Source organism: Bradyrhizobium sp. Ses1 (genome assembly GCF_059512365.1).
This window is the reverse complement of record NZ_JCAMOQ010000036.1, coordinates 1-57,671: the sequence shown is the minus strand read 5'-3', so window position 1 is coordinate 57,671 and position 57,671 is coordinate 1. Positions and strand designations below refer to the sequence as shown.

Sequence of the window (57,671 nt, the reverse complement as noted above, 5' to 3'; positions counted from 1 at the left end):
AGGGCGAGGGTCGCCGACAACTTGGCGTAGCGTCCCGCCATCGTCCACGAATAGCGTCCTGAGAGCCTCGTGTCGCTCGACAAGAAAATCCAGGCTGAGCTGGAGTGCAGCAATGTCAACCTCTCCGAAAACCTCGAGGGCGAACGGCAGGTGATGTTGCGGAATGCCCGGAGCAACAAGTTCCATGAACCACGTCCGGCGCTGTGATGCGGATGCAGGTTCGGTGTTGAGCAGCGCTCCCGCTGCATTCTCGGACACCAATGAAGCTGCCATACCCAGATGCTTCTCGGACAAACGGATGTGAGACCCCCTTCCTTGCAAGAGTTCGGTGGGTCCCATAGAAATTTGACATTCTTGGGCCGCAAAAACGTCTCCGGGCGGACGCCAGCATCGACAACGTGAGCTAGGGCATGAAACAGGAACTGTTCGTCGACTGGTCACCCGATTCTCGCGATCACGCAGCTCTGTTACAGTCTTTGGTTCGCGACAACACAGCTCGTGGTGGACCGAGCGGCCATCGAAACATCGCAATCATCGTAAGAGATCCTGACACTGGCGAGGCGTCCAGCGGTGTTTGGGGAGACATCCTTTACGGATGGCTGTTCATTGAACTGCTCTACGTCGCCGAATCCGATCGTCGCCAAGGTCTCGGTTCCCGCCTTCTTGCGGCTGTCGAAAACGCGGCGCGGGAGCAGGGATGCACAGGTGTCTGGCTTAGTTCCTACGCATTCCAGGCCCCCGGATTTTACGAGAAGAACGGATATGAGGAGTTTGGCGAACTTGTTGGGAGCTCTGCGTCCAGGGGCGCAGCAGATAATCGACTTCTCCTTTTCCGGAAACTGTTACGCCGCTGACAACACCAGTTGGCCTATCGCCCCCGGGACGCGCGGAACCACGCAACTCCGCGGCGGTACGGCTGCCTTGCAGTACGTCTGGGTCAGGGCTGTCGTCAGGTTCCCATCAACTATCGATGATCCGGAAGCTGTCGGATCGCTGATCCCCAACGGAGAAGCGGTCGCCGCGCGAGGTCGGCGAGCAAATTCGTCATCAAATGCTTTGGTCCGCAAGCACGCGGCCAGACTCTCAGGAGACCGCGCCTTGCTCGATTCAGCTGTATGGAGGCAGGCACAATCTCCTCCCCCGTTATGGCCCGATGAGATTCACGTCTGGCAGAGCCATCTGGACGTTGATGCCTCCTCTCAATCGTTGCTGCATTCGCATCTGAGCGAAGACGAGAACAAACGAGCAGCGCGCTTTCGGTTCGATCGCGATCGAGATCGCTTCATAACGGCGCGCGGGACGTTGAGAACGCTTCTGGCGCAATATCTGCGAAAGCAGCCTAAAGATTTGCAGTTCTTGCTTGGACGAGAGGGAAAGCCGGCGCTCGTGCCCAATTCAGCCGGACGAACACTGAGTTTCAACCTGTCTCATTCACAGGATGTTGCGGTTTTCGCCTTCGGCTGGAATCGAAATATCGGGGTGGACGTCGAGAGAGTTCGCCCTGACGTCGAATACGAGGACATCGCGCACCATTATTTTCCCGCCGGAGAGATACGATCGCTGGCCAGGCTTCCACGACAGAAGCGGGCTGAAGGGTTTTTCCTGTGCTGGACCCGCAAAGAGGCTTACGTCAAAGCAGGCGGCGGCGGGCTGCAGATCCCTCTCGATAGCTTCGATGTGAGTTTGGAGCCGGGCACCCCCGCACGCTTTCTCGGAGGGGTCCACCCATCGTGGCGCATCAGCAGCTTTATGGCTGGCAATGAGTATCCCGTCGCACTGGTCTACGACGGGCTGCCCGTCGATCTCCAATTCTTCATTCTCGGCCGGGACACGCATTGTCTGCCGTCAGCGCCCATGGCACAAATTTGAGGTATTGATTTGAGGATTTGGATCTCGTCGCAGTGACAAAGGAACGAAGATGAGACCCAAATCCTCAAGCGCCAAAGAGCCTGCAGAGCAGGTGTGAAGGACATTCGCCGCGCGACACGGCGACATTTCTCAGCTGAAGACTGGGCCCAGTCAGCGAACGACTGACGGACGCGAAGCTATGCTCGTTACCAGGGGGAATGAACACCTTCTCCGCCAGAGCGGCAGCTATGAGTCTGCTAGCCAGGGTCGTTATTGGTCAGTGCACCGTGATTGCCTTCGACGCGGCCGTTCAATGCGGTTGCCCTGCCGTCATTCGGCCTGCAATATTCGGAGCCGAAAGACAGTACACGATCGTGCTCCAGCGCGGAAAAGCGTAGCTTTGGTGCCCAGGAGGGCATCGCACTTATGCCGCATCGGCTTGATATTGCTCGCAGTTCCTTGCGCGATTTTTAAAACGGACCACGAAAAGCACCACGGAGTTGGGGGCTACTCGGTTCTGCACGCCGATAATCGAGCGTTATCGGGCCAAAGCTGCGGAGCCGAAGCCCAGCGCCCCCTGGCATCAATCTTCGTGGCACTCAAGCGTACCAGCGGCGCCCCGAAGGGCCTTCACGATCTCAGCCCGCTCGGCGAAATCCCACATCTGCTCGATCGCATTGGCGAGGATAGCGTTGCACTCGAGCATCGCATCGACGTGCGCACGCAGCGCCAGCGCTTCATTTGTGTCAGCTTCAGCCTTGGCCTTTCGGCGCGTGATCAAGTCGACAATTCCCTCGGCCATTGATTTGTCCTTTTAGGACTCGAGTTGTGATCTCCGGCGGTGTCGCTGAAACAAGACGCCAGCGACGCCGGGATTGTGAACAACGACCGCCTCAGCCGGCGGGCACGCGCAGTGGAGAACGGGTTCGTCACCAGGGGGTTAACAAGTACTGGACAAGTGGCCCAGCAGAGCGGAAGTGACGACATCAGGCCCACCGCAGACGCATGCGCTCGTCGGTAAAGCACCGCGCGCCGCCGCTGGCGTGAAACGCTGGCGCGACGAAGATGCCTTCTGGCCTGCCGCAGGAGCTGTGAGGTTGGTCTTGCTCATGTGCAGCGGCAGTGGTCGCAGATCCTCGCCGCCGAACGTCCTGTGTAGGTGCTTGCACTGTCTCGAATTTTTCGAGTCACCGAGTGAGACAGTGAAACACCTGTCCTTATCGCAAATCAATCCGGGCATATTGGTGGTGCAACCCACCCAAAATCGGGCGACAGATAATGCGTCCGCCTGTCTCGGCGGCGCGTGATATCGGCGCGTCCTTGTTCAATGACAGATGGGGTCGCGTGCCATTGTAGTAGCTCATGTACGAGAGCAGCACGTGGCGCAGATGGCGTTCGCCAAACACCACGATATGATCCATGCATTCCCTGCGGATCGAGCCGATCAGCCGTTCTGCATAAGCGTTTTGCCAGGGTGAACGAGGAGACGTCGGGCGATCTCGGATACCGATGGATCTAACCCGGCGTGTGAATATCTCGGCGTAGGCACCATCGCGGTCCCTGATCAGGTAACGAGGGATTTGCTCCCAGCCACACGCCTCCGTCAGTTGATTGGCGATCCATTCGGCAGTTGGATGCGCGGTTACCCCGCACCACAGGATCTGCCGCCGGCCATGGCCCATGATCAGCAAACCGTAGAGCAGTCGGAATGAGATTGTCGGCACGACGAAGAGGTCCATTGCGACAATGCCATCCGCATGGTTGCGAAGAAACGTCTTCCATCCCTGCGAGGGAGGGCCCCTCCTCCGCGCCATATACTTGGCGACGCTGGTCTGACCGATCTCGATGCCGAGCTTGAGAAGCTCACCATGGATTCTCGGCGCTCCCCACAGCGGGTTGACGATGCTCATCTCGCGGATCAGCCGGCGAATTTCCAACGGTGCAGTTGGTCGACCGCCGCGGTGCTGCGATTTCCAGCGCCAATACGCTCTGAAACCGGCACGGTGCCAACGGATGACGGTATCCGGCTTCACTATCGTCAGCGCCTTGATGGTATTTGGCACCAAACGATACAGCCCAACAAAAATCAGGCGATCCATGGCACTGAAGGCCACTCTCTTCGGCGCATGCCGTCGCTGGATGTTAAGTTGATGACGAAGGATCAGGATCTCGGCTTCCAACGAGACCCGCGACCGGAACAATATGACCAGCACGGACCAGACCAGGCTGTAAGCTTCTCTCATGAGACAGAAGCATTGCGCGATTCGGCCTCACATACCAGCCGGATTAGGTTTCCGACAGGGACAGCCGTCCGACCCACTGCCGCTAACGGTTGAAGTCGTTGTTCTCATCGCTTGCGGAACGCCTCCACGATGTGATCGTGCAGCGGTTTGACCAGATGGCCCTTCGGATCCCCGGTTCAGGCCGGACGTCCACTTTGGGCCAGTGGAATTCAGGCTTCACTCGTCCAGAAGGTCGAAGAACTCTTCCACCTTGCCAAACGGCCCGACGCGACGCTCGCTGGTGTGGACGACGCGGTCGCCGTCGCGCTGGAACGATCGCGCCCTCGACTTTCGTAGCCGTCCCGGCAGGAACGTCGCGGCTACCGCCTCCTGACCGACATCAAGTCTTACGATGCCGCGTCGCCTGCAGTCGATCCTGAGTCTTGCGGCAGCAAAGAAATCGCGCGCTGCCGGCGGCAGTTTGCCGAAGCGTCGCTGAGTCTCCTCCTCCAGGTCATCCACTTCGTCCTCACTTCGACACCTGGCCGCACGAGCGTAGATTTCTAGCCGGACCGGCTCCGATTGCACGAAGCTTGGCGGCAACATATCCGCGACCGGAAGATTGAGGTCGGGCACCCACAGGTCGGCGGCCCTGTCGTGGGCTTTCTCCGAGGCCAGTTTCAGAAGATGGCTGTAGAGCACGGGACCGAAGACCTGCACATGGCCCGACTGCCGCTCGGAAAGCAGATCCCCCGCTCCTCTGAGGTCCAGATCTCGAGCACTGATCGCAAAGCCCGCGCCTGGCCGATTGAACTCCTCCAGAACAGCCAACCGCTTTTCGGATCGCTCTGAGTTTGAATCGGTCAACAGATACGCAAACGCGCGTATGCCACTGCGTCCCACCCTACCCCTGAGTTGATGGAGTTGCGCGAGACCGAACCGCTCGGGCCAGCAGACCACGATCGTGTTCGCACGAGGGATATCGAGACCGCTTTCCACGATGTTGGTCGCCAGCAGAACGTCCGCGCGGCCTTCGACGAAACTCATCATCCGATCCTCAATTTCGTCGGCAGATAACCTGCCGTGGAGACAGACGATGCGAAGATCCGGGGCCATCGCTTGCACGCGTGCCAGCATCGGATCGAGATCCTGGATACGTGGACAAATCAAGAAGCTTTGCCCGTGACGTCTTTGTTCACGCGATAAGGCCGCTACGATGGCAGCGTCCGAAAGCGGAGCAATCTTTGTCACGACGGGAAGGCGATGAACGGGCGGAGACGCAATGACACTGAGATCCCTGAAGCCCGCGAGACCTGCCGCGAGCGTCCTCGGGATCGGCGTGGCGCTCATCCAAAGCGTATGGACACCCTTGGCCAGCTCTGAAAGCCTCGCCTTCTCTGCTGCGCCAAAATGCTGCTCCTCGTCGATGACGACCAGCCCAAGGTCGGCAAACTTCACGTCCTTCGAGGCGAGAGCCTGCGTTCCGACCACAACCTTCAGCCCCCCGCTCTTTAGCCCTTCTCTCGTCTGCCGTGTCTCCGGCGCTGATGTGGCCCGCGACAGGCCTCCCACCTCAATACCTAACGGAGCAAACCGCTTGCGAAACGTCGCGACATGCTGTCTTGCCAAAACAGTTGTCGGCACCGCGATTGCCACCTGTCTCCCCGACAGCACGACTGCGGCCGCCGCTCGCAAGGCCACCTCGGTCTTACCGAATCCGACGTCGCCGCAGATGACCCGGTCCATGGGGTGCCCCGACGCGAGATCATCGAGGACGTCCCGAATGGCTTTCGCCTGGTCGACCGTCGTGAAGTACGGAAAACGAGCGACGAACCTCTCATAAGCCGGGCCTGGTGCTGCGAGTTTCGCTGCCCGCCGCCGGCGACGCTGACTGATATGTCTCGCGAGTTGCTTGCCGGCGATTTGAATTTCCTGTTCCGCCTCGGTGCGCCGAGCCCACCATGTACTCCCGTCGGCTTTGTCCAGCGTCAGCTCGCCGAGCTCCGATGCGTAGGGCCAGATCAGGGTCAGGTCCGCCGGCGGAACGAGAACGGCATCATCTCCTGCAAATACGAGCCGGATCATTTCGTGCGACGATACGCCCTTCATCGCCACCGTCTGCAATCCATCGAGCAAGGCCAACCCTCGCTGCAGATGAACGACCACGGTCCCCGGCTCGGGCACATCTGCGCGGTCGAAGGCGGCATTCCAGGCCCTGGCCATGGGCTGCGGATGATGGGCCCTGCTCCCGAGCACATCGGAAGCCGTCACGACAACCAAGGGCTTCCGGCCAGCCTCGACAAATCCGACATCGAAGTCGGCCAGAATCGCGGATTCGCGATTGCGTCCGGCCGTCGCCTCGCTCCAGTTGGAAAAGCGCTCAGCCTTGACCCCACTCATCCGCTCCATGGCGCGCAGATCCTCCTCCTGCGCCGCCACGAACATGAGGCGCGAACCGGCGCGTCGTGTCTCGTCGACGAATGCTCGCAGAGCCTTTCTAGGTGAGGCGATCTTCGAGAAGTCCGGTGTGGGGATGAAAGCTGCCTTGCGGGACAGCACCTGCATGCGTTTGGTCGCCTGCTTCCATTCGCGCCTGCCAAGGTATTCGCGCTCCTTGTCCGTGCGACTGGCCGCCTCCTCGATCGTGCTCAACCAGCTCTCGGCGTGCGCCGGAATCATCGCATCGGCGATCCACTTGGCCCGGCCGCAATAGTCAATCAGAGTCGCACGCTTTCCGCGTTTGCTCCCGAGCGCAAGGCGCTCCGACATCGGATCAATGATGAGCTCCTTCGCTTCGAAAACAACCTCGTGCTGTGTCGGGTCGAAAGACGAAATCCGCCGTATCACCTGGCCAGCGTGCTCCACGCGGAATGGACCGAGTGCGCCGGCGGGAAATATCTCGAAAGTCTTCCCGTGGAACAGTGCGCTGCCAGGATACTCCGCCTCATCATCGAGATCGTATCCGAGGACCTCAAGCCGCGACTGGAGGTCCTGTTCGGAGAATGTAGCGCCCACCGTCAGATGGAGACTTGAACGAGACCAAGTCGCCGGCGGCGGCAGACGTTCCATCACCGCCTCCGCCGTGGACACGAGCAGGATTGGCTTCTCCGGCGTGGCAAGGCGCCGCAAGACCGAGCTCCGTCTGCCGGCGATTTCGTGTGACGGCTCCAACTGATCGAACGGCAGCGTGTTCAGCCGCGGGAAAACAAACGCCTCGCACGAGGGCTCGAGATCATGAATGACGGCGCCTAGCCGCTCGGCCCTGTTCTCGTTCTCGGCGAGAAAGACAATACCGTGGCGGCCAGACTTTCTCCATTGCGCGAGCAGATGGAGAGCCATCATGCCGAGCGGGGACGCAGAAGAAATCGCAGTCCGCGCAGAGGTCTTTCGTTTCTTTGCGCGACTCACCGCGCGCACTTTGCTTGAACGCCCCACTTTGATCCTGTTGTTGGTTCGCAATCCGCTTCGGCCGATGGCGAGGAGTTTCAATAAGGTCGGCCCGAATGTTGGCAGCGCTGCCTCGGGCCGCTTGCACACTTGACGTTGGTCGCGGGCGCACATTTACGATGTCATCGATCGCTCGATCGCCGGCGTCAGCGGCAGGTTCTGAGAGCTCCGATGACGGGCCCCGAACGCACACGCGCCCTCTGCCGAGCCCGAAGTTCCTCTCCGATCGCTTCGCCGCTACGAGCCAAAACCGGCATGGCGATTCTTTGAGCACTCGTTCAGGAGGCCAGCAAGCCTGAGACCTTCCAGAATGCCTTCGAACCGCTGCTCCCGAATCATCGCTGCAAGCATTGAAACGGCATCCGTTTGATGAACGGTGAAGTCAACATCCGGCGATTGCCGGGACAAGACATCGATGAGCGTCGGCACATCAACCTCATGATGGCGCAAAACCGAGACGGCTTCCTCCGCGAGATAGTCAGCGATATCTCCGTTAGCGGGCGGATCAAACTCGAACTCGGCCTCCGCGCGCTCCTTGATCGATCGTCTTATCCGCTCACTTTGCTGCTTTGCCGCCATCGAGAACAGGAACACCGCGTCCGCGAGCTTTTCCCGCGGCATGCTTCTCAACTCAGCAATCCGGGCCTGGATGTCCCTGCCGGAACTCTTATTGCTCTCGTGCCCTTGCTGTACCTGCCGTGCACCATGTGCGCGAGATCTGCTCTTCCACCTTCGAAACATCACCATGCTCTCCGACGGACGATATATCGCGGCAAATTGGTTAGATGAAAGCGCAAATTTTGCCAGAGCTCGGCCAGAAGCCACCCACTTTCCGGGTCGGAGGTTCACTCCTACGCTAATGCAGATGCTTCAAAACGCGTCTATTTCGCGATCCGCCTTGGTTTGCGCATCGTAGATCTTGATTTGCAGCATCGGAAAGCGCCGCTTCAAATCCTTAGCCCCGCCCTCAACGCCGTCCCTCGTTGCGAATTCAGTCTTCACACGACCATCCACAAGGATGGCATAACGGTTGTAGGGAGATCTCGGGTTGATTTCCACATATTCGACCCCGTTATGGAAATTGGAGCTTCGCCTGTCTTAGGCCCCTTAGTGCTTAGGGTGAGTCTCGCAGGCTAGACAAGACCCAAACGACCGTGACTACCCGACGACGTCGTCTAACGGCTGCGACGACGCCCCGTGGGCTGCTTCCCGAACAAAACGCTCACCGACAGATGTCAGACGTGTTCCGTTTCGCGTCCGCTCGAGGAGAGGAAACCCAATCCGGCGCTCCAAGACGTCAACGAGCGCCGACGTCCTCTCCGCCATCACCCTGGGCGACGCGCGCTACTTCTCCGAACGACGCCGAACGGCCCGACTGGTTCCAGCCCCAGTTTCCACCGACATCGTTGCATTCGGTGGCATCGTTACTTTCTCTCGAGTCGATGGACGCGTGCAGAAATTTCGCATTGTTGGGAAGACGAGCCAGACCCTAAGGCGGGCTCGGTTTCTTTCGCATCGCCGGTTGCAAAGTCAGTACTCGGTAAAGCCGTGGGAGATGTCGTGGGATCTGGCAATCAGCAGCTCGAGATCGTCGCGATCGCGTGAGGCCGCCCTGATGGTTTGCAGGCGCTCACGAATTACGAAAACAGACGTTACTAATGAAATCGGCTGCTGGCCGACTTGAGCTTGCATGCGGTACGCGACCGTGTTGCTCCGAGCGGCTGCGTAACGACTCTGGCTCTCTTTCTTGCAGAATCTTCTCATCAATGGTTGCTACGGTCTTTACATGACCGCTCATTTCCCGAATTGAACCCTCGGCAACTAACCGGCGCAAATTCGCCGCCTGCCGAACGAGATTACTCCCTCCCGAAACATTGACACCCCGCTGACACCGCAGCGCGTTCAGTTCAGTTTGCTCATGCTGGTTGTTGCAAGATTTTCTTTGATCTCTCGGTGCACACATCGTGCACACGGCGCCCAGCGCCGCCATGGTTGCGGCGACGACGTTCGGATCCTCGCTCTCCTTGGCCGCCCCCTGATGAAAGAGATTGCTGTCGGCTCCCCAGGCTTCCAGCGCGGCTTTCATCGACGGCGCCGCTACCGCCGGGTCGAAGAAACCGAGCGACGTCTGAAATGTCTTGAGCTTCCTGACCATGAGGCGTGCAGGCTCGCGCAGCTCCTAGCGCCGCCGAGCGACCCAGACCCCAAGCAGGAAGGCAGCGAAGAGCGACTGCAACGGAGCCTTCACGGTGATCTCGCGCAGCCGATCGGCCCAGCGCATCGCGGCATCCTGTGAAGGCGACTGAGGCGGTCGCCGACGCGTTTCCGAAGTCTGCTCCGCGCCGTCCTCGTTGATCAGTCCGGAAGCTTCCGTCATTGCCGAGGCTTCTTGCATGTCCATAAGGCTCTCCTCCTCTGGCGTCAGGCCGACTTTCGATGTTGCCTGCCTGTCGGCTTCTTCGCGGCCGTCTCCTTCGCCTGCTTCTTGCCTTGGATCGGCATCAGCATCTCTTTTTGGCCGGCCGCCGCCTTACGCGGCTTCTTGGCGGGTTTGGCAGCCTTCGCCGGCTCCGCTTCTTTGCCGACGCTCCGCCGCAGCGCCTCCATCAGATCGACAACGTTCTCTCCGCGCGGCCGCTCATTCGGCGTGATCCGCTTGCCGGCGCGCTTCTGGTTGATGAGGTTGATCAACGCCGTCTCGTACTGGTCCTCGAACTTGTCCGGCTCGAACCGACCGGACTTTTGGTTCACGATGTGCTTGGCGAGATCGAGCATGTCCTTCGTGACTTTGACATCCTGGATCTCGTCAAAATACTCATCCTCCGAGCGGACTTCGTACGGATAGCGCAGCAGCGTCCCGACCAGGCCCTTGTCCAGCGGCTCGAGCGCGATGATGTGCTCGCGGTTCGTCAGCACCACCCGCCCGATCGCGACCTTGTTCATTTCCCGGATGATCTCGCGGATCACCGCAAAGGCGTCATGGCCGACTTTGCCATCCGGCCGGAGATAGTAAGGGCGGATCAAGTAGCGCGGGTCGATTTCTTCACGATCGACGAACTCGTCGATGTCGATGGTCCGGGTGGATTCGAGCGCCACCGCCTCGAGCTCTTCCTTCGACATCTCGATGAAGGTTTCCTTGTCGAGCATGTAACCCTTGACGATGTCCTCGTTGGCAACCTCCTCGCCGGTGTCGGCGTCGACTTTCAGGTACCTGATGCGGTGCCCGGTCTTTCGATTGAGCTGATTGAACGAGATCTTCTCGCTCTCCGATGTGGCTGGGTACAGCGCGACCGGACAGGTTACGAGGGATAGACGCAGGAAGCCTTTCCAGTTGGCGCGCGGGGCCATGTTACGCGGAACTCCGGTTTTCCAAGGCGGTTGGATTCAAGACGATCGAGCAAGGCTTGTTCCGACACTCTCCACCGTGGTCCTTCAATTTATTCATGAACCCCGCTTCATCGCGACCAAGCGCGCTCCATCTTCCGTGAACGAAAAGGAAAGGTGTGCCATGCTGCCACAACACCGGCTTTCGGATATGGAATTTATGGTCTTACCGCATATCACCATAACCACCCGAGCAAGTTCGTAATGTGCAACCTCTCCAGCATCACCACCAATCAGGAAGCGATCCGCGCGCTTTTTCGCGTGATCAACCGCTACGTCGGCAACCTGCCGCCGATGCCCGGCGTGTTTCCCGATTATCTGGCCCCCGTGGTGCGCAACGCCGGCGACGGCCGCGAGCTTGTGCTGATGCGCTGGGGCATGCCGCTGCCACCGCAAAAACCCGGAGGACCAGTAACGAACATCCGCAATACCCTTCGAAATACTGGCGCGCCTGGCTTAATCCGCAAAACCGTTGCCTGGTCCCCTTCAACAGCTTCGCCGAATACGCACCAGAGCCGAACCCAGCCACGAAGAAAAAGGACGTGGTCTGGTTCGCGCTCGGTGATGACCGGCCGCTCACGGCCTTTGCCGGGATCTGGACCGAGTTCAAGGGCGACCGCGGCACCAAGTCGAAGCCGATCCCGGGCCTCACCTGGTCTATGGCTTCCTGACCACCGAGGCGAACACTGTCGTCGCGCCGATCCATCCCAAAGCGATGCCGGTGATCCTGACGACAGATGAGGAGCGCGATGTCTGGCTGCGCGCCCCTTGGGATGAGGCCAAGGCCCTGCAACGACCGCTGCCGGATGCCACGCTCAAGATCGTCATGCGCGGCCCCGACAAGGAAGATAGGCTCGCCGCATAAAAGTTTGCTTATGCCCACCCCAGAGAGGAACGGAACGCCGTGGGTCCGATTACATCTCCATGACGGAACGAATCTTGTACGAAAGCAGCAACGGGGACACCTGGTTCCTGGCGCGCGATCCGACTTCCAAGATGCCCGTCGTAAGGCATCAGCCGAATCTAAGCTCTGGAGGACAGGTGTCCGACACGGCCATAGGTAAATTTCTTCGAGACGGAGCTAATGGGCCAGAACACCGAGCGCTCCTCGAGTTGATCGGCACGCTGATCGATGACTGATCGCACGCGGCCGCCCGTCGTCCATCGACGACGGAAGATCAGGCCCACTTATCTTCTTCGCGGCGGGCTTCGTCCTCATTGAGGCGCTCGGCCACGTCATCAGCGACAGGTGAATCTTCCGTCGTCGCGATCGGCGTGCCGTCCTGCTTCTTGATCGTTTCGCCTTCGGCATGCACTGGAAAATCATCGGGCTTTAGTGGCTTCCTTGACGTCGACATCGCGTCTCCCTCCTGTGTGCCGACACAATAGCACGCGCTCTAAGAAACGGGGGCCAGAACTCTCGAGTAGCTAGATGCGTCCACTTCGGGACACGTGCTCACTCGTTTTCATCCTCGCTAAGTTCCCGCTCTGCCTGTAACCAGAACTCTAGATCCCGTCCCGTAGGCCGCCCGTGCTGTTCCCAGAGTTCGTGGGCACGAGCCCCTGATTGCTTGCTTGGACCGCCGCGCCGCTAGGCGCCGTTGCAGGCTCTCCCTCAGATCCTCGACGAACGCCTTGAGCCGCTGATAGGTCGTTTGGTCGGTTATCCCGGAAGCCAGCCGCTTCGCCTGTTCGAGTTGGCGCTCTAACTCTTGGGGCTCGGTGCTCTGGCTCATGGTCACCTCCGCCAGAAATAAATCGGCGGGGGCAAAATTGTTCATCTTCGGCTTGTTCGTCCGGGAAGCCGGGCCACGAGGCGCGCCCCGCACCAAAGCTCGATGCCATGGCCCTCGACCAGCCGCCGAGCCCTTTCGATCGCTTCTTCGTCATCAGCGCAGACCATCGGTTCTAAGCTGATGATATGGCCGTCCAGCGCGACGGTATAGGCTCGGTATTCCGGCATGGGCTATTGCGGCGCCCGCAGGCCGGGCGAACTAAGCCACTCATCGATGTGGGAGGCTGTCTCACTTTGCCGCGCCCTTCGCAGTAGGTTTTCGCGCTCTTTGCCGGGTGGCAGTTTGTTGGCTTGCTGGCGGGCCAGCTTAGCGTGCTCGATCAAGCGATCACGGAGGGACAAAACTTGTTTGAAACGGCGTCTCTTCATGACGCGCTCCATCCTTAATGCAGGCGGGAGCACAACACTCTCAGTCACCGCTAAATAGCCTTGGGATGGTACGGCGATGAAGCCAGCCTACGCCCAATCAGTGCTGGCTTCGGTCTAAAAGTGCACACAGCCTCGGTATGCAGTTTCTGAAGCAGAAGGATCTATGAGGTCGGCCAAGCGTCGAATCCCCGCCTCTGGCATTAAAGCCCGAGCCAGGCGCCCCTCCGGCAACCTCCGGCCGGTTGCGCGAAAGGGGGAGAAAGTGACCTACATCCACGAACGGAAGGTGCCCACCGCGGCCTAGACGAAGCAAAGCTCTTTGGCGTGTCAGCAATCCGGCATTCCCGCCGGACGTGCCGACGCATTTCCAGTGGAGCCGGTTGAGCCAGAAGCGCCAGAACCGGTGGGGCCGGGCATGGTTGAGCCCACAGTCGTTTCAGGTGCCTTTTCCGACGATGATGTACCAGCGGAAGTCGGGTTCTTTTCGCGAATGATGTTGCTGCTGACATCCCAGCATTGCTTGGGCGTGACGCCCTGATCGCGGTTTGCAGTAACGCCCGTTCCTTGTGCGTTTGCGAAGCTGGTGACTGCCAAAAGGATGGCGCCACAAACCGAAGCGAAATAGATCGTTTTCATGGTTCTTTCCTTCTCATCTGACTGCGGGCGCTCAGTGAACCGGTGGATGCCTGAGAGCGGGGCCGATCGCCTGACTGCCGTCGGCAGCCAACTCGTCCCCGAATGAGGGTCGCTGTGCGAGCCTCTGCCATTCTTCGGAAAGCCGCAGCAGTTGCTGCTTGTCTATCGAAGAGACCGTCGTCGCGGCTTGTCGACCGGCAGTGCGCGGCTCGCGTGCGGCAAATATCTCCGTGCTCAACCATGACCGGTACACTGGTCTGCGCTCGCTCCCGGGCGCCGATTGCCCCGCATCAACTTCAATTCACCCGACCGGTTTAACGTTCCTAGCCCAGCCGTCTAGGAACGGTCTGCGGAAGGTCGCGTTTGCGGACGGAAAGTCGTGATTTGTGGTCGATGCCCCGTTTCTTCTTTCACATCAACGGAAAGTTCCCGTTTCGGGATGAAGTCGGAACGGAGCTTCGAGACGATCGCGCTGCTTGGAAGGAAGCTATGTTGTTGACCCGGGACATCGAAACATCGCTCCAGCCGGGGGAGAGTTGGAGCCTCGACGTCGAAGCTGGCGACCGCGTGCTGTACCGGATCAGCATCACTAGCGAAGAAGGATGAACAGCGCGCCCGCTACGGAGCCACGATAAACGAACACATTAGCTAGCCCGTTGACGACACCGAGTGCTGTCCGAGTTAGGACACCTGCCCCAAAAAATCAGGACCTCGCAGGGCGCGATTGGCCGCTCTTAGCAAACAGCGTTTGTTGGGACGCCGGGAAATAGCGGGAGAGGACCTCGCTCCGTCTCCACGAAGGGGTCGCTTCCGTTCTTTAAACTGGAGCCCTCCGAAACGGCCCCTCGGCCCCGTACTAAAGCCGTCTCGTTGTGGCACCTGAAAATAAGGGCATTTGGCCGACGGCGAACAGAATGTAAATCGGTCGCGGGCGCAGACTTTAAGCTCGCAATCGAGCGCCGCTGGCTGGGGCTGCACGAGAGCGGCACCTACGTGAAGATCACGCTGGAAGGCGCCGAGCTACACGGTTAGCTCTCAACTCCATTACCAGGACCCGAAATGATGGGCAGCCTGCACAGAGGAACATCAAGCGTCCTGCTGCGATTGATCCCTATAACCTGACACAGGAAGATCCAAATGGCAGTAGAGTCTCGCGAGACAGTCAATCTGATCGGAAGCGACAAGGTCGAAGGCACGGCGGTTTACGGCGCCGAGAATAAAAAGATCGGAACTATCGAACGCGTGATGATCGACAAAGTTAGCGGCAACGTCTCTTACGCTGTCCTGAGCTTTGGTGGCTTCCTTGGCATCGGCGATGATCACTACCCGCTGCCATGGCAATCGTTGAAATACGACACGAACCTAGGCGGCTACGTTACTGGGATCACCGAAGACCAGCTTCGCGGGGCTCCAAAGTATCGTGATGAGAATGCGTGGAACTGGAGTGATCCGGCCGCCGGACGCATGGTGAACGAATATTATGGCGTTCCTGTCGTTTGAGAGGCGGGACCGGCCGACCTATGCGAGTTGGCCGGTCACCTCTCCGGCTCCTCGCGTTTGTTCTCGCCGTCCTCATCTTTTCGGACGACATCTTGGTCCTTGTCGTTCGTCCTGGGGCGCGGAGGCGACTTGGGCCTGCCCGCCTGGCCACCGTGTTTGCCTCCTCGGTCTTGGATCCCCTCCAAGTCATTTTCCTTGGGCAAGAGTCCATCTCCTCCTGGCGGCGCTAACGCGCGAGCCGCCGCTCTACTTTCCGTCGGCCGTTGCCGACCTTCTTCACCGCTTTCTTGACTGCGGACGACGATCGGCCCGTCTTCTTCGACTCGTAGCTAACCTCATGCCGCTGGCCGCCGGCGACTCGCGCGCGGTCCTGCTTGCGACCGCGTGATGTCTCCTTCTTCGCTTTCTTTGCCATAGGTTCCTCTATCGACCTTCCCGCAACGCAGCTCGACTCAAGAAAGTTCGGCTATCCCGGATTATCGTGTTGAATCGCAGTCAAGGGTATCGAGCTGGTATGTGTAGATTCTATGGCTGCTTCTTCCGCCAAGAGGAAGCGTCCAAAGCCGTCCCCGTCGGAGATGAAGAAGCAGTTCAGTCGATTCCGAGCAACGCAGCCAAGCGCTCGCGCACTTCGGTGAGCACGACGTCAGGTGCTCGTCCGGCATGCTGGATCGGTCGTTTCTCCCACGAGATGCTGCGGGGCTGGTCAGCCAGCACGACGCCGCGGAAGCTGGCGCCGTCGGGCAGCTTGGCCTCGAAAGGATAGTCGCGTACGCGGCTGGTGATTGGGCAGATCACGCAAAGGCCGGCTGCAGCATTGTAGTTGTGCGGTGATAATACGATTGCTGGCCGTCGACCACTTTGTTCGTGGCCGGCCGTGGGGTCAAGATCGATCCAGATGAAATCGCCGGCCTCCGGACAGTAGTTACCAGACTTCGTTGCCAACGGATTGCCCCCAATCAACCTCTTCATGACGGTTGTCCGGCGTTATGCCGGCAACCAGCTTGTCGAGTGTGTAGCGACGCTTGCGCCGGGCCGACCGCGCGATCTCAATCACAAGTCTACCGTCGCTTACGGTCATTTCGGCGGCCTTGCCGTCGCTGGCGCCGATTTCATCAGCGAATGCTTTTGGCACGCGCAGCGCCAGGCTGTTGCCCCACTTCTGAAAGGCCACCTTCATGTTCGGACTCCGGCATTGATGATACAATGTAGATACAGGCCAGGAGTAGGTCAAGCGGTGTGTGCGCCCGGACGAGGGAACAAGGCCGGAAAACGATAGTGGCCCCCAACACGATAATCCGAAACTCGATTGATTTCGACGAGCCCATTTCAACACGATAATCCGGAAAGCCGAAAGTTCCGCTTGCTTGCCATGGGCCGGAACGAATCGGTTCGGCCGGATTCGAGTCTCCGGCGACCTTGAGATGAAGGTGATATGTGTGCTGTTGCGTTGCGTTCGGACGGGTACGGTGTTGCCCGCGTTAGCGGGGTAAGGAAGGCGCCCAAGTTCGGCTTCGCGAAGCCGCGCGATCCGACCTTACGCGAACGGCCACCCGACGGGGCGGGGTTGGGTTTACGAAATCAAGGCGGACGGCTACCGCGGGCAACTGCATCTCGACGGTCGCGAGATCAGCGTGTAATCCCGGACACGCTACAATTGGACGGAGCAATTCTCCTGCATCGCGGCGGCGGCGCGAAAGCTGAAGGCGAAGACCGCGGTCATCGATGGAGAGGCTGTCGTCTACGGCAGTCAAGGCCTTCCCGATTTCCAAGAACTGTGTCGGGAGCTTGGGCCGCAGAAGAGCAATCGGATTCGCTTTCATGCGTTCGATCTTCTGTATCTCGACGGGTACGACCTGCGGAACGCCACCTATTCCGATTGATCGGGCCATCGGGCACCCAAGCGGCGATGATGCCGCGTGTGGTGAGACTTCTTTGGAAGATCAATGTCTATTTCGACAAATGTTCCTTTCAAGCTGCATTGAATCGGCAATTGCTTTTTGCTGTCGGAACGACGGGTCTCGGCAGCGAACGTGGCAAGTCGACGCTCAAAAGCGAACAGAAAGCGGTCGGGGTTCAAGTTGGGGAACGCTACGCCCTTCCCCACCGCTGACCGAGATGCGTTAAACTCGAAGGCGAGCCTTTTCGGGTCGCCTGCGCTGATATCGCAAACACGGCGAGCTTGCGGAGGCTTTTTGCAGCGGCCGTCCCCCAGTTCTCGAGCCGAAGGCTGAGTCCAGGTCAAGCAGGTGGCGAAGCCGCCGCCGTTGATTCGTCACGGCTAGCCGCAGACCAGAACGCGCCTGTGACGCCTGTACACGTAATGGCAGTCGCTGTCGGAGTAAGTCCCCTCTTGCGGAGGGGGCGACCATTCTATAATCGAGACAAACGACGACCGCGCGACCGCTCTCATCGAGCGTCGTGCACACATCGATGCGCAAACATGCGACCAGCTTGTTCGACCGTCGTTATCGAGCGACTAGAGAGTGCAGCCAATCGTCCGTCTGCGACCGATAACTGGCCCGTCAGAAATTCGCATTCCGCCCGGTTCAGCTCCAGCGCAAAGACAAGCTCATGCCGGCGTCCCCAGATATCATCCGGCAACAGCGCCGAACCGGCATTGAGATAGGTGAGCGCCGAGGCATAGGCGGTCAACGCCTTGGCGCGCTTTCCCGCGATCAGGTTGAGCTCAGCGAGCTGCTCCCGCTCCTCTCGCTGTACGATCAGCGCGGCCCCGCGGTTAAGCTGGTTGACGATTTCGAAGATCGCCTCCTCCCGGCCCTCTGGGGGAATTTCGAGAATGCTGGGAGATGGATGCTCCACGGCAGGCTGGATCACCAGCACAGCGCGCTGCTTGCAACCGTCACCCAGCCGCCATCCTCGGTAGAACACACGCTCGCCGTCCCGCCAAAGGAATTCCAGACTGCTACCGCCATCAGGGCCCAATCCAAAGTTTCGGGTCAATTGGTCCAATGGGCGGGTCTCCGGAGGTGCCGCTGGGCGCAGCGCTTAAGCGTCATCCGAGTTGTCTTCGTGCGTCCTTAGCGCACGCTCCACGCATTCGAGCAGCCGCGGCTCATCGAATGGCTTGCTCAAGAAGTCGACGGCTCCGGCCCCCATCACGCGTTCTCGAATCCGATCCTCCGGGAACGCCGTGATGAAGATCATCGGCGTGGTATAGCCGTTGGCAATCAAGTACTCCTGCAGCTCGATACCGTTCATGCCGGGCATCTCCACGTCGGCAATCAGGCACGACGTTTCGCGCAATCGAGGCGACGACAGGAATTCCTGCGCCGAGGCAAACGCATGTACAAAGAATCCCAGTGATCTCAACAACCTTGCGGTCGCGGTACGCACCGAAGCATCATCGTCAACGACCGAGATTATCGGGCCATCAGCCACGCGACCTACCTTTGTTCGAGGGGAAGGCGACTGAGGTCGCACCCCCGATAAATGGTGCCGCCTGAACACATGATACGGCTGATTTGCGTGATGAGAACTATACTCAGGTATCGAAGGGCCGTATCTCAGTGCTGTAGCGTCGGCGGCTTCACGCCAAGGGCTTCAGCCATCCTGACTAGATCGGCTACTGTCCTCGCTTCCATCTTCTTCATGAGATGGCTGCGATGCACTTTCACGGTGATTTCGCTGAGATTGATCTGAGCTGCGATCTGCTTGCTCATCAATCCGCGCGCGACCAGAGCCATGATTTCGCGTTCGCGAGCGGTAAGGGATTCGAAGTGCGCCCTCATGTCAGCGATCGCATGTTCATGTTCGCGCCGCTTCTTGTCGCGCTCGATCGCGGCCGCGACAGCATCCAGGAGGTCCTGGTCACGAAACGGCTTGGTGAGAAAATCAACGGCACCGGCCTTCATCGCCCGCACCGACATCGGGATATCGCCATGCCCCGTAATAAACACGATTGGAATTCGAACGTCCGCTTGCTCCAATGCTGCTTGGAAGTCGAGACCACTCAATCCGGGCAGCCGGATGTCAAGCACCAGGCAGCCTGGAACTTCCGGGCGCTCGCTCTGCAAGAACTCGCGCGCCGATGCGAATACTTCGACCCGCAATTGTACCGAGTAAAAAAGCCTCGCAAGAGCTTCGCGCATCGACGCGTCGTCGTCCACTACGAAGACCATCGGCTGGTCCGCGCTTCCAACCGGCTTTGCCGATGAAGTGTGCTGCCCTACCATGCCGCCTCACACTGTTGATCGGCTGATCCCTTGAAGTAATTGAAGGAGACGGGCGCCGATATGCGAGTCGACGGGATCAACGCCTGCGACGCCCAGCAAGAGCAGGCGCAAGGTAAATTCGGGGCCGCCCGGATCCTCCCTGAAGGCCACGGCGCTCCGCACCACAGGCGCGCTACCGATCGATCGGACCGGGCGACCTGACCGTTGGTAGTCCTACCATACTGGACGATATCCGATCTATTCACGACCACCCGCTGTGATATGCAACCGGTTCCGAATTGGAGGTAAGTCACAGACACCTCGAGGGAAGCGGCCAAAATCTGACCGCAACGTTCTAACGAAATCCCCCCGCACAGGCAAACCCTCGGTTCTCTTCTGCCTCACAATGGGCGTTGCACCATCGGAGGCGCCGGGCTCTTCCCGCGCCCTCAAACGAGAGTTATGCTTGCATAATATGGCGCAGCGGAGTGACTCCTGTCGAGAGGTGTTGGTTCGAGCGAAGGGTTGATGGCAATGACGCGCAGTCCAGCCCGCGAGGCAGTGCTGCTCTTGCTCGGCCTTAGCGCCCTGGCATTGCTGACGGCACTGTGCTTTTGGCTGGAATTCCGTCTCGTCTCAGCGTCTTTCGCCTGTCTAATTCTGATCGTTCTGCTGTCCCTTGCCGGCGGCTTCATTTCCCTGATTGCGTTGTCCTTCATCGCCGTTGTGTGCCTGAATTTTTTCTTTGCCCCTCCAATTTTCCATTTCCGTGTCGACTATCCAGAGGACATCATCGCGCTAGCCGCGTTCTTGATCACCTCGTTGGTGATCACCGGCTTGGTGGCACGGATGCGCGCCGGACGGGATGAGCTGGCCCACGTACTCAACGGGCTTCCGGCCTTGGTCTGGAACATGTCGTCGGACGGCTCGGTTACTTTCGCCAATCGGAGGTTCCACGACTACACCGGCTTCCCGACGGAGGAACTAGACTTCTTGGGCTGGATGAAGGCACTGCATCCAGCAGATCGCGAAGTCGAGGAGTGGCGCGCTATGCTTGCGAACGGAACGCCGTTTGCGAGGGAAGCACGCATTCGAAACGTTACCGGCGAATATCGTTGGTTCATAGTTCGCATGGTGCCGCTGCCAAATGAGCAGGGAAAGATCACGAAGTGGTGCGCAACCGCAGCCGACATCGAGGAACGAAAGCAAGCACTGGAGGCATTGCGCGAGAGCGAGGAGCGATGGCGAGCGGTGTTCGAGCACAACCCCACCATGTATTTCATGCTGGATGCCGCCGGTACCGTGTTGTCCGTGAATCCTCATGGCGCCGGCCAGTTGGGCTACTCGGTGGGCGAACTGGTAGGCCGTTCCGTGCTGGACGTCTTTTATGAAGCCGATCGGCCAGCTGTTCAGCGCAATACTGCGCTTTGTCTTGAACGGATTGGCCAGTCGACAAGCTGGGAAGCGCGAAAGCGGCGCAAGGACGGAACGACGCTATGGGTTCGCGAGACCGCTAGAGGAATGTTGATCAAGCAGCAGCCGGTACTCCTGGTCGTCTGCGAAGACATTACGGACCGCAAGCGTGCCGAATATCTGACTGAACATGTCTTCGAGACAATTCCAGATATCGCATCCATCATCGGTCGAGACTACCGCTATCACCGCGTCAATCCGGCACACGAGAGGTTTTGGGGCACGCCATCTGAGAAGATCATCGGGATGCATCCGGCGGATATCGTCGGAAGAGAGACGTTTGAGCGGTTGATCAAGCCAAATCTGGATCGCTGCTTCGCCGGCGAGGAGATCAGCTTCAGCGAATGGTTCGACGGTCCAAGTGGCCGCCGATACTGGGCTGTGACCCATTCACCGCTGCAGCTGGAACCGGAACAGGTAGACAGCGCGCTGGTGCTGGCGCGTGACCTCACGGATCAAATGCTGGCCTCCGAAAGGCTACACGATGCCCAAGCCGAACTAGCGCACGCAAATCGCGTCGCGACCGTTGGTCAACTAACCGCCTCCATTGCGCATGAGGTCAATCAGCCCGTCGGGGCGCTGGTCACGAACGCCCATGCCGCCTTGCGCCTGCTCAGCGCAACGCCCCCTGATCTGGAGCTGTCCTCCCAGGCACTCAATGATATTATCAAGGATGGGCGGCGGGTCAGCGAAGTGATCAACCGGATCCGGGCATTGGTCAAAAAAGCGCCAACGCAGATTGACGAGTTGAATATTAACGAGGTGATGACGGAGACAATTGCCCTGACGCGCGGCGAGATCATGAAGAATAGGATATCTTTGGAGACAGACCTCGCAGATGATTTGCCATTAGTTCGCGGAGATCGCGTTCAGCTGCAGCAAGTCATTATTAACTTGGTGATGAATGCTATCGAAGCAATGAGCGACGTCGACGAAGAGACGCGAATCTTGCAGATCGGCTCCAGAGAGCGAGACGGCGCCATCTTGCTCACAGTCCGCGACTCAGGTCCGGCGTTCTGCCCAGAGACTCTGGCCCGGTTCTTTGAGGCATTCTATTCCACCAAAGCCAGCGGCATGGGCATCGGACTGTCGATCTGCCGTTCAATTATAGAGACGCACGGCGGACGCATTTGGGCCACCGCAAATGCGGGCCGGGGCGCCACGCTTCACGTCGTCCTGCCCACGTCGAAAGAGGCTGCGCCTTGAGGTGGACCTGCGGCCCTGTGATCAGAGCGCCTTCGCTCACGTTTGCAGGACTTACCCTAGGCTCCGGCGGTACTGCGAGGGGGTGTTTCCTGTCATTTGCCGAAACGCTGCCGAAAATGAGCTCGTCTCGCTGAATCCCAGCGCGAGCCCAATGTCGGTCACTGACCGTCCCGGATCTCCAAGCAGCGCCTTGGCGCGTTCGATCCGCCGATTGATGTGGTACCGGTGTGGCGGCATGCCGAATGATTGCTTGAATGCGCGGCAGAAATAGTACGAGCTCAGACGAGCGAGCCCCGCCAGCGCGGCGAGCGAGATAGGCTCGGCCAGGTGTTCCTCGATATAGCGGGTGACGGCGCGCTGTTGCCAGACAGCCAGCCCGCCCCTCGCCAATGGTTCGCGGCGCGGATGATGGCCGTGGCTTTGCATCAACTCATGCGCGACAATCACCGCAAGCGCTTCACAATAGCGCTCGTTTTCGCAGCCCCGATCGATTGCTGCTGTGAGCTTGGCGGCGGCATCCCACAGCCCGCGATGTTCGAAGAACAGACGGGGCGCAAGTTGAGCAGCCGGTAAATCCGCATCGATGGCGTAGATCGGCAGCCTCGCGGGATCTAAATAGAAGCAGGTCATACGACTGGGGACGCGAGGCTGCTGCCAGTCTTGATATTCGTGACCGGCGGGTACGAACGTGAGCTTGCGCTTGAGCGTTCGCAGCTTCGAAGGCGGCAGATTCCGAACGACCGTCTCGCCGTGGTCACGAACGCCCTCCTCGTGGACAAGCAGCAGATGGCACGGTGCACGGAATCGGAACTCGACCCTGTCATGTGCGACGCACCGGACGATCTCGACGGCGATCCCATCCCAGGCGATCGTCTGACGACTGACGGCATGAGCAGGAAATATCTCGAGGGCGTGGTGACCAGCATTGTGCGTTCCGCGATCACATAGCTGCTCGCAGCCGCCGCCGCGCGGCAGACGCTTGTTCTCGAAGCGGGAGTCATCGACGCGCAGCAGTCTGGTCTCTTCCCAATGCGGGTGGTCGTGCGAACCGCAGGGTTCGGAGAAGTTAGCGAGCCGTGCAGCATTGATATCGAACGAGTGGGTCAGCATCGTTGCTCCCCTTTGTGGCCCCTGCTCCACAGCAAGTAGGTCATCCGACCGCGACCGCTCAATCGTAGCGAGGTTCATGCGACTAAGTCGCTCGTTTCCGCCACACATACTCGGCAGTGGCTGCGCTCATACCTCGGTTGCCTGCGCTATACCTCGGTATGCGGCAAGGGAGACTGGGACCTCAGCGAGGAACGAATGGGCCTCCAGAACAGTGATGAATTCTGGTGAGCCGCGCTGGATGACATTCGCAGCAAATAGCATCCAGTGCGATCATGCCGCCCGAAGCAGGTGATCTGCCGCAAGCCGGCACGGATGACGGTTGCCGGTGCAAATGCGCGTCATCCTCGACGCTCGCATCCAGGCACGTCGAACTGAAAAATCGCGCCGCGAGGCGTATTCGCTGTCACCCAAATACGCCCCCCATGAGCCTCGATGATCGAGCGGCAGATCGCAAGTCCCATGCCGATACCGTCGGTTTTCGTCGTGTAGAAGGCTTCAAATACGCGTTCGATCGATTCCGCGTCCACGCCCGGGCCCTCATCACTTACTGCAACTCTCACTTGGCCCGATTGCCCCGCTTTGGTGGTGATCAACAACTCGCGCGACGCATTGCTTTCCACACTCATCGCCTCGACCGCATTGACGATCAGATTAAGCAGCACTTGTTGGAAGTCGGTCCTCTCTCCGTCAATGGGACACAACCCTTTCGCTAGATCGGTCTTGAGTAAAATGCCGTTCCTGACGATTTCGCTCCTTGTCAGCGCAATGACTTCGAGAATCACTTCGTTGATGTCCAAATGATCCTTCCGCGAGGGCATCTTCCTGACGAGCGCGCGGATCCTGGCAATGATATCACCGGCGCGTATGCCGTCTTTCACGATTTCCTCGAGCGTGTGCCGCACTTCGTTCAGATCCGCCGGCTGCGTGCGCAGGAATCGCAATGCAGCGCGACCGTTGGCGACCACGGCGGTGATCGGCTGATTGACCTCATGGGCGATCGAAGCCGCGAGCTGTCCCATGGTCGTAATGCGATTGGCGTGGCCGAGCATCTTTTGCGCGTTCAGACGCGCCTCTTCCGCCAGCTTGCGTTCGGTCACATCAATGGTGCAACCCACGATCTCAACGAGGTCTCCCGATGGGCCCAACACAGGATGTGCTGTGCCATGAACGTATTTGACCGTGCCGTCCGGATGAACCGTGCGGAAGTCTACCTCGTAGTCCACACCGTTGCGGACCATCCTGCCCATCACGTCGATCGCCCTTTCCCGGTCGTCGGGATGGATACGCTGCACCCACTCGTTCGGATCGGGGACACTCGCGGCGGAATCAAAGCCAAACAGACGGTGGTATTCCTGTGATGAATGGATGATACGCCGGCTGGCGACGTCATACGCCCAACTACCGGTATGACTCATCCTCTGCGCGTCCGCCAGGAAAGCCTCGCTCCGGCGCAGGGCTTGTTCGGCGCGCTTGCGATCCTCGATGTTAGTTGCTGTTCCGTACCATCGGACGATATGTCCGGCATCATCGTGCAACGGCGCAGCGTGAACAAGGAACCAGCAATATTGGCCATCGGTCGCCCTTCGCAGGCGCGCTTCACTCTCGAACGCTTGCCCGGTCGCCAGCGATGCACGCCACTTTTCGGCATGTTCGCCAATGTCTTCGGGATGAAAGACTGCCTGCCAACCCCAGCCGGCTGCCTGCTGTGCAGGCATACCTGTGTATTCCAGCCACCGTTGATTGACGAAAACATTGGATCCATCGGGCAGCGCCCCCCAAGCAACGGTGGGAATTGCGTCGATGATGAGCCGAAGCCGGCTCTCGCTGCTCCGCAGTTCTTGCTCCACAGCCCTGCACCTCGCGCCTCGGCAGCGTCCGTGTCAGCTAATCATGCCCTTCTTAACTCCGCCAGCACCTTGTCTGGCGTAAACGGCACCGAACGCAGCCGCACTCCCGTTGCCTCGAAAACGGCACCGGCGATCGCCGAGGGCACGACAGCGCAGGCCGGCTCCCCGCCGCCCCAAGGGACCTCTTCAGGTCGATCAATCAACTCGATCACGACATCGGGGAGTTCCGGAAAGGTCAGGATTGGATAGCTCGCCCAATCGAGGCTCGTGACCATCGACCGATCGAATGTTACCTGCTCCTTCAAGGTGCGGCTCACCGTCTGAACGATGCAACCTTCGATCTGATTTCGCAGCCCGTCAGGGTTGATGATTTGTCCGCAATCATGCGCGACATAGAAGCGCTTGACCGCAAGTTGACCGGTTTTGCGATTGATCTCCACCTCGGCAACCACGCCGACATAGGTGCGGACCAGTTCGTATTTAACATAGGCAAGTCCGTGCCCAGTCACGATGTCCGCATTACGAGCGCCTTTCGGGCGCTCGCGCCATTTGCTCAATTTAGCGAGCCGTTCGAGAAGCTCCTTGCCGCGCGCGTCGGTGAGATGCCTCAGACGAATGTCGAGCGGATCTGTGTCTGTTGCGGCGGCGATCTCGTCGAGAAAGGACTCGTTCGCAAACGTGTTCTGCAAGCGTCCGGGTGAGCGAATCCACGCCGGCCGAAGCGGCGTCGATGCCAATCGGTGCGCGGTCGTCGTCACGTTCGGAAACACGTAAGGGACCGCTAGATCATTGAGCACCCCGCCAGGGCTGAGCTTGCCGAGACTGTTCAGTCCCGCGAGTTCGGAGCCGACGAGTGTCACAAGGCCGGCCGTTCCATCCGGCACGTAGAGCTCGGATTCCCAAGCCGCCACGTTTCCAAGCTTGTCGATACCGGCCCGCATGTCGAGCAGCGTAGGCGGCCCCTTCGGATCCCAGCCGTGCTCATCCGCACGCATCCATTGCACGCGCACCGGCTTGCCTATCGCGCGCGACAACAGAGCAGCGTCGGCCGCAGCATCCTCGTGTCCATTGCGGCCATAGCAGCCCGCCCCTTCGACATAAATGCAGCGCACGTCAGCCTCGGAGATCGCGAGCGTGGCCGCGAGCTGCTTGCGCAGATCGTGCGTTGCTTGCGATGCGGTCCAGCAGGTCAGTTCGCCGTCCGCGACTTTTGCCACAGCGCAGGAGGGACCGATCGAGCCGTGGGTATGAATTGCGAACTCGTAGGTTGCGGAGAGCTTGTGCACCGTGTCATCGAGCGCAGTGCGAGAGTCGCCAGTCCGGCTGGTGACATCGTCACGCACGACCGGGGTGCTGCGCACGTGCCGCCATATTCTGCTTTGCTCCGGCAACCCCTCCCACTTGGACCAAGTCACCGCCAATTGCTGGGCGGCCTTGATTGCTCCCCACTCCGTTTTGGCAACGACGCCGAGAAAGTTGTTGATGCGGACCACCTTCACGAGGCCAGGAATGTCAGCCACCGACGCTTCGTCATAGGAGACGAGCGTGGCGCCGAAGCCCGACGGGCGTATCACCCGGCCGTGCAACATGTCCGGTAGTTTGAAGTCCTGCATGAAGGTGAAGCGGCCGGTCACCTTGTCAGGAATGTCCAGCCGAGGCACAGCCTTACCGACAATCGTGTAAGCATGGGGGGACTTTTCCTGCACGTCTTTGGCGATCTCGAGTGCCAATGTTGTGCCGTCGACGACCTCGCCGATCGGCAGCCGCCTGCCATCCCTGCCCGTTATGACGCCCTCGTGAAGCGACAGCGTGGAAATTTCTTGCTGCAGACGCGTGGCCGCCCGGCGAAGGATCGCCCGGCGCGCAGTCGCGGCGGCCCGGCGCAACTGCATCCCGCCATTCTGAATCGAGAGACTTCCCGACGTCACTCCCTGGTCAGGGGTCAACGCGGTGTCGCCCTCGACAAGCGAGACCTGGCTCATCGGGACGTCAAGCTCCTCGGCGACGATCTGGGTCAACGCCGTCCGCACCCCGGTGCCAAGATCGACCTTGCCGGAATAGACAGTGATGCGGCCGTCCCGCGTGATCGCCAGAAAGCCATCGACCCGATCCGGCGAGACGGTTTTCGGTCCAGAAACCTGCCTGGCTGCGCTCGAAGACAAAGGCAGACCAAAGCTGACAACGAGTGCGCCGGCTGCCAGCAGCAACGCGCGTCTATCGATATGATTCATTGGCTCGTCTCAGGTGCCAGCGGCGCGCAGGACCGCGCGCACGATGCGCAGGTGCGTGCCGCAACGGCATAGATTGTTCGCTAATTCGGCCTTGACCTCTCCTTCATTCGGCTTCGGATTGCGTGCCAGAAGCGCGGCGGATTGCATGATCATGCCGTTGATGCAGTAACCGCACTGCAGAGCCTGCTCCTGGACAAAGGCCTCCTGAAGCGGATGTGGCCTTGCGCTCGTGCCGAGACCCTCGAGCGTGACGATGCTGCCTTTGACTGCGGATAGTGGGGTGATGCACGAGCGGATCGCCGCTCCATCAACATGCACAGTGCAGGCGCCGCACTGGCCGAGACCACAGCCGAAACGCGGACCATGCAAGCCAAGCTCATTTCGCAGGACGTAGAGCAGCGGCGTGTCGGGATCATCGACCGCCACCGAGACGGTCTCACCGTTCACGTTAAGGGCCGTTGTCGCCACAGTCTCTTCTCCTTGCTTGTCCCGATCGGGCTTTGGTGATGCGGCCGGCCACCGTATCGCGGAGGCCAGCCGCGCCCAAGCCGGTTGCGACACGGGGACGCGAGGAGACAACCGACCGACCCAAGACCTATCGATCCTTTGGACAAACGACTTTAGGATTCTTGCCTTGGTCGGCTCAGTCTTGCGCAATTTTCCGATGCGGTGACATTTTTGATCGTGGGGCTTGCTCGCAGAGCCGCGCTCGCGCTCGATATCTTGGCAACAACCCGCAAAGCACGGCAATCACCCACAATCATCCAATGAATTGGTGACTATTCTCCCATCGAGATCGACCCGGACAAGCTGCAATTGAAGGGCGTGGACAAGCGCATTATGACCGAAAGTGAAAAGACAACGCTCCTGACCCGCCGCCGGATACTTGCGTCCGCCGTTGGGATAGCCGGCACGATACCCTTCCCGCCCGTAACGCGGGCCGCCGAACGTCGCGCCGCTGACCTTCGCCTGACTGCCGGCACCAGAACCCTCTCCGTCAACGGCAAACCGGCACAAGTCTTCGGCCTAATCGGGGCGAACGGAAAACCGGGCATAACGCTTTCGCCCGGCGAGCGCTTTCAGGTCGATCTGGTGAATCGGGCCGGCACAGCCACCATCATCCACTGGCACGGTCAGTTGCCGCCCTGGAAGCAGGACGGCTTTCCCTGGCCGCAAACGCCGCCTATCCCCGCGGGTGACACGCGCTCCTATGACTATGCGCCGATCGCCGGCACGTTCTGGATGCACTCGCATCAGGGCATGCAGGAACAGAGCCTGATGGCCGCGCCACTAATCGTGCACAGCGCGGAGGATATGCGCGCCGACCGGCAAGAAGTGATACTGATGCTGCACGATTTCAGCTTCCGCCCGCCGGACGAGTTGCTCGCCGGCCTGACGAAATCCAGCGACAGTCAGAGCGCGATGGCGAAGAGTGGCATGGGCAGCATGAACATGAGTACAGGCATGGGTGCCATGAACATGGGCTCCGGCATGGCGATGGACCTGAACGGCATCGACTACGACGCCTTCCTTGCCAACGACCGCACGTTGGTCGATCCTGAGGTCATCCGCACCGAACCAGGCGGGCGGGTCCTGCTGCGGTTGATCAATGGCGCGTGCTCGACGGAGTTCTGGATCGATCTGGGTGGGCTCACCGGCACCGTGATCGCCGCCGATGGCCATCCGGTTCGACCGGTGCGTGGCACCCTTCTGCCGCTTGCGATTGCTCAGCGGCTCGACGTAATCATTGATCTTCCCGGCAAGGGCGCCTATCCAATCCTCGCACAGGTCGAGGGCAAGCGAGCACGCACCGGAATCATTCTCGCAGCGTCCGGCGCGCCAGTGTCACGCCTCGCCGCGGAGGCCAGCGAAAATGCGCCGCCGGTCGATCTGTCGCTTGAACATCGCCTGGAAGCGATCACGCCTTTAGCGCCGCGCGCGCCGGACGTAACGGACCACGTAACCCTCGCTGGCGGCATGTCGCCATATGCTTGGTCGCTAAACGGCCAATTCTGGCCTGAGATAAAGCCGCTGATGGTTGCCCCGGGGCAGCGTGTGGCGATCGAGATGGTAAATGCCTCGACGATGGCGCACCCCATGCACCTCCATGGCCACGCCTTTCAGGTGACAGCCCTGAACGGCGCGCCGCTCGCAGGCGCCGTGCGGGATACTGTCCTGGTGCCGCCGTTGGGCAGCGTCACCGTTGCCTTTGACGCCAACAATCCCGGCCGCTGGGCGTTTCACTGCCACAATCTGTACCACATGATGACGGGCATGATGACCGAAGTTCGCTACCCCGGAATCGTCTGAGCATTTTGTTTCTCCCTCAGGCGCTTTGAAAGCGGCGTCGAAAGTCCTGTCGTCTGCTTCTGCGGTGCCCTGCAGACCGCAAGAATTCCGCCATCCAGGCAAGCGATGACAAGTCAGATGGAGACGAACGACCTAGATTGTTGCTGTGCCAATCACAAGGTATTCACAGCATGCGAAAAACAACTAACGAAGCTATCCGAGTACTCGCTATCGCCGTACTCGCTATCGCCGCGGCATTCGGCGCAATGTTTCCTGCCGCGGCGGCGGGGGACCCGACCGCAGGAAAGCAGGTATTCGCGCGCTGCGGGGGATGCCATTCGACGATACCAGGCGAGAACAAGATCGGCCCGTCGCTGGCCGGCGTATTCGGCCGCAAGAGCGGGTCCGAGCCCGGTTACAACTATTCGCCCGCTCTCAAGGCGGCGAACATCACATGGGACGAACATACCCTCGATCATTACCTGGCCAATCCCGCCGCCGATGTCCATGGCACCAAGATGTTCATCAATGTCCCGGCTGCTGCAGACCGTCAGAATGTTATCTCATACCTCGAGACCCTGAAGTGAGCAGCAATGATGAAAGCTGAGATCAGCATCGGGATATTGGCGACCGTCTTCTGTGTGTCCGCTCACGGGCAGACGGTCACAGTAAAGCAGCTCGATCACGCCGGAGCCCAGACCGTCCGGCAGGCAGCGAAAGCGACGGCGCAGCAGCAGAACGCGCCCTCTGCTATCGCAGTTGTTGACCCCGCCGGCGATCTGCTCGCATTCCAGCGAATGGACGGGGTCCGCCCGGCAAGTATAGATCTCGCCATCGGGAAGGCGCGAACGGCTGCGCGGTTGCAAAGGCCGACCGTGGAGATCGAGGACAACATCAACCATGGCCGGACGGCATTCGTTACCGCGGGTGTCATGGCCCTCCGCGGCGGCACGCCGATACGCGTGAATGGCGAAGTCGTGGGTGCGGTCGGTGTTGCCGGCTTGAGCAAGGAGACCGACACTGAGATCGCGAGCACCGCTGCATCGGTTCTCAGCCCCGCGTCTGCGGCCCCTCCGCACAATTGAGAGAGTTGCCGTTTGCGCGGACAACGACGCGACGGAGCGTTCGGTGTGCGCTTCTAAGCGAGAGCCTCTTGAGCTGGAAGCATCGGGAAGTTCACTCTGAAACCAGATTGCAAGCCTTCGCGGCTTATCACGAATGAGGGCACGCTCACATGACTACCGCTGCATGTACCCGTCACTGAGCGTCTGCATGAAGCTAACGAGTGCATCCTCCTCCTCATCGGAAAGGCCGAGCCGTCCGACGAACTTGGTGTTCATGTTGCGGATCGACTCCGGCGCAGGCCAGCAGGTGGTCCCCTCGCCGGGGTCGTTGCGACCGCAGCGCGGCAGCACGTCACGCGTGTTGTAGAAGTGCACGATCGACTTGAGACTGGTGAAATAGCCATTGTGTCCGTAAACCTTGACGAAACTCGGGTAAGGCCTCTTGTCGACGTTGCGCAGCGTCGGAACCTGAAAGCGGCCGACAGTCTCGGGCGCGACCGGAGCCCACCGCGCATCGACGGATGAAGGCTGACTGAGCAGATGATCCGCGGTGAGAAAACCTGCGACGCCGGGGTCGACATAGGTTGAGCCTGCCGGGTTGGCGACATAGCCGCGTGCGTCGGGTCCTCGCTCGACGTAGTAGGGAAGCCGTGGGTTTGCGGGCGTGCCGATATTGCTCGCGGTGAAATCGATGAACAGCGGATCTTCGCCCGGGCCGCCATCGCGGTGACAGTTGTTGCATTGCCCCTTGCCGCGGAACAGCTCATAACCCGCCTGCTCCTGAGGCGTAAACTGCGCTTTGCCCGCCAGCACCGCATCGAACTTGGAAGTAAGAGCCGTTACCTCGGCGGACGCCTCGTAGCCGGCGATGGACTGCGCCATCTGGTCGAACGTGGCCGCGGCGCGGCCGCGATCTATCGGCGTAAGATGGACTGGTATCGGGTCGTTCGCGGGCGGCGGCCCCGGTTGATTGCACACCTGCTCAACGTCCGCAGGCCACTGGATAGCAAAGGCCTGCGGACCCCAGACCGCTTCGAACAAGCCGCAATAGGGCCGCTGCACCGCGCGATATACCGCACAGACAATATCGGGCAGGCCCATTTCGACGGGATTGGTCGGCGGCCCCTCCGCCTGCTCGGCGGCTGGATTGCCTAACCGACGGCCGGTTGCGCGCATATCCCAGAAATTGCCGCCGACGAGATCGCCCTGCCCGGGATTATAATGCAAAACAGGGGAAAGCGGTGCGTACGCATGCGACTGCGGCTTGCGGTTGCTAAAGCGGGTGCGCACCGAACCAGGATATGAGCCGGTCGTGCGGTTGAGCTCGGACACCGGCCCAGTGAAGCCGGTTTCGGGCATGTGGCAGAACGCACACGCCTCGTTGCGATGGACAGACAGCTCCTTGTCATAGAGCATCGATTTGCCGAGCAGCTCGATCTGCTGCACTTGGTTATTTGGCGGCGAAGCCAGCCGCTCGAGGGTTTCTGCCTCGATCCGGTCGATCTCGGCCTCGACCTCCGCAATTTCCTTCAGAGCGGCGGGGGAAAGCGTTGTGCTCGCCCCTTGCGCCCACACGGCGGCACCGGCGGTCACGAGCATCACAACCGCCGCGCCAATCCAGACGTTCATCCGGCGTGATCCTGCAAATTGAAGCGTCATCCCGGAAATGTTCTCTCGACGCCTCACCGCATCGCTTGTTGGGGATTGCTCTAACCCACCTGATCTTGCCTGAAAAGAGCCTGCGCAACAAAGCGCGATCACGAGCCGGGCCTTTCTCGAACGGTCACTCTGAGTTCGGATCGCAGCAATTGCGCCCCGGAAACGGCAAGCGCACTCAAGCCGGTTCTACCTGCCGCGGTTAGTTCTTGAAGACGGCCTGTCAACTTGACTGGGAGATCGTGAGATGCCGTTCCGCCGCGAAAGCAGCGGATGAGCGCCTGGTCAATTGCACGCGGTCGACGGCAACAACAGAGAGTTCGCATGCAGCAAATCAAGATCAACGGTGCCTTGCATACTGTCGATGCCGATCCGCAAATGCCTTTGCTGTGGGTGATCCGAGACATTATCGGCTTAACCGGCACCAAGTTCGGCTGCGGTATCGGCGCTTGCGGCGCCTGCACGGTGCATCTGGACGATCAGGCCGTACGGTCTTGCGTCACGCCATTATCGGCAGCCACCGGGCATGAGATCCTCACCATCGAAGGACTGAGCTCCGATGGCACGCACGCAGTCCAGCGCGCGTGGCGGGCCAACAATGTGCCCCAGTGCGGCTACTGCCAGCCGGGCCAAATCATGCAGGCCGCTGCTCTCCTCAAAGAGACGCCAAAGCCGACGGATCAGCAGATCACCGATGCGATGTCAGGCAATATTTGCCGCTGTGGCACCTACGTGCGGATCCGCGCCGCGATCAAATCGGCTGCGGAGGCGATCTGATGACAAGGGTCGTAAACCTCAGCCGGCGCGAAGTGGTCGCGGGCGGCGCCAATGGTCTCGTTCTCGGCTTCATGATCGGATTCGGCAAATGTCCGGCTTTCGCCGCCCCCGCTCATGCGAGCGAAGCTTTTGAACCCAACGTCTACTTGATGATCGATCCAACCGGTCTGGTAACGATAGTCGCGCATCGGTCGGAAATGGGCACGGGAATCAAGACGGGATTGCCGATGGTGCTCGCCGAAGAGCTTGGCGCCGACTGGAGCCGCGTCAGGGTCGTGCAGGCCCAGGGCGATCCGAAATATGGCGATCAGAATACCGATGGCTCCCGCAGCACGCGGCAATTCTACCAGCCCATGCGTGAAGCAGGCGCCTCGGCTCGCCAGATGCTCGAGGCGGCCGCTGCGCATGTCTGGCACGTCAACGCAAACGACTGCCAGGCACGCAATCACACGATCGTGCACGTTCCCACAGGACGGCAGCTGTCGTTCGGAGATGCCGCCAGGGTGGCCGCAACAATGGAGATCGCGCCAGCCGATCACATGGAATTGCGCTTCAAGCCAGCGAACGAATGGCGTTACGTCGGCAAACCCGTTCCGATTGTCGACCTCGACGCCATCACGCGCGGCAAGGCGACCTATGGCATCGACGTCACCCTTCCCGGGATGAAGTACGCGTCCGTGGAGCGCTGTCCGGTCTACGGCGGCAAAGCGCTGCACTTCGACGCCACGGACGCGCTGAAAGTGCCGGGCGTTGAGCAGGTCGTGGAGATTCCGGTCACCCCTATTCCGTCCGGCTTCTATCCACTTGGCGGCATTGCCGTCATTGCCAACAATACCTGGTCGGCGCAGCAGGGCCGCGAAAAGCTGAAGATCATCTGGGATTTCGGCTCCAATGCCGATCACGATTCCACGGCCTATCGGGAAGAGCTCGCGGCGACGGCGAAGCAACCCGGACGAGTCGTGCGCAACCAGGGCGACGTCGACGCGGCGCTCAGCGCCGCCGAACGCCGCATCTCGGCGGATTATTTTGTGCCCTATTACGCCCATGCGCCGATGGAAGTGCCGAACGCGCTCGCCCAGTTTGCCGACGGCAAGTGTGAGATCTGGACGCCCACGCAATTCCCGCAATCCGCGCGTACGACCGTCGCCCAAGTCCTCGGCGTACCGGTCGAAGACGTCACGGTCAACGTGACGCTGTTGGGAGGTGCATTCGGCCGCAAATCAAAATCCGACTACGTTGCCGAGGCTGCACTGCTGTCGCGCCGCATAGGTGCGCCCGTCAAAGTCACGTGGACCCGCGAAGACGACATCCAGCATGATTACTATCACGCAATCTCTGCCCAGCATCTCGAAGCCGGGCTTGACGCCGAGGGCCGTCCGTCCGCCTGGCTGCACCGCACCGTCTTTCCGGCAATCGAATCGACGTTTCAGCCTGATGTCACATACGGCAGCGCCGGCGAGCTGCAGCAGGGCGTTACCGACATGCCCTACGCGATCGCCAATGTCCGCTGCGAAAACGGGCCGGCGGCCAATCACGTCAGGATTGGCTGGTATCGGTCCGTCTACAACATTCCGCACGCTTTCGCCGTGTGCTCGTTGGCTGATGAGCTTGCCCATGAGGCCGGCAAAGATCCACTCGATTATCTGCGCGAATTGTTGGGGGAGCCGCGTAAGCTCGACTTCGCCGCCATGCATGTCGACTATCCCAACTACGGGGCATCACTCGACATATATCCGGTCGATACGGCCCGCTTACGGGGCGTCCTCGACCTGGTCGCGCGCAACAGTGGATGGGGCGGCCAGCTGCCACCGCGCCACGGACGCGGCGTCGCCGTCCACCGCAGCTTCCTGAGCTATGCAGCAGCGGTTGTGCAGGTCGCTGTCGGCAGCGACGGCCAGCTCACCATTCCCAGGGTGGATATCGGACTCGACTGCGGCCTTATCGTCAATCCGGACCGCGTGCGCGCCCAGCTCGAAGGCGCCGTGATCATGGGCATCAGCAATGCGCTCTACAGCAACATCACGATCAAGCGGGGGCGCATTGAGCAGAATAATTTCAGCGATTACCTGGTCGCTCGCACCGACATCGCGCCCGAAACCCACGTCCATATCGTCGACAGCAGTGCGCCTCCCGGCGGGGTTGGCGAGCCCGGCGTGCCGCCGATCGCGCCGGCAATCTGCAATGCGATTTTTGCTGCAACGGGAAAGCGGATCCGCGCGCTGCCGATCGACCCTGCGCAACTGAAGGCCGCCTGACGACAATACAGCTGTTTCGGTAAACGAATGGACCTCCAGCAAAGGAGCGAGCTTATGGCTGGTGAAGCCAACACCCGTGAACTTAAGACTCGCGCAAGCAAGCCTGTCCCAAAGGGCATGGAGCGCGCCGAAATTCAGGGAACGTCGCTCCAGGTATCACGCGTCGCGCTCGGGACGTGGGCCATCGGAGGCTGGATGTGGGGTGGCACCGATGAAGCGGAATCGATCAAGACAATTCAAGGCGCGATCGGGCACAGCGTCAACGTCATCGATACCGCACCGGCCTATGGGTTCGGGCGCTCCGAGGAAATTGTCGGCAAGGCGCTCGCAGGCAGTGGCCTGCGCTCCCAGGTGTTGATCGCCACGAAGGTCGGGCTGGAATGGGAGGGCGGACGCGTATTCCGCAATGCCAGCCGCGCACGCATCCTGCGCGAATTGAAGGAGTCGCTGCGCAGGCTCCGAACCGACTACATCGACATCTACCAGGTCCACTGGCCCGACCCGTTGGTCACCATCGAGGAGACCGCCGAGACCATGCGCGAGCTGTTCGAACAGGGCACAATCCGCGCAATCGGCGTCAGCAACTTTTCCGTGCAGGAAATGGAGCGGTTCCGGCGGATTGCGCCACTGCATGTGCTGCAGCCGCCCTTCAATTTGTTTGAGCGCGGCATCGAGACCGACATCCTGCCCTATTGCCGCGAAAACAACATTGCGACCTTTGGTTATGGTGCGCTGTGCCGAGGTCTCCTATCTGGCCGGATGCGGCCGGACAGCAAGTTTGGCGGGGATGACCTCCGACGAACCGATCCGAAATTCCGGCAGCCGCGCTTCGCACAATATCTCGCCGCCGTCGAGCGGCTCGATCTGTTCGCGCAGCGCCGCTTCGGCAAACGGGTGATCCATTTGGCGATCCGGTGGATGCTTGACCAAGGCATCACGACGGCGCTCTGGGGCGCGCGCAACCCATCACAACTTCTCCCCGTCGACGAGGTAAGCGGCTGGCAGCTGGATGCATCAGCCAGGGCCGACATCAATCGCATCCTGCGCGAAACGATCACCGATCCGATCGGCCCGGAGTTCATGGCGCCGCCGGCACGCAGTGTTGCCACGCGCTAGGCCGCCAAGGATCGCGGCGACGCGGGAAAGGCATTGGCTTCTTTGAAAGGAAACAGCATGAGCGGAACAGTGGCGGACCAGTTCGTAAGTGTCCTCATCGCAGCTGGCGCCAAGCGCATCTACGGCATCGTCGGCGACAGCCTGAACGGATTGACGGACGCGGTTCGCCGCAACGGCAAGATCGAATGGATACATGTCCGTCATGAGGAGGTTGCGGCCTTCGCAGCCGGAGCGGACGCCCACCTCACTGGTGAGCTTGTGGTCTGCGCGGGCAGTTGCGGACCCGGTAACCTGCATCTCATCAACGGGCTGTTTGACTGTCATCGCTCCAGAGTGCCGGTACTGGCCATCGCCGCGCAAATCCCGTCGAGTGAGATCGGCTCGGGATATTTCCAGGAAACTCATCCGGAGCGGCTGTTCAAGGAATGCAGTCACTATTGCGAGTTCGTTTCCGGTGCAGGCCAGATGCAGCGCGCGCTGGAACTCGCCATCCGTCAGGCCGTGACAAACCGCGGCGTTTCCGTGATCGTCATCCCTGGCGATGTCGCGCTGCAGCCGGCAGCAACGGGATCGGATCCGCAGCCCGCGAACCTCCTGCCGGCCCGACCCGCTGTGCCGGCAGCAAACGAGGCCTTGGATCGATTGGCCGCACTGCTCAACGGCAATGGGCGCGTGACGATGCTCTGCGGGTCGGGGTGTCAAGGCGCGCACGATCAGGTCGTAGCGCTCGCCGAGCGCCTCAAGGCGCCTGTCGTTCACGTGCTGAGAGGCAAGGAATACGTCGAGTGGGATAATCCCTACGACGTCGGCATGACCGGCCTCATCGGCTTTTCATCGGGTTATTACGCAATGCTCGATTGCGACGTCCTGCTCATGCTCGGGACTGATTTCCCCTACCGGCAGTTCTATCCGCGCGGTTCATCGGTGCGAATCGCCCAGGTCGATCTGAGGGCGGAGGCCATCGGGCGCCGCGCGCCGGTCGATCTCGCGGTGATCGGCGATGTGCGCGCGACGATCGATGCGCTACTGCCACGCCTGGAGGTGAAGCGAGATGGTGGAAAGCGCGCAAAGGCCTCGATGAGCTTGCCCGTCCGAGCGGCAAGAGGCTGATTCACCCCCAGCAGGTCGCCAAGGCCATCAGCGACCTCGCCGCCGATGACGCGGTCTTCACCTGCGATGTGGGTCTGCCGACGGTGTGGGCGGCCCGCTATCTGGCGATGAACGGCAAGCGGCGGCTGATCGGCTCATTCTGGCACGGCTCGATCGCCAACGCCATGCCGCAAGTGATTGGGGCGCAAGCCGCTTTTCCCGAACGACAGGTGATCTCGCTATCCGGCGATGGCGGATTCACCATGCTGATGGGCGACTTGCTTATGCTTGCGCAGCACCGGCTTCCGGCGAAGGTCGTGGTGTTCAACAATGGCTCGCTCGGCTTCATCGAGCTCGAGCAAAAGTCCACAGGCTTCATCAATTTTGGGACCGAGCTCAACAATCCGAACTTCGCGGCGATGGCTGGTAACGAAGCGACATTGGCTCTCATGCTCTCGGTTCCGGTGGAACAGCGCCGGATGCCAGACGTGGAGCCCGCTGTTGCAGGCGACAGTCGATGGCCTGTTGAAGCGAGGAAGGGCAATATCCACCTCGATACCGCAACAACGACAAAGCCGCATTTCCCAGGAACTGCTAGATCACAGCCGCCTGGTGACCCCTCCTCCCGAACGACCAGGCTTGCTGCGGCCGTTCATTCGTCCCTAAATGGACGGCCGCTTCCTTCTTTGTCGGCGGACGCGCGGTCGGTGTGCTGCCGGGCGGTTGGCCTACTGCTTCCTTGGAGCACCCAAAATGCATGACCTTGTCATACCAACGCGCCTTGTTGGCCTACCTGGCAGCTTGCGTAAAGCTTCCTATTCACGTGCGACCTTGTCGAGCCTGCGCGACAATCTTCCGCGGTCGGTGGGTCTTGAAATCTGCGACCTGCGGCTTCCGCTTTACAGCGAGGATGAGGATCGAGCTGACGGACCGGAACAGATACGGCTGTTTCGAAATGCCATCGATTCCAGCGATGGTGTCGTCATCGTGACGCCGGAATACAATCATGGTATTCCCGGCGTATTGAAAAACGCCCTGGACTGGGCCTCGCGCCCGTTTGGAAGGTCCGTGCTGATCGACAAGCCGGTGCTGGTCATAACGGTCTCCCCTGCCTTTACTGGCGGCGTGCGAGCCCATGCGCAGGTCAACGAGACGCTTCTCTCGATCCCTGCCCGCATCCTGACCGGACCCCAAGTCGTTCTCGGCGGCATTGCCAGCAAGATGAAAGACGGCATCGTCGATCCATCCTTCCTGAGCTTCACGCTGGAAGCTCTCAACCGGTTGGTCGCAATGTCACGACAACGAGCGTAATGCGCACGCCAGAGTGCTGGAGTTTGCAGAATGAAAATCGGCTTTATAGGTCTCGGCCAAATGGGCCGTGGGATGGCTTCCTCGCTCCTGCGGGCCGGCCACGACGTGACAGTCTACAACCGGACGCCATCGAAGGGCGCCGAATTAGTGAAAAAGGGCGCTGTCGCTGCGTCGCGCATATCTGACGCGTGTCACGGAGATGTGGTCATAACTATGCTGGCCAATGATGCGGCGGTTGAGAGCGTCGTTTGTGGCGCTGACGGACTGCTCGCGAGCCTTCCAGCGGGCCGGATACATGTCTCCTCGAGCACGATCAGCGTGGCGCTATCAGAGCGCCTCGCGGCTGATCACGCGAATGCCGGTCATCGGTTCGTTGCAGCTCCGGTGTTTGGGCGCCCCGATGTCGCCGCGGCCGGAGATCTTTCCGTAGTCATCGGTGGCGACAAGGGCACGATTCAGGAACTCGCATCTGTCTTCGATGCGATCGGGAACAAGACATTCGTGATTTCCGACAAACCCAAGGCTGCCAATCTCGTCAAGCTCAGTGGCAACTTTCTCATTGCGTCCGTCATCGAGTCATTGGGCGAGGCTGTCGCGCTTGTCGCCAAGGATGGCGTCGACCGCGGCGCCTATATCGACATACTGACGTCCACCCTCTTCAACGCTCCCGTCTACAAGACTTACGGCAAATTGATTGTCGAGGCAAAGTTCGAACCCGCCGGCTTCGCCGCGCCGCTTGGTTACAAGGATATCCGGCTTGTGCTGGCGGCTGCCGATGATTTGCAGGTGCCTATGCCAGTTGCGAGTCTTCTTCGCGATCGGTTCCTGACTTTGCTGGCGCATGGCGGCGACAAGCTCGATTGGTCTGCGGTCGGACAATTGGCCAGCCGAGATTCCGGCACCTCGTGATCTATCGAGCAAGGCGCTTTCGGCGCTTGCCTCGCGTGACGATGTTGCGTGCGAGGCGCTGGGATGACGAGCAACGATTGCGACACATCGACGGCAAAAATGGCGCACAAACAGCAATCGGCGCCGAGCCGGGCTTTGCTCCCTGTCTATTATCCACAACAAGCGAAGGCTTTCCTGCGAGACCGCGTCTGGCTTGAGGCACGACGGTGAAGCTGCAGCCACACGCGTCGCACGAGAACTCCAGCTATCGCTGGAGCCCAGGTACCACTTCCCGGCAAGCCACGAGGGTCAAGAAATGCAGCACGTCACGATAACGGAACCGAGCTTCGGGCCTGCATCCGGCCAAGTTGCCAAGTCCGGCAGTCGTCCGATTCATCGAATACTGACGCCCTTTCCCGTCGCCTATTTTACGGGCGCGCTTGCTACCGATCTGGCCTATTGGCGGACTACGGACGTGATGTGGGGAGATTTTTCGGCGTGGCTGATAACTGCTGGCCTGATCATGGCGGCCCTGGCGGCGATCGCTGCCCTGATAGACCTTGCAACCGGCAGGCAAAAGACCGCTTGGGCTCGCGTGACTGGCTACGTCGTCGCGGTCCTCATTGCGCTGGTCAACGTCCTCGTTCACAGCCGCGACGCTTATACGGCGGTCGTGCCGACGGGCCTGACGCTCTCTGCGCTCGTCGTCATCATTCTGTTGGCCATGGCCCCGACCGGTTGGGTCCTGACGTCTCCTAGGCAGGCTGGAGCAAACAAATGATGCCCAAAACTATCAGTTCCGCGAACCTGTCGCGTGTCGCTGCCGTCTTTGTCGCCGTTGTCGGCGTAGGACTTGCTAGTTGCGACGACAACGGCGGCAACCCAAGCGACCAGATCGGCGCGCATCCAGTGTTGCCTGCCCTGCAGCAGTATTTACTGCCGCCGATTCGGATTGCGAAACCAGTTGGGTGGCAAAAAGATCAAAAGCCGACCGTGCCCGAGAATTTACAGGTTCAGGCATTGGCCACCGGCTTAGAGCATCCGCGATCTCTTTATGTCCTCCCGAACGGCGACGTGCTGGTGGTTGAGAGCAACGGTCCGAAGGCGCCGATTTACCGCCCCAAGGACATCGTTGCTGCCTGGGCAAAGTGGTTCGCCGGCGCCGCAGCAAAAGACGCAAACCGGATCACGCTGCTGCGCGACACCAATGGCGACGGCATTCCCGACGTGCGGACCGTCTTTCTGGACCATCTGAACTCGCCTTTCGGCATCGCGCTCGTTGGTAACGACCTCTACGTCGCCAATACCGATGCCATCGTTCACTATCCCTACCAGGACGGACAGACCAGCATCACTAGCGCAGGAACCAAACTGACCGATCTTCCCGGCGGCCCGATCGATCATCACTGGACAAAGACCCTGTTAGCAAGCCCGGATGGCTCGAAGCTTTATGTTGGGGTCGGATCAAACAGCAACATTACCGAAAACGGTATCGGAGCCGAATATGAACGGGCCGCGATCTGGGAGGTCGACCGTGCATCTGGCGCCCATCGCATTTTCGCCAGCGGAACACGTAATCCGACCGGGCTTCAATGGGAGCCCGAAACTGGCAGGCTCTGGGCCATCGTCAATGAGCGAGACGAGATCGGGCCCGACCTGGTCCCGGACTATCTCACCTCGGTCCAGGATGGAGGCTTCTATGGTTGGCCGTACAGCTATTACGGTCAGCATCTGGACCCGCGCGTCCAGCCGCAGCGCCCCGATCTGGTGGTTAGAGCCATTGTGCCGGACTACTCGCTAAGCTCTCACGTGGCCCCCCTGGGAGTAGCAATGTACGCAGGCGGCGATCTTCCCGCCGATTATCGAAGCGGTGCGTTCGTCGGCGAACACGGAAGCTGGGATCGAACTCCACTCAACGGCTATAAGGTGGTTTTCGTGCCGTTTAGAGGTGGAAAGCCCAGCGGCCCGGCGCAGGATGTCGTCACAGGTTTCCTTGATGAAGACAATCGCGCCCGCGGACGGCCGGTTGGTCTGGCGCTCGATCGCGCCGGCAGATTGCTGATCGCCGACGACGTCGGAAACACCGTTTGGCGCGTATCGTCAGCTCACCCCGGATCGAAGCCCGCCACTTAGCGGCCGACACTCCACGCTGCGGCGCCAGCTCACCGAAATCATTTCAAAGATCCGGCACGCGCCGGGTCTTCGTCGCTGCCTCTTTCGCGATACCTTCATCACGCTTCTGTCCTGCTCAAGCGCGCGTCTCATTCAGTCCAATGAACGCAAGTATACTAGAGCGCCCAGTTACGCATGCTCATCTCTGTTGTGAAGTCGGTGTGTGGCCGTCCCCGGCCGTGCCAGCCTCAGACAATCCTGTGGCGGATAACCAAGCCCACTTTGAAAGGAGAATGTCATGAAAGGACGAGTGATGATGATTTTGACAACTGCGCTGCTCGCCGGCAGCCTTGTCGCGGCTGGTGCGCAGGCGCGCGGTGGCGGCGGATTTGGCGGAGGCGGAGGCCATATGGGCGGCGGCTTCGGCGGCGGAGCGCATATCGGTGGTTTTGGTGGAGGTCACGTGGGTGGCTTCGGCGGAAGTCACATCGGTGGTCTTCGAGCAGGCCACATTGACGGTTTTGGCGGGGATCACATTGGAAGTCACGTCGGTCGCGTCGGCGCAGGTCACATCGCGCATGTGGGCCACGAACACCTTGGACGACGCGGTTATGGTCACGGCTTTTACGACTACGGCTTTGATTGCCAGTACTATCGGCCATACACGCGGCCATACTACTGCAACTACGACTACTACTGATCGGGTTATCCACCCGACATCGCAGCAGACCCGCGATGACAAAGTCATTGCGGTCTGACTGCGTTTTCTGCACCCAGATTACCGACTCGCGGCGGTTCGACCCAGAGGACGCACGCGTATTCCACACCTGCGGCTACCATCGATACCGAAGTACATTCGAAGATACCAAATTGCGATGACGGGAGACCCAGGTGCAATAACGGGGTTGAGCGATCTCCGATAGCCTTGGCCAAAATGACTGGTCGAAAAACTTAGTGGCATGGGTGCTCGCCGCAACGACGCGGTTGAGAAACGGAGAATGCCGATGAGATCCTCGCTGATTACCGCTGTGCTTCCGACACTCTTCATCTGCAACGTTGCCATGGCGCAGGGAATACCTACACCGACGCCTAGCATGGGTGCGACGTCGCCACTTAGCTTGGGGTCTGGTTCGACAGTTGCCCCGACCGGCATTCCTCTTGGCGCCACCGAACTGGTGTCCCCCGGAATCAGTCCGGCTCCCAGCGGCGTGACGGGCACAATTGCAGTGCCAGGTGGTGCCACGTCATGTTCGACCGTCGGGACGTCGCCATCAACGATGTACGGATCGACCTCCACTTACGATGGCGGCGGAATGGCTGTTGGCGGTGCAACGCCGGCGACCTCGGCAACATCTGGAATGTCCGCGCCGTCGGGAATGCCGGCGAGTTCAGGAGGTTCGATGACTTCGGGAACACTGGACACGTCGGGCATGTCGGGAATGTGCGGCTCCGGCTCCGGCAGCATCGCCGCATCGTCAACTCCCACATCGACCTCGCCCACAGCGTCGGGTGGCGTCCCTCGAACCGGAATTCCGTTGGGATCCACCGAGATCGGCAATCTTGGGGTCAGTCCCACAATGGTGGTACCGACGCCCGGTGTATCGTCCTATCTGAACACCATGGGATCGAGTTCGCCGGTCCCAACGTTACCCACAGTTTCATCTCCGTCCCAGCTTTCCTCTACGACGACCGCCACTGGAACCACCGCTACCGGGACGCCCGGGGTGTGTTCGTCCGGGACGACGACCGCTGGGACGTTTAGGCCCGCCGGCTGCTGAGAAACAGTTTCAACCTGTGAAGGCGGGAGGCGATGAGAAAGAAAATCATCATTCCTGTCGCGCTGCTTGCTGCCGCAATTGTGGCCGGGGGTCTGTACTTCACGCGCACCAAATCGTTGGACAAGGCTACTGCCGCGCCCGCTCCGCCTGCGGTGCCGGTCGTCGCCGGGGTCGTCGCCCAACATGACGTACCGATCTATCTTAGCGGTGTCGGCACGGTGATTGCGTATAACACCGATGTCGTGCGCGCCCAGATCCAGGGGCAGATCATCAGTATCAACTTCACGGAGGGCCAGACCGTACATGCCGGCGACCTGCTCGCGCAGATTGATCCACGTCCATACGAAGCAATGGTCGAGCAGTACACCGGAACTCTCGAACGCGATCAGGCCCAGCTCACCAACGCCCAGGCCAACCTCACCCGCTACACCAAACTGGGCAAGAACGGCTGGGCCACTCCGCAGTTGATCGAAACCCAAAAGGCGCAGGTCGGGCAGCTGCAAGCCGCCATCAAGACCGATCAGGCATTGATTGATGCGGCGAAGGTACAACTTGGCTACACCCGCCTGACCTCGCCGATCGATGGCGTGGTCGGCATTCGCCAGATCGATGTCGGCAACATCATCAGCCCGTCCAGTACGAACGGCCTTGTCGTCGTCACGCAAATCAACCCGATTTCGCTGATCTTCACGCTGCCAGAGACTGTTCTGGCGCAGATCCAGCAGCAACAGCAAAGGACCAATGCCCCACTCCCGGTCCTTGCCTACAGCCAGGATAATACAACTCTGCTCGATCAAGGCGTGCTTGGCCTGGTCAACAACGAGATCCTGCAAACGACGGGTTCGATTCAGCTCAAGGCAAATTTTCCAAACCAATCGCACCGGCTCTGGCCCGGCGAACTCGTCAATGCACGGCTGCTTGTCGATACAAGGCATAATGGCTTGACGGTCGCTGCCTCGGCCGTTCAACAGGGTCCGAATGGAGCCTATGTCTACGTCATCAATTCCGATAGTACGGTCCAGACCCGACCGGTCAAGATCGCGCAGATCAATGGCGGGCAGGCACTTATCGATTCCGGTCTTACAGCCAACGAGCAGGTCGTGGTCGACGGGCAATACAAGTTGCAGCCCGGCACGCGTGTCACGCTGCTGACCGGTCAGGCGGCCCAGGAAGCCACTGCTCAGAGCGCGCAGCAGGCTCCCATTCCATGAACATATCGGCGGCGTTTATCCATCGTCCGATCGCGACCGGCCTGCTGATGATCGGATTGTTGGTCGCCGGTCTGGTCAGCTATCCGCTGTTGCCGGTGGCGGCCCTGCCCAACGTCAACTATCCGACTCTTCAGGTCACGGCGCAGCTGCCGGGCGCTGACCCGCAGACCATGGCGTCCTCGGTGGCGACGCCGCTCGAATTGCAGTTCGGCGAAATCCCGGGCCTCACGCAGATGACCTCGGCGAGCGCGCTGGGCTACACACAGATCACCCTTCAGTTCGATTTGAACCGCCAGATCGACGGGACGGTCAGCGATACGCTATCCGCAATCAACGCTGCGTCCCCATACCTGCCGGTAGGCATGCCGTATCCGCCGACCATCCGGAAGGTCAATCCGGCTGACACACCGATCCTGGTGCTCGGCCTGACCTCGGACACCTTGCCGCTAACCACCGTCGATGCCTACGCAGAAAATATCCTGCTGCAAAAGATTTCGCAGATATCCGGAGTCGGTCTTGTTGGTATCGGCGGTCAGCAGAAGCCCGCGGTCCGCGTGCAACTCGACCCGCAGGCCCTGGCAGCACGCGGTATCAATCTCGAGGACGTACGGACGGCGCTGGGCCAAGCGAATGTCGATCTACCGAAAGGCACGCTCAACAGCCCACGCCAGACCTACACGCTCAGCACCAACGATCAATTGCTGACGGCCGACGACTACGCCAATCTCGTGATTGCCTATCGCAACGGAGCGCCGGTGCGCATACGCGATGTCGGCCGCGCCATAAGTGCGCCGGAAAATGACTTGATCGCGGGCTGGTTCAACCAAAGGCGCGCCATCATCATGGCGATCCAGCGCCAGCCGGGCGCCAACGTCATCGATACGGTAGATCGAATCAAGGCGATGATGCCGACGCTTCAGGCATCGATTCCGCCCGCCGTCCAGGTCAATATCATCAGCGACCGCACGGAGACAATCCGTGCCTCGGTCAGCGACGTTCAGTTCACCTTGGTGCTGACCGTCGCACTGGTCGTGATGGTGATCTTTATATTCCTGCGTAACTTCTGGGCCACCGTTATTCCGGCCGTGACCGTGCCACTATCGCTTGTTGGTACCTTCGCGGTGCTCTACGAGCTCGGCTACAGCCTTGACAATCTCTCCCTGATGGCGCTGTCGATCGCAGTCGGCTTCGTGGTGGACGACGCCGTTGTCGTAATCGAGAACATCGTACGCCACATGGAGGAAGGTCTCTCGCCGTTCGAGGCGGCGCTGAAAGGAGCTGGCGAGATCGGCTTCACCATCGTTTCGATCACGCTGTCGCTGATCGCCGTCTTCATTCCGCTGTTCCTGATGAGCGGCTATGTCGGTCTGCTGTTTCGTGAGTTCGCTGCCGCGGTGAGCGTGGCACTCGTGCTGTCACTGCTGATCTCGTTGACGCTTACACCGATGATGTGTGCATACCTGCTGAAGCCGGAAACCCACGAGCATGGGCGGCTGTACCGGCTTTCCGAGCGCAGCTTCGATGGCCTGCTCAGGCTGTACGAGGGCGGCCTCAAGATCGTGCTGCGCCACCGTTTCATCACGCTCATGACGCTTATCGGCACTATCGCGCTGACTGGTTACCTCTACGTGCGAATTCCTAAGGGCTTCTTTCCCGAACAGGACACCGCTTTGATCATCGGCCTCTCAGAGGCAGCGCAGGATATTTCCTTTCAGGCCATGGCTGAGCGCCAGCAGGCACTGCTCAACGCGCTGATGCGGGATCCTGCCGTTGCCTCGATCGGCTCGGCGATCGGTGCCGGCGGCGGCAACACCACCGTCAACAACGGCCGGGTTTACATCGCGCTGAAGCCGAAGAGTGAGCGTGGCAACATCGACCAGGTGATGGCGCGGCTGCGGACCAACCTCGCCAAGATCCCTGGCATCACGCTTTACATGCAAGCTGCCCAGGACATCACCATTGGCGGGCGCGTGTCCAAGACAATGTATCAATACACACTGAACGACGCCGATCCTGGAGAGCTCAATCATTGGGCGGGGCTGTTTCTGAACAAGATTAAGGCTGTGCCTGGGATCACGGACGTTGCGACCGATCAGCTCAATTCAGGACCTCTCCTCGACATCACGATCAAGCGCGAAGTGGCCTCCACCTACGGCATCCTGCCCTACACGATCGACAACACCCTTGACGACGCGTTCGGTCAGCGCATCGTCTCGACCATGTACACCACTCTGAACCAGTACCATGTGGTGATGGAGGTCGACCCGCAATTTCAGTACTCACCCGAGGCGCTCAACGGCATCTATGTCAAATCGTCGAGCGGGCAGCAGGTGCCGTTGACCACACTGATTGACTCGGTGGTGAAGGTCGCACCGCTCGTGGTCAACCACCAGGGCCAGTTCCCGTCGGTGACGATCTCGTTCAACCTCCTGCCGGGCACCGCGATAGGTCAGGCGGTGAGCGCGATCCAGCAAATCGAGAAAGACCTCGGCAAGCCTCTCTCGCTTCAGACCAGCTTCCAAGGCAACGCCCAAGCATTCGGCGCGGCGCTGTCCAGCACGCCGATCCTCATCCTCGCCGCACTGTTCGTGATCTACATTATCCTCGGCGTGCTCTACGAGAGTGTGATTCACCCGATCACGATCATATCGACCCTGCCGTCGGCCGGGCTTGGTGCGCTTCTGCTTCTCATGGCGGCCCACTACGATCTCAGCGTGATCGCGATTGTCGGAATCATCCTGCTCATCGGCATCGTCAAGAAAAACGGAATCATGCTGATCGATTTCGCTCAGCACGTCGAACACGAACAAGGTCTGACCGCCGAGGAGTCCATTTATCAAGCCTGCATCATGCGCTTCCGGCCGATCCTAATGACGACGATGGCAGCGATGCTTGGCGGCGTCCCGATGATGCTGGGCAGCGGGGTCGGATCGGAGCTTCGCCAGCCGCTGGGCTACGCGATCGTGGGCGGCCTCGCGCTGTCGCAGCTTCTCACGCTCTACACCACGCCGGTTGTCTACATCTATCTCGACCGGCTGCAGACCTGGCTCTTTCGGGGAAAAAAGCCAGCGGCCGCGAGCCAGGCTGATCCAGCGCCTGCTGAATGAACGATGACGATGAGAATCACTGATCGTACGACGTCGACATCAAGCGGAGCAACTGAGGTGGGCGCGCAGGAAATTCCTTGCAATCGGTCCGCACCAACCACTCGCCGTACGAACGCGCCTCCTGCGGATAACCCCGGATCAGGCTATTTGGCCGCTATTCGACGCTTCTCGCTCTTGGAGAGAGAGCAGGAGTACCGGCTCGCCAAACGCTGGCGAGAGCGCGGCGATCGCAAGGCTGCGGACCAGATCGTCACCAGCCACCTGCGCCTGGCGGCCAAAATCGCGATGAACTACCGCGGTTATGGCCTGCCGATCTCGGATTTGATAGCGGAAGCCAATGTCGGCCTAATGCAGGCCCTCAACCGTTTCGAACCCGAGATGGGCTTCCGCTTCGCGACCTATGCGATGTGGTGGATAAAGGCCTCAATACAGGACTACATCCTGCGATCCTGGTCGCTGGTGAAAATGGGCACTACGACGAACCAGAAGAAGCTGTTCTTCAAACTGCGTTCAGCCAAGGCCAAGATCGCGGCACTCGACAACGCCGATTTGCGCCCCGAACAGGTCACGGAAATTGCGACCACCCTCGGAGTGAACGATCAGGACGTCGTTGACATGAATTGGCGCCTGACCGGAGATACCTCGCTAAACGCGCCCGTACGTGAGGGAGAAACGTCCAGCGAATGGCAGGATCATCTCGTTGACGAGAGCCCCTCGCCGGAAGCCATCGTCCTCGACCATGACGAAATGGATTACCGGCACGAAGCGCTTGTCCGCGCCATTGGCGTTCTCGGCGATCGAGAGCGGCGCATCTTTCTGGCGCGGCATCTCATCGATGAACCACGCACATTGGACGAACTGGCGATCGAGTTCAACGTTTCACGTGAGCGCATTCGCCAGATCGAGGTGCGGGCCTACGATAAGGTACGGATTGCGGCGAGACGGTCCGCCAAAGAACGACGCGAGCGCCTCCTGACGAAACCACATCTGTGATCTCGCCAAGCGCTAAGGCGCGATGACTTATGCGGACGAGGCGCTCGTGGCTGCTCTTGTCGAGACCTCGGTAGGTGCATGGGCCAGACTCAGGCGTGGGCCGAGCGCTGGCCAGCTGCGGCGGAATAACTGCGGGTTTCTCGAGTTGCCGATCAAGCGCGACGCGGCGAGGAGCACGGCTAGAAGCACGGGTCCGGCGGCAGAGAGGTTGCCGCCGGGACCGCGTGACGGCGATCCAGACACCGAGCAGTGTATTACTAAGCACCTTAGTTGTAGCCGCTGGTACCGGGAGAGTCGCCACCGAACTGAGAAGAGCCAGTTCCGCTCAATGTGGTCGGACCGGCTGCAGTGCCGTTCAGGTTGCCATAGTTCGAGGGCCGATGCATCCGGCTCATGCCGGTTAGGACTCTCGAGTGGTGACGCAATGGTTTTGCGAACGCGAATGTACCGGACAGTGCGAACGCGGCGGCTAATGCGATTGTAGCAAGTTTCATTGTCTCGTCCTTTATGTCGTCAGCCCAAAGAACAAATGGACGCCTCTGCTGGTGGCGCCAGGGGTCGGCAGCTAAACAAGCTCTGCGGCTCCTAGATTAGGGCAAGACCACCTTAAGCTTGGCAATCGAACCAAAGTTGCCGCGAAAGGGATGAGTACATTCAATTCGACCAGTTCTGCGCATGCATTTCGTCACGAGCCGACGTTGCAAAGCAATCTGTGGTGCCGCCGCAGAGTGCTGCGTTTCTGGGTTCTCGATGCCTCAGGAGCCATACGCGGCCACACGCCCATCACTCTCCCACCGGAGCAATCCAATGAACGACATATCCAAACGCCCGCCGCTGTCCCACGCGTCAGGTATGCCTGTCACGGACAATCTCAACATTCAGACCGCCGGGCCGCGCGGTCCTGCGCTGTTGCAAGATATCTGGCTGATCGAGAAACTGGCGCATTTCGACCGCGAGGTGATCCCGGAGCGCCGGATGCATGCCAAGGGTTGGGGGGCACACGGCACTTTCACCGTTACGCACGACATCACCCACTACACCAAGGCGAAGATCTTCTCGGAGATCGGCAAGAAGACGCCGATGTTCGTTCGGTTCTCGACCGTGGCCGGGGAGCGCGGCGCCGCCGACGCCGAGCGCGACATCCGCGGCACCGCCATCAAGTTCTACACCGAAGAAGGCAACTGGGACATCGTCGGCAACAACACGCCGGTGTTCTTCTTCCGCGATCCGCTACGCTTTTCGGACCTGAACCACGCGATCAAGCGCGACCCGCGCACCGGCATGCGCTCGGCCGACAACAACTGGGATTTCTGGTCCATGCTGCCGGAGGCGCTGCATCAGGTCACCATCACCATGTCCGAGCGCGGCATTCCGAAGAGCTTCCGGCACATGCACCTCTACGGCAGCCATGCTTTCTCGATGATCAATGCCGCCAATGAGCGCATCTGGGTGAAGTTCCACTTCCGTACGCAGCAGGGCATCCAGAACATCACCGACCAGGAAGCTGCGGCTATCGTCGCAAATGATCGCGAGAGTCACGGCCGGGACCTCTTCGAGAGCATCGAGCGCGGTGACTTCCCGCGCTGGACGCTTTTCATCCAGGTGATGACGGACGCACAGGCCAAGGCCTTCCGTTTCAATCCGTTCGACTTGACGAAGGTGTGGCCGCAGGGTGACTACCCGCTGATCGAGGTCGGCGTGATGGAACTCAACCGCTATCCAGACAACTTCTTCGCCGAGGTGGAGCAGGCCGCCTTTTCGCCGGCTAATTTGGTGCCAGGTATCAGTTACTCGCCGGACAAGATGCTCCAGGGGCGGCTATTTTCCTATGGCGATACGCAGCGCTACCGGCTCGGGATCAACTTTAACCAGATCCCGGTGAACGCGCCGAAATGCCCGTTCCACAGCTATCATCGCGACGGCCAGATGCGAACCGACGGCAATCTCGGCGCCACGCCGAGCTATTGGCCCAACAGCAAGGGCGCCTGGATGGACCGCAATGAAGCACTGATCGAACCGCCGCTGCCGATCGAGGGCGATGCGACCTATTGGGACCATCGCGTCGAGGACGATCACTATGAGCAGCCCGGCAATCTGTTCCGCAAGATGAGCCCCGCGCAGCAAAAGGTGCTGTTCGAGAACACCGCCCGCGCCATGGGTGATGCCCGACTTGAGGTCAAACAACGCCACATCGCGAACTGCACCAAAGCCGATCCGGCGTACGGCGCAGGCGTCGCGCAGGCGCTGGGCATAAAATCCAAATCGCCGACGGCCGCTGCGGAGTAAACCTGATCGCTCTAGCCGACCGGCGGCGCTCCCGCGGGTGCCGCCGGTCACTCCCCACGAACCTATCGTTCCTCGGCGCGACCTGATCACGCCGAGTGGTCAGCTCATCTTTGGAGTCAATGATGTCCAACCGGATTGCATCCAAGCTCCTCGCGGAGTTCATCGGCACATTTGCATTCGTATTCATCGGCGCCGGTGCTGCGGCCGTGGTCGGCGATGGCGTTGGCCTGCCCGGTATCGCCGCCATCGCCTTTGCCCATGGATTTACTATCATGGCTTTCGTCTTCGCCTATGGCTCCATCTCGGGCGGGCATATGAACCCCGCCGTCACCATCGGCGTGCTCGCCGCCGGCGAAATGCGCGTCGATGAAGCGATTGGCTATATTGTGAGCCAGCTCATTGGAGGTATCGCAGGCGCGCTAGTGCTCCGCGCCGTTCTGGGTGGTTCAGCCACGGGCCTCGGCACGCCGGCGCTCGCGCACAACCTCGCGCTCGGCGCCGCGACTCTCACGATCACGCCCGCCGCTGGATTCACGATCGAGGCTGTGCTGGCATTTTTCCTAGTCACGGTCGTACTCAGCACAGCAGTTGCCGGCTGCGCCGGCAGCCTCGCTCCGCTGGCGATCGGAATGACCTTGACCTTTAATATCCTGATGGGTGGAACGCTCACTGGCGCCCCCTTCAACCCGGCACGGGCGCTCGGCCCGATGGTCGCCACTGGCAACTTCGGTGATGTCTGGCTGTACCTAACTGCCCCCATCGTGGGCGCCATCGTCGCAGCGATCGTTCATGCGGGTCTCACCCGAATCTCCAACGAAGGAACGGCATCGGCGGCGAACAGGGCCGGACAAGCCCCCGCCGAATGACCCGCATTCCATTCGAAGCTCATGTTTCGAAGCAAGCAAAAGCGCACCACGACCAATCGGCGAGAGCCGGCGGGGGTTCGACAGGCCAAAATGAAATCATTCGATCGACTCACGGAACAGGAGATCCTTGCGCTGGCCGTCAGCAGCGAAGAAGAAGGTGGAAGAATCTACGCCGATTTCGCAGAAGGCCTGCGAGACGTACATCCTGACACGGCTGAGATCTTTTCCGACATGGCTGCCGAAGAGGAGGAGCATCGTTGCGCGCTGATCGATCTCTATTCGTCACTATTCGGCAATCACATACCTAGTGTGTACCGAAAACTTAAGCTCGAGCGTAGTGGTGGTGAAGACCGCCCAGGATAGGGAGCGATCTGATGCTTCCGGTCCGCTGAATTGGGCGGGCAGCCGGCGCGTCTTTGTCCAACGATCGGTGCGTTCGGATGTCGTTGTAGTAGCGTCCGTATGATCGCAGAATCTGAGGCAGATTCACCTCGCCCAGGACAATGATGTCCAAACACTCGCGGCGGATCGATCCGGTGAAGTTCGGCAACGCCATTCTGCCACGGCGAGGCTGGTGCAACAGGATTGTCGCGGATACCCATGCCGTGCAATCGCCGCGTAACGAGGCTGTCATAGATGCGATCGCGAATGAGGTATTTTGGGCTTCACCCCAAGGAAAGGCTTCGGTGATGTGACGTGCAACCCAATCCGCCGTCGGACTTCTTGTGATGTTGATCCAGACCAGGTCTCTGCGGTCCAGTCGGACGATGACGAAGGCATAGAGCAGGTCGAAACCGATCGTTGGAACAACGAACAGGTCCATGGCGGCAATATCCGGCGCGTGGTTACGCAGGAAGGTCGGCCATCCCCAGCTGGGCTGGTCTTCGCCGCTTGACCATGTACTTGGCAACCCTCGATTGTGCGACCTCGAACCCAAGCTTGAGCAGTTAACGTGTGCGCGGCGCACCCCACAACGGATTGTCCATGCTGATCCGCCGGATCAATCCGCGCAGCTCTGTATCGATGGACGGTCCCCCTCCTAAAGATCGCGACTTCCAATGCCAGCAGCGGCGAAAGCCCGCCCTGTGCCAACGCACGACCGTCTCGGGCCGGATGATCGTTAGGACCGACAAGATTGATGGAAACCGGCGATACAGCTGGATCAAGAACCAGCGATCCTGGTCCATCAGGCGGACGCGGGCGTACAACCGACGCCTCAAGACAATCAACTGATGTCGAAGCACCGCGTTCTCCGCTTCGAGTCGCAACTTCGACTTGAACGGCGAGCCCAGGACAGCCAGCACGAAACACGGTAGCCCGATCATTCTTCAAGCTTAGGCGATTCCGTTACCTCATCAACTCGGATAAGGTTTTTGGTACACACTACGGTAATCGCCTTAGTGAAAGACGATCCGCCAGCCTGCGTAGCGTCGCGACATTCCCGAACCGAGCCCGGCTCTCACGGCCTCAAGGCATTGCCTTTGTTTTTGGAGTGAGGGCAATCATGTTGATGCCAATCTCGCTGAATGGCTGCGCCCAAGCAGCTTCTCATCGCGAGTCGGCAATAACCCGCGCTCATAAGCAAGCTTGTACGCGTATGCGGCCGTTAGTCCGTTGCTCATCGCAAGTTCAGTTCCTTTGATTGGATCGCCCAGATAAGCATACAGGATTTGCTCACGAGTTTCTTTGGTGATCCTGTTGCGGCTATTCCATCTTCCAGTTGTCATTCGCTGCCTCCTATGCAAAGCAATACGCGACATCGGACGAGTTGGAGCTAGTTGGCGGGAACTGCTGATCGCGCTGCGCTCGCGGTCAGCCCATGCTCCCCGGCATGAAGCAGCGCACCTTCGGGTGACCACTTTGGTAGTAAGGCCAGACCATCGTACGGCCAGCGCGGTTCGGTCCATCCACGACGGCGTCGTTCGGAACATCAACCCACTCGCCTTCGATGCGCACGCGATAGTGACGATCCTTCGTTTCCCAATCGGCGTCATCAACGCGCTTCGCATCGCTGCCATCGCAGCAGGGCCCTTTGCCGCTGTGCAAGCTTTCATACCAGCTGTTCAACTCAGGGTGCTGGTAATCGTGGGCGCGAGCGTGACCGATTGTAGAAATCGGCGGCATGACAGTGAATAGAACAAGCGTTGCATGCCAAAAAGCGATTGCTCATCTTACACCCAATCCCGGAATCTCTCTATGCAGTCAGGCAATTCATCCATCCGCATCATCATGCGAAGCTTTCTCGGCTCGCCGCTGGTAGTCGTCGGCCAGGGTCCTAAGCTGATTTGCAATCGCTCGGTCGGTCATGGTTTGCGCAGCGCGGAGCAAAGTCTGTGCTGTTTGCAAGTATTCTCTGCCGCGTTGTGAGATCTGGAACGTCATAGAGCCCTCGGTTTCTCTGGCGCTTGCTCTAAAGCGATATTGAGCCAGGACAACCAATTGCGGTCACTTGCCCGGCGAGCCCTGAAGCGATCGAGGCACTTCTTGGAGCAAACGTGGGTTCGCCACGAGTAGTACCGGACGAGACCGAACTTGCCATCACAAACCGCGCATCGCGCGGCTCTGCCAGATCTGGAACTTTCGGAGCAGTTGGGCATTGTGGTCTCCTCTTGGTATTCTCGTCGTTCGTCGATCATCCTTTTTCACCGGCGCACTTCACGAGCCTGTGCGCTTTTCCAACGCGTGCATCCTATGACGACCACTATCACCGGCTCAATTGAACTAGGTAATCGTTCAGCATGTAAAGGGGTAACGGAACGATACGAAGGTTTATGGCTCGCCGTTAAAGCCGACGATCTCCGCAACAAAGTCATGGGTGATTTGGGGCCGAACATATCTGTTGCCGCCTCTTTCGTCTGGCGGTGCCTTAGTAGTTCGACCGTGACTCCGTTTCCACATCCCGCTCATTGAGCCGAACAGGCGAATCTCTCGCATCCGGCTAGCAGACAAGGCGTCACGCCTTCACCCGCGACGGGTCGTGTCCAAGCACAGTCAAAGCGTACGAGCCAGAAGTACCCGCAGAGGCGCGAGAGTGGATAAGTCCCGCGCTTCCGTCGCCTGACCTTGTGCTTGGAGCACACCCGCCGGCGCAACCGCACAGCGGTGTAGTTGTCGATCGCTCGGTGCGCCTTTTTGACAGTGTCTACGTTGACGTAGTTTGCCCAGACACGTCGTAAACGTGGAGCTTTCGCCCGATGCGAATATTCGAGCAAACGTACCGGCGGTATGGAACGACACAGCGGCTTCTTGACCTGCCACTGAATTTTCATCCAGCCGCGGTTAGAGTCTCGGGTTTTTGTACGCCAAGTGGCGCGGGTGGAGCAACGGACGATCGGCGGAGCTGGTCGGGGTTGCGTAGCCGATCGTCCGTTGCGGTGAGGTGGGCGGCATAGGCCGCGGGGGTCAGGTATTTCAGCGACGAGTGAGGCCGCCGGATATTGTAGTCGGCGACCTAGTTGGCGATCTTGGCGCGGGCATCATCCAGATCGAAGAACAGGATCTCGTTGAGCAGTTCATCGCGCATCCGGCCGTTAAAACTCTCGATGAAGCCGTTCTGCATCGGCTTTCCCGGCGCGATAAAGTGCCAATCGATGACTGTGTCCTTGCTCCAGGCGAGCATGGCGTTGCAGGTGAACTCGGTGCCATGATCGGACACGATCATTTCTGGCTTGCCGCGTCGCTCGACGATTGCCGTGAGTTCGCGGGCAACGCGCCGTCCTGAGATCGAGGTATCCGGAATGGCGCCCAGGCATTCCTTGGTGACGTCGTCGACGATGTTGAGGATCCGGAAGCGCCGTCCGTTGGCAAACTGATCATGAACGAAGTCCAGCGACCAGCGCGCGTTGGGCTTGGCCTCGACCAGGATCGGAGCACGGGTCCCCACAGCCTTGCGGCGGGCCCGCCGCTTGCGGACGGCGAGCCCTTCCTCGCGATAAAGCCGGTAGATCCGGTTGATGCCCGATGGCTCGCCCTCCCGCCGCAGCAGGACGAACAGCCGGCGGTAACCGAAACGCCGCCGCTCGTTGGCAAGATCGCGCAACCGGCCACGCAGAACCGTGTCCGGAGGGCGGCGGGAGCGGTAGCGGATCATCTTCCGATCCGCGCCCACGATCGAACAGGCCCGCCGTTCCGACAGGCTCATGACGGCCTGCAGATGCGCGACCGCAGCGCGCTTGGCGGCGGGCCCTACCATTTTTTTGAAAGCAACTCGCGAAGGGCGGCCGCATCGAGCATCTGCTCGGCCAGGAGCTTCTTCAGCTTCGCGTTCTCCTCCTCCAGCGCCTTCAGCCGCTTGGCCTCAGAGACGTCCATGCCGCCGAATTTAGCCTTCCAATTGTGGATTGTCGCCTCGGAGATTCCATGCTTGCGAGCCAGGTCGGCCGTCTTCGCCCCAGCCTCATGCTCCTTCAACACCGCGATAATCTGCTCTTCCGTGAACCTTGCTCGCTTCATTCGTCCGTCCTTCTTCCGGCCGGACTCTAACTCCTTCTGGAGGAAATACGCAGCGGCAGGTCAGCGAGAGGCGTTTCGGAACGAGATGTATTGATCGTCAGTGCGTCGTGTCGGTTTAGCAATCGAGATGTGGTCGGCCTGAATCGGGTCTAGTCCTCGTGTGCACAAGTTAGAGGCGCTCGCTTGATCAACGACTTTGATTCCGTAAGTATCAAAAGTCTCATACGCGCAGTACGTCGGAATACCAAAGTTGGCGGCGAACCAGTCAAGCTGAAGATTTGCAAGATAGTCCGCCGATTGCATCAACCGCATGTCTCGGAACTGGGGATTACGGCTGATGATCGACGCCAGGTTGGCTAGCTCACTTCCGGTTGTTGGAGTGGAAAGAAAGAAGAGAAAGCGGGTCTTAGCGGCAATACTACGATACTTGAGTAGGTACTGACGGGTAACCAACCCACCCATACTGTGCGCTATAAAAATAAGCTCGCGATGATCAATGACCCCGTCATCGATCAATCGCAATCTAAGGTTCTCCGCTAACTCATTTATGCTCAACCCCGTCTTCAGCGTGGTCCGGTAATCGTGCACATAAATACTGGCGCCATTAAACGCGCTATCTTCAGCGACAAGCTTCGGCCAGGAGACGTTACCTGTAGCCCACGAGGCTGCGCCATCCCCTAGGACTCCGTGTACGAAAACAATAACGGGAGAGTTGGAACCCAGATTGCGCACGTATCTTTGATTTTGGGCGATCGCGACGTTAGCCGTCGCCAAAAGCCAAGATATCGCAAGTACGGCCCATACCCTTCTAAGCATCGAAGCCTCCGCAGGTCCGCTAACGATGAATAGGGCGTTACGAAAACCGCGTCGTGAGCGAGTTGTGGCTCCAGCTCGCGGCGCCGCGAGGCTGAAGCCAAGAATGTTTTTATCTTTGGTCAAATTCGTTGACGTATCGATGTTCGATGCTATCGCCAAAAACGCGCCGTGCATAGGAGCCACGGGTGATAGAGGATCTCTCAGAAGCCTCTCGAAAAGGCTGATCAAGGATGCGGGTCGAGGCGCAAGAGCAAGGCTGCAGCCACGGGCTTTGAAGTCGGCTCTTGTGAAGGGTTTCGGATGCCGGCCGCTTGAGGGAGGGCGCGGCGTATTCGGCGGCCGGCGTCCGAAAGCCTCCAAGG

At 60.0% G+C, this 57,671-nt stretch carries 51 protein-coding genes and 5 pseudogenes (1 of these 56 running past the window's edge); 26 read left to right on the top strand and 30 right to left on the bottom strand.

All coding sequences use genetic code 11. The annotated features are described in order from the left end of the window. A protein-coding gene (locus AC5ZG5_RS31160; protein WP_456646542.1) for a condensation domain-containing protein crosses the window boundary here: on the bottom strand, positions 1-273 show its start. 2,160 nt of this gene lie to the left of the window's left edge; the window shows 273 of its 2,433 coding nt (coding positions 1-273); its start codon is at positions 271-273; its stop codon lies beyond the left edge, outside the window. Between the two features lie 137 nt (positions 274-410). Between AC5ZG5_RS31160 and AC5ZG5_RS31155 the strand changes: the two genes are divergently transcribed. Together AC5ZG5_RS31155 and AC5ZG5_RS31150 are read left to right on the top strand one after the other, a co-directional pair. Continuing rightward, positions 411-854, top strand: coding sequence for a GNAT family N-acetyltransferase (locus AC5ZG5_RS31155; protein ID WP_456646543.1), 444 nt, complete (start codon positions 411-413; stop codon positions 852-854). A gap of 244 nt (positions 855-1,098) precedes the next feature. After that, positions 1,099-1,869, top strand: coding sequence for a 4'-phosphopantetheinyl transferase family protein (locus tag AC5ZG5_RS31150; protein ID WP_456646544.1), 771 nt, complete (start codon positions 1,099-1,101; stop codon positions 1,867-1,869). Positions 1,870-2,431: 562 nt separating this feature from the next. Here AC5ZG5_RS31150 and AC5ZG5_RS31145 read toward each other — a convergent pair. From AC5ZG5_RS31145 to AC5ZG5_RS31125, 5 genes are all read right to left on the bottom strand, one after another. Further along, a complete protein-coding gene (locus AC5ZG5_RS31145; protein ID WP_456646545.1) occupies positions 2,432-2,650 on the bottom strand; it encodes a hypothetical protein in 219 nt (72 codons plus the stop codon). A gap of 415 nt (positions 2,651-3,065) precedes the next feature. Next, positions 3,066-4,028 carry an integrase core domain-containing protein gene (locus tag AC5ZG5_RS31140; protein WP_496135876.1) on the bottom strand — a complete coding sequence of 321 codons (963 nt, stop codon included), beginning with the start codon at positions 4,026-4,028 and terminating at the stop codon, positions 3,066-3,068. A 279-nt stretch (positions 4,029-4,307) separates the two neighbouring features. Further along, complete coding sequence (locus tag AC5ZG5_RS31135) at positions 4,308-7,412, bottom strand: DEAD/DEAH box helicase (protein WP_456646064.1); 3,105 nt, start codon at positions 7,410-7,412, stop codon at positions 4,308-4,310. A gap of 342 nt (positions 7,413-7,754) precedes the next feature. Continuing rightward, the gene (locus AC5ZG5_RS31130; protein WP_456646022.1) at positions 7,755-8,138 is read right to left on the bottom strand and encodes a hypothetical protein; all 384 of its coding nucleotides are present in this window, start codon (positions 8,136-8,138) and stop codon (positions 7,755-7,757) included. A gap of 249 nt (positions 8,139-8,387) precedes the next feature. Next, complete coding sequence (locus AC5ZG5_RS31125; RefSeq protein WP_456646023.1) at positions 8,388-8,576, bottom strand: hypothetical protein; 189 nt, start codon at positions 8,574-8,576, stop codon at positions 8,388-8,390. A 225-nt stretch (positions 8,577-8,801) separates the two neighbouring features. Here AC5ZG5_RS31125 and AC5ZG5_RS31120 point away from each other — a divergent pair. Further along, a pseudogene (locus AC5ZG5_RS31120) lies at positions 8,802-9,122 on the top strand (GreA/GreB family elongation factor); the annotation flags it as partial. A gap of 25 nt (positions 9,123-9,147) precedes the next feature. Here the strand turns inward: AC5ZG5_RS31120 and AC5ZG5_RS31115 are convergent. From AC5ZG5_RS31115 to ku, 3 genes are read right to left on the bottom strand one after another with little or no spacing between them, the layout of a single operon-like run. Then, entirely contained in the window at positions 9,148-9,672 is a 525-nt protein-coding gene (locus AC5ZG5_RS31115; RefSeq protein WP_456646024.1) for a hypothetical protein, read from the bottom strand. Between the two features lie 24 nt (positions 9,673-9,696). Beyond that, a complete protein-coding gene (locus AC5ZG5_RS31110) occupies positions 9,697-9,918 on the bottom strand; it encodes a hypothetical protein (protein ID WP_456646025.1) in 222 nt (73 codons plus the stop codon). A gap of 20 nt (positions 9,919-9,938) precedes the next feature. Further along, the gene (gene ku / locus AC5ZG5_RS31105) at positions 9,939-10,865 is read right to left on the bottom strand and encodes a non-homologous end joining protein Ku (RefSeq protein ID WP_456646026.1); all 927 of its coding nucleotides are present in this window, start codon (positions 10,863-10,865) and stop codon (positions 9,939-9,941) included. Between the two features lie 240 nt (positions 10,866-11,105). Here ku and AC5ZG5_RS31100 point away from each other — a divergent pair. Beyond that, a pseudogene (locus AC5ZG5_RS31100) lies at positions 11,106-11,766 on the top strand (SOS response-associated peptidase). A gap of 313 nt (positions 11,767-12,079) precedes the next feature. Here AC5ZG5_RS31100 and AC5ZG5_RS31095 read toward each other — a convergent pair. The 3 genes and pseudogenes from AC5ZG5_RS31095 to AC5ZG5_RS31085 form a co-directional block, all read right to left on the bottom strand. Continuing rightward, positions 12,080-12,259, bottom strand: a complete 180-nt coding sequence (locus AC5ZG5_RS31095; protein ID WP_456646027.1) for a hypothetical protein — start codon at positions 12,257-12,259, stop codon at positions 12,080-12,082. A 98-nt stretch (positions 12,260-12,357) separates the two neighbouring features. Continuing rightward, positions 12,358-12,423, bottom strand: a pseudogene (locus AC5ZG5_RS31090) (DUF2934 domain-containing protein); the annotation flags it as partial. 969 nt (positions 12,424-13,392) lie between these two features. Next, positions 13,393-13,701, bottom strand: coding sequence for a hypothetical protein (locus AC5ZG5_RS31085; RefSeq protein ID WP_456646028.1), 309 nt, complete (start codon positions 13,699-13,701; stop codon positions 13,393-13,395). Between the two features lie 393 nt (positions 13,702-14,094). Between AC5ZG5_RS31085 and AC5ZG5_RS31080 the strand changes: the two genes are divergently transcribed. Both AC5ZG5_RS31080 and AC5ZG5_RS31075 read left to right on the top strand, forming a co-directional pair. Beyond that, positions 14,095-14,307 (top strand): DUF6894 family protein, encoded by a 213-nt coding sequence (locus AC5ZG5_RS31080; RefSeq protein ID WP_456646029.1) that lies wholly within the window; start codon positions 14,095-14,097, stop codon positions 14,305-14,307. 531 nt (positions 14,308-14,838) lie between these two features. Next, positions 14,839-15,201, top strand: a complete 363-nt coding sequence (locus AC5ZG5_RS31075) for a PRC-barrel domain-containing protein (protein WP_456646030.1) — start codon at positions 14,839-14,841, stop codon at positions 15,199-15,201. A gap of 226 nt (positions 15,202-15,427) precedes the next feature. Here AC5ZG5_RS31075 and AC5ZG5_RS31070 read toward each other — a convergent pair whose 3' ends face one another. From AC5ZG5_RS31070 to AC5ZG5_RS31060, 3 genes are all read right to left on the bottom strand, one after another. Then, complete coding sequence (locus AC5ZG5_RS31070) at positions 15,428-15,616, bottom strand: DUF3606 domain-containing protein (protein ID WP_456646031.1); 189 nt, start codon at positions 15,614-15,616, stop codon at positions 15,428-15,430. 176 nt (positions 15,617-15,792) lie between these two features. Further along, the gene (mazF, locus tag AC5ZG5_RS31065; protein ID WP_456671265.1) at positions 15,793-16,173 is read right to left on the bottom strand and encodes an endoribonuclease MazF; all 381 of its coding nucleotides are present in this window, start codon (positions 16,171-16,173) and stop codon (positions 15,793-15,795) included. Next, on the bottom strand, positions 16,127-16,381 hold the full coding sequence (locus tag AC5ZG5_RS31060) for an AbrB/MazE/SpoVT family DNA-binding domain-containing protein (RefSeq protein ID WP_456646033.1): 255 nt from the start codon (positions 16,379-16,381) through the stop codon (positions 16,127-16,129). The genes mazF and AC5ZG5_RS31060 overlap by 47 nt, the downstream gene beginning before the upstream one ends. Before the next feature lie 499 nt (positions 16,382-16,880). Here AC5ZG5_RS31060 and AC5ZG5_RS31055 point away from each other — a divergent pair, with 499 nt between their 5' ends. Both AC5ZG5_RS31055 and AC5ZG5_RS31050 read left to right on the top strand, forming a co-directional pair. Then, entirely contained in the window at positions 16,881-17,084 is a 204-nt protein-coding gene (locus AC5ZG5_RS31055) for a DNA ligase-like domain-containing protein (protein WP_456671266.1), read from the top strand. Next, the gene (locus AC5ZG5_RS31050) at positions 17,081-17,314 is read left to right on the top strand and encodes a hypothetical protein (protein WP_456646034.1); all 234 of its coding nucleotides are present in this window, start codon (positions 17,081-17,083) and stop codon (positions 17,312-17,314) included. The genes AC5ZG5_RS31055 and AC5ZG5_RS31050 overlap by 4 nt, the downstream gene beginning before the upstream one ends. 296 nt (positions 17,315-17,610) lie before the next feature. Here AC5ZG5_RS31050 and AC5ZG5_RS31045 read toward each other — a convergent pair whose 3' ends face one another. The 3 genes from AC5ZG5_RS31045 to AC5ZG5_RS31035 form a co-directional block, all read right to left on the bottom strand. After that, complete coding sequence (locus AC5ZG5_RS31045; protein WP_456646035.1) at positions 17,611-18,045, bottom strand: hypothetical protein; 435 nt, start codon at positions 18,043-18,045, stop codon at positions 17,611-17,613. Positions 18,046-18,210: 165 nt separating this feature from the next. Continuing rightward, positions 18,211-18,603: a response regulator transcription factor gene (locus tag AC5ZG5_RS31040; RefSeq protein WP_456646036.1), complete on the bottom strand. Its 393-nt coding sequence runs from the start codon at positions 18,601-18,603 to the stop codon at positions 18,211-18,213. Between the two features lie 125 nt (positions 18,604-18,728). Then, positions 18,729-19,397 (bottom strand): response regulator transcription factor, encoded by a 669-nt coding sequence (locus tag AC5ZG5_RS31035; protein ID WP_496165482.1) that lies wholly within the window; start codon positions 19,395-19,397, stop codon positions 18,729-18,731. 507 nt (positions 19,398-19,904) lie between these two features. Here AC5ZG5_RS31035 and AC5ZG5_RS31030 point away from each other — a divergent pair. Continuing rightward, entirely contained in the window at positions 19,905-22,055 is a 2,151-nt protein-coding gene (locus AC5ZG5_RS31030; protein WP_456646038.1) for a PAS domain S-box protein, read from the top strand. Between the two features lie 51 nt (positions 22,056-22,106). Here the strand turns inward: AC5ZG5_RS31030 and AC5ZG5_RS31025 are convergent, their stop codons facing one another. From AC5ZG5_RS31025 to AC5ZG5_RS31010, 4 genes are all read right to left on the bottom strand, one after another. Further along, positions 22,107-23,165 (bottom strand): helix-turn-helix transcriptional regulator, encoded by a 1,059-nt coding sequence (locus AC5ZG5_RS31025; protein WP_456646039.1) that lies wholly within the window; start codon positions 23,163-23,165, stop codon positions 22,107-22,109. A 338-nt stretch (positions 23,166-23,503) separates the two neighbouring features. After that, a complete protein-coding gene (locus AC5ZG5_RS31020; protein WP_456646040.1) occupies positions 23,504-25,012 on the bottom strand; it encodes a PAS domain-containing sensor histidine kinase in 1,509 nt (502 codons plus the stop codon). Between the two features lie 41 nt (positions 25,013-25,053). Beyond that, a complete protein-coding gene (locus AC5ZG5_RS31015; protein ID WP_456646041.1) occupies positions 25,054-27,243 on the bottom strand; it encodes a xanthine dehydrogenase family protein molybdopterin-binding subunit in 2,190 nt (729 codons plus the stop codon). Between the two features lie 9 nt (positions 27,244-27,252). Then, positions 27,253-27,711, bottom strand: coding sequence for a (2Fe-2S)-binding protein (locus AC5ZG5_RS31010; RefSeq protein WP_456646042.1), 459 nt, complete (start codon positions 27,709-27,711; stop codon positions 27,253-27,255). A 372-nt stretch (positions 27,712-28,083) separates the two neighbouring features. Here AC5ZG5_RS31010 and AC5ZG5_RS31005 point away from each other — a divergent pair, with 372 nt between their 5' ends. The 3 genes from AC5ZG5_RS31005 (at position 28,084) to AC5ZG5_RS30995 (ending at position 30,617) form a co-directional block, all read left to right on the top strand. Next, positions 28,084-29,553 (top strand): multicopper oxidase family protein, encoded by a 1,470-nt coding sequence (locus AC5ZG5_RS31005; RefSeq protein ID WP_456646043.1) that lies wholly within the window; start codon positions 28,084-28,086, stop codon positions 29,551-29,553. Between the two features lie 170 nt (positions 29,554-29,723). After that, entirely contained in the window at positions 29,724-30,119 is a 396-nt protein-coding gene (locus AC5ZG5_RS31000; protein ID WP_456646044.1) for a c-type cytochrome, read from the top strand. A 6-nt stretch (positions 30,120-30,125) separates the two neighbouring features. Further along, complete coding sequence (locus tag AC5ZG5_RS30995; RefSeq protein WP_456646045.1) at positions 30,126-30,617, top strand: GlcG/HbpS family heme-binding protein; 492 nt, start codon at positions 30,126-30,128, stop codon at positions 30,615-30,617. A 153-nt stretch (positions 30,618-30,770) separates the two neighbouring features. On the opposite strand, the gene AC5ZG5_RS30990 is transcribed toward AC5ZG5_RS30995, so the two are convergent. Then, the gene (locus AC5ZG5_RS30990; RefSeq protein ID WP_456646046.1) at positions 30,771-32,225 is read right to left on the bottom strand and encodes a cytochrome-c peroxidase; all 1,455 of its coding nucleotides are present in this window, start codon (positions 32,223-32,225) and stop codon (positions 30,771-30,773) included. A gap of 351 nt (positions 32,226-32,576) precedes the next feature. Between AC5ZG5_RS30990 and AC5ZG5_RS30985 the strand changes: the two genes are divergently transcribed. The 8 genes and pseudogenes from AC5ZG5_RS30985 (at position 32,577) to AC5ZG5_RS30950 (ending at position 41,821) form a co-directional block, all read left to right on the top strand. After that, positions 32,577-33,029: a (2Fe-2S)-binding protein gene (locus AC5ZG5_RS30985; protein WP_456646047.1), complete on the top strand. Its 453-nt coding sequence runs from the start codon at positions 32,577-32,579 to the stop codon at positions 33,027-33,029. Beyond that, complete coding sequence (locus AC5ZG5_RS30980) at positions 33,029-35,284, top strand: xanthine dehydrogenase family protein molybdopterin-binding subunit (protein WP_456646048.1); 2,256 nt, start codon at positions 33,029-33,031, stop codon at positions 35,282-35,284. Before AC5ZG5_RS30985 ends, AC5ZG5_RS30980 begins: the two co-directional genes overlap by 1 nt. 54 nt (positions 35,285-35,338) lie before the next feature. Next, positions 35,339-36,400 (top strand): aldo/keto reductase, encoded by a 1,062-nt coding sequence (locus AC5ZG5_RS30975; RefSeq protein ID WP_456646049.1) that lies wholly within the window; start codon positions 35,339-35,341, stop codon positions 36,398-36,400. Between the two features lie 57 nt (positions 36,401-36,457). After that, positions 36,458-37,959: pseudogene (gene poxB / locus AC5ZG5_RS30970) on the top strand (ubiquinone-dependent pyruvate dehydrogenase); the annotation flags it as partial. 283 nt (positions 37,960-38,242) lie between these two features. Next, positions 38,243-38,800 carry an NADPH-dependent FMN reductase gene (locus AC5ZG5_RS30965; protein WP_456646050.1) on the top strand — a complete coding sequence of 186 codons (558 nt, stop codon included), beginning with the start codon at positions 38,243-38,245 and terminating at the stop codon, positions 38,798-38,800. A 30-nt stretch (positions 38,801-38,830) separates the two neighbouring features. Then, on the top strand, positions 38,831-39,709 hold the full coding sequence (locus AC5ZG5_RS30960) for an NAD(P)-dependent oxidoreductase (RefSeq protein WP_456646051.1): 879 nt from the start codon (positions 38,831-38,833) through the stop codon (positions 39,707-39,709). 295 nt (positions 39,710-40,004) lie between these two features. Next, positions 40,005-40,469, top strand: a complete 465-nt coding sequence (locus AC5ZG5_RS30955) for a DUF2231 domain-containing protein (protein WP_456646052.1) — start codon at positions 40,005-40,007, stop codon at positions 40,467-40,469. Next, the gene (locus AC5ZG5_RS30950) at positions 40,469-41,821 is read left to right on the top strand and encodes a PQQ-dependent sugar dehydrogenase (RefSeq protein ID WP_456646066.1); all 1,353 of its coding nucleotides are present in this window, start codon (positions 40,469-40,471) and stop codon (positions 41,819-41,821) included. Before AC5ZG5_RS30955 ends, AC5ZG5_RS30950 begins: the two co-directional genes overlap by 1 nt. 178 nt (positions 41,822-41,999) lie before the next feature. Here the strand turns inward: AC5ZG5_RS30950 and AC5ZG5_RS30945 are convergent, their stop codons facing one another. Further along, positions 42,000-42,419: a hypothetical protein gene (locus AC5ZG5_RS30945; RefSeq protein ID WP_456646053.1), complete on the bottom strand. Its 420-nt coding sequence runs from the start codon at positions 42,417-42,419 to the stop codon at positions 42,000-42,002. Positions 42,420-43,097: 678 nt separating this feature from the next. Beyond that, positions 43,098-43,286 carry a hypothetical protein gene (locus AC5ZG5_RS30940; protein WP_456646054.1) on the bottom strand — a complete coding sequence of 63 codons (189 nt, stop codon included), beginning with the start codon at positions 43,284-43,286 and terminating at the stop codon, positions 43,098-43,100. Between the two features lie 324 nt (positions 43,287-43,610). Between AC5ZG5_RS30940 and AC5ZG5_RS30935 the strand changes: the two genes are divergently transcribed. The 6 genes from AC5ZG5_RS30935 (at position 43,611) to AC5ZG5_RS30910 (ending at position 52,404) form a co-directional block, all read left to right on the top strand. Beyond that, the gene (locus AC5ZG5_RS30935; protein ID WP_456646055.1) at positions 43,611-44,789 is read left to right on the top strand and encodes an efflux RND transporter periplasmic adaptor subunit; all 1,179 of its coding nucleotides are present in this window, start codon (positions 43,611-43,613) and stop codon (positions 44,787-44,789) included. Then, on the top strand, positions 44,786-47,896 hold the full coding sequence (locus AC5ZG5_RS30930) for an efflux RND transporter permease subunit (protein ID WP_456646056.1): 3,111 nt from the start codon (positions 44,786-44,788) through the stop codon (positions 47,894-47,896). Before AC5ZG5_RS30935 ends, AC5ZG5_RS30930 begins: the two co-directional genes overlap by 4 nt. Before the next feature lie 72 nt (positions 47,897-47,968). Next, positions 47,969-48,889, top strand: a complete 921-nt coding sequence (gene rpoH, locus AC5ZG5_RS30925; protein ID WP_456646067.1) for an RNA polymerase sigma factor RpoH — start codon at positions 47,969-47,971, stop codon at positions 48,887-48,889. A gap of 807 nt (positions 48,890-49,696) precedes the next feature. Further along, on the top strand, positions 49,697-51,175 hold the full coding sequence (locus tag AC5ZG5_RS30920) for a catalase (RefSeq protein ID WP_456646057.1): 1,479 nt from the start codon (positions 49,697-49,699) through the stop codon (positions 51,173-51,175). A gap of 119 nt (positions 51,176-51,294) precedes the next feature. Then, complete coding sequence (locus AC5ZG5_RS30915; protein WP_456646058.1) at positions 51,295-52,041, top strand: MIP/aquaporin family protein; 747 nt, start codon at positions 51,295-51,297, stop codon at positions 52,039-52,041. Between the two features lie 90 nt (positions 52,042-52,131). Continuing rightward, complete coding sequence (locus AC5ZG5_RS30910; protein WP_456646059.1) at positions 52,132-52,404, top strand: ferritin family protein; 273 nt, start codon at positions 52,132-52,134, stop codon at positions 52,402-52,404. On the opposite strand, the gene AC5ZG5_RS30905 is transcribed toward AC5ZG5_RS30910, so the two are convergent. The 5 genes and pseudogenes from AC5ZG5_RS30905 to AC5ZG5_RS30885 all read right to left on the bottom strand — a co-directional run. Continuing rightward, on the bottom strand, positions 52,364-52,864 hold the full coding sequence (locus AC5ZG5_RS30905; RefSeq protein ID WP_456646060.1) for a hypothetical protein: 501 nt from the start codon (positions 52,862-52,864) through the stop codon (positions 52,364-52,366). The genes AC5ZG5_RS30910 and AC5ZG5_RS30905 overlap by 41 nt on opposite strands. Positions 52,865-53,543: 679 nt before the next feature. Continuing rightward, positions 53,544-53,768 carry a hypothetical protein gene (locus AC5ZG5_RS30900; RefSeq protein ID WP_456646061.1) on the bottom strand — a complete coding sequence of 75 codons (225 nt, stop codon included), beginning with the start codon at positions 53,766-53,768 and terminating at the stop codon, positions 53,544-53,546. A gap of 85 nt (positions 53,769-53,853) precedes the next feature. After that, positions 53,854-54,108 carry a hypothetical protein gene (locus AC5ZG5_RS30895; RefSeq protein WP_456646062.1) on the bottom strand — a complete coding sequence of 85 codons (255 nt, stop codon included), beginning with the start codon at positions 54,106-54,108 and terminating at the stop codon, positions 53,854-53,856. A 1,198-nt stretch (positions 54,109-55,306) separates the two neighbouring features. After that, positions 55,307-56,493, bottom strand: a pseudogene (locus AC5ZG5_RS30890) (IS3 family transposase). Positions 56,494-56,553: 60 nt separating this feature from the next. Continuing rightward, the coding region (locus AC5ZG5_RS30885; RefSeq protein ID WP_496165480.1) for an esterase/lipase family protein at positions 56,554-57,671 on the bottom strand (1,118 nt) is incomplete at its 5' end.

Bases quoted from the DNA above. Each gene is read 5' to 3' on its own strand.
- AC5ZG5_RS30930 (WP_456646056.1), top strand. From the start codon at position 44,786: ATGAACATATCGGCGGCGTTTATCCATCGTCCGATCGCGACCGGCCTG.
- AC5ZG5_RS31080 (WP_456646029.1), top strand. From the start codon at position 14,095: ATGCCCCGTTTCTTCTTTCACATCAACGGAAAGTTCCCGTTTCGGGAT.
- AC5ZG5_RS31060 (WP_456646033.1), bottom strand. From the start codon at position 16,381: ATGAAGGTGGCCTTTCAGAAGTGGGGCAACAGCCTGGCGCTGCGCGTG.
- AC5ZG5_RS31110 (WP_456646025.1), bottom strand. From the start codon at position 9,918: ATGGACATGCAAGAAGCCTCGGCAATGACGGAAGCTTCCGGACTGATC.
- AC5ZG5_RS30905 (WP_456646060.1), bottom strand. From the start codon at position 52,864: ATGGACCTGTTCGTTGTTCCAACGATCGGTTTCGACCTGCTCTATGCC.
- AC5ZG5_RS31085 (WP_456646028.1), bottom strand. From the start codon at position 13,701: ATGAAAACGATCTATTTCGCTTCGGTTTGTGGCGCCATCCTTTTGGCA.
- AC5ZG5_RS30900 (WP_456646061.1), bottom strand. From the start codon at position 53,768: ATGACAACTGGAAGATGGAATAGCCGCAACAGGATCACCAAAGAAACT.
- AC5ZG5_RS30935 (WP_456646055.1), top strand. From the start codon at position 43,611: ATGAGAAAGAAAATCATCATTCCTGTCGCGCTGCTTGCTGCCGCAATT.
- AC5ZG5_RS31095 (WP_456646027.1), bottom strand. From the start codon at position 12,259: ATGTCGACGTCAAGGAAGCCACTAAAGCCCGATGATTTTCCAGTGCAT.
- AC5ZG5_RS31070 (WP_456646031.1), bottom strand. From the start codon at position 15,616: ATGGCAAAGAAAGCGAAGAAGGAGACATCACGCGGTCGCAAGCAGGAC.
- AC5ZG5_RS31145 (WP_456646545.1), bottom strand. From the start codon at position 2,650: ATGGCCGAGGGAATTGTCGACTTGATCACGCGCCGAAAGGCCAAGGCT.
- AC5ZG5_RS30975 (WP_456646049.1), top strand. From the start codon at position 35,339: ATGGCTGGTGAAGCCAACACCCGTGAACTTAAGACTCGCGCAAGCAAG.
- AC5ZG5_RS30955 (WP_456646052.1), top strand. From the start codon at position 40,005: ATGCAGCACGTCACGATAACGGAACCGAGCTTCGGGCCTGCATCCGGC.
- AC5ZG5_RS30965 (WP_456646050.1), top strand. From the start codon at position 38,243: ATGCATGACCTTGTCATACCAACGCGCCTTGTTGGCCTACCTGGCAGC.
- AC5ZG5_RS31155 (WP_456646543.1), top strand. From the start codon at position 411: ATGAAACAGGAACTGTTCGTCGACTGGTCACCCGATTCTCGCGATCAC.
- AC5ZG5_RS31030 (WP_456646038.1), top strand. From the start codon at position 19,905: ATGGCAATGACGCGCAGTCCAGCCCGCGAGGCAGTGCTGCTCTTGCTC.
- AC5ZG5_RS30960 (WP_456646051.1), top strand. From the start codon at position 38,831: ATGAAAATCGGCTTTATAGGTCTCGGCCAAATGGGCCGTGGGATGGCT.
- AC5ZG5_RS31115 (WP_456646024.1), bottom strand. From the start codon at position 9,672: ATGGTCAGGAAGCTCAAGACATTTCAGACGTCGCTCGGTTTCTTCGAC.
- AC5ZG5_RS30910 (WP_456646059.1), top strand. From the start codon at position 52,132: ATGAAATCATTCGATCGACTCACGGAACAGGAGATCCTTGCGCTGGCC.
- AC5ZG5_RS30980 (WP_456646048.1), top strand. From the start codon at position 33,029: ATGACAAGGGTCGTAAACCTCAGCCGGCGCGAAGTGGTCGCGGGCGGC.
- ku (WP_456646026.1), bottom strand. From the start codon at position 10,865: ATGGCCCCGCGCGCCAACTGGAAAGGCTTCCTGCGTCTATCCCTCGTA.
- AC5ZG5_RS30950 (WP_456646066.1), top strand. From the start codon at position 40,469: ATGCCCAAAACTATCAGTTCCGCGAACCTGTCGCGTGTCGCTGCCGTC.
- AC5ZG5_RS30920 (WP_456646057.1), top strand. From the start codon at position 49,697: ATGAACGACATATCCAAACGCCCGCCGCTGTCCCACGCGTCAGGTATG.
- AC5ZG5_RS30990 (WP_456646046.1), bottom strand. From the start codon at position 32,225: ATGAACGTCTGGATTGGCGCGGCGGTTGTGATGCTCGTGACCGCCGGT.
- AC5ZG5_RS31005 (WP_456646043.1), top strand. From the start codon at position 28,084: ATGACCGAAAGTGAAAAGACAACGCTCCTGACCCGCCGCCGGATACTT.
- AC5ZG5_RS31035 (WP_496165482.1), bottom strand. From the start codon at position 19,397: ATGGTAGGGCAGCACACTTCATCGGCAAAGCCGGTTGGAAGCGCGGAC.
- AC5ZG5_RS30985 (WP_456646047.1), top strand. From the start codon at position 32,577: ATGCAGCAAATCAAGATCAACGGTGCCTTGCATACTGTCGATGCCGAT.
- mazF (WP_456671265.1), bottom strand. From the start codon at position 16,173: ATGAAGAGGTTGATTGGGGGCAATCCGTTGGCAACGAAGTCTGGTAAC.
- AC5ZG5_RS31000 (WP_456646044.1), top strand. From the start codon at position 29,724: ATGCGAAAAACAACTAACGAAGCTATCCGAGTACTCGCTATCGCCGTA.
- AC5ZG5_RS30915 (WP_456646058.1), top strand. From the start codon at position 51,295: ATGATGTCCAACCGGATTGCATCCAAGCTCCTCGCGGAGTTCATCGGC.
- AC5ZG5_RS31135 (WP_456646064.1), bottom strand. From the start codon at position 7,412: ATGATGGCTCTCCATCTGCTCGCGCAATGGAGAAAGTCTGGCCGCCAC.
- AC5ZG5_RS31025 (WP_456646039.1), bottom strand. From the start codon at position 23,165: ATGCTGACCCACTCGTTCGATATCAATGCTGCACGGCTCGCTAACTTC.
- AC5ZG5_RS31075 (WP_456646030.1), top strand. From the start codon at position 14,839: ATGGCAGTAGAGTCTCGCGAGACAGTCAATCTGATCGGAAGCGACAAG.
- AC5ZG5_RS30995 (WP_456646045.1), top strand. From the start codon at position 30,126: ATGATGAAAGCTGAGATCAGCATCGGGATATTGGCGACCGTCTTCTGT.
- AC5ZG5_RS31015 (WP_456646041.1), bottom strand. From the start codon at position 27,243: ATGAATCATATCGATAGACGCGCGTTGCTGCTGGCAGCCGGCGCACTC.
- AC5ZG5_RS31130 (WP_456646022.1), bottom strand. From the start codon at position 8,138: ATGCCGCGGGAAAAGCTCGCGGACGCGGTGTTCCTGTTCTCGATGGCG.